The sequence below is a fragment of the Streptomyces spiralis genome, from assembly GCF_014654675.1.
In the GTDB taxonomy this organism is placed as follows: Bacteria; Actinomycetota; Actinomycetes; order Streptomycetales; family Streptomycetaceae; genus Streptomyces; species Streptomyces spiralis.
Map to the genome: position 1 here is coordinate 1 of NZ_BNBC01000060.1, position 53714 is coordinate 53714.

The following is a 53714-nucleotide window of genomic DNA, read 5'->3' on the forward strand; positions in this document are numbered from 1 at the left end:
CTGGACCAAGACCGCCGACGAGATCCTCGACAAGGTGGCCGCCTACTGCCGAAGAATCTCTGACTCAGGTCACTAGGTTCTGTCCGGCGGATCCTCGTGCGGCACCATGAGCGACGTGGAGTCGCCGCAGCCGCATGGCCTCATTGCTCCCCTGACATAACCGGAAAAGCCGGCTGACGTTGTCCAGACCGGGGCCACGTGTCTGGCACTGATGCTCGACGGGCTCAACTGGGTCAGCTCCCGGCACTCGCTGGAGCGGCGCGGGGCGGGACGCCATGAGGTGATCACGTTGGAGAAGAGCAAGTGGAACCGGTCGGGACACTTGATCCAGTTCATCGTGGCGAGCCTGACCGTTTTCGATGACGACCTGGCTGCATGGCGTCGGGCCAACCCAGAGCTGACCCTTCGCCGTCCCGAATCCGTCGAGGCGATCGTCTGCGAATGGCTCTGACCTTCGCCGTCCCCGCGGCACGGGAAGCGTCAGCGGTGACTCAGAACGTTGACCACGCGGCCATTGGGGTCACGAACGAAGAACCGTCGTACTCCCCACTCCTCGTCCTGCAGAGGGTGAACGATCTCCGCGCCGCTGTCCCGCACGACCGCGTAAACCGCCTCCACGTCGTCGACTTCGACGCTCATATCGGGGGTGACCGGGGCGGTCTTGTCGCTGGTCATAACGCTGACCTGCGCCGTCGGACTGGACGGCGAGGCAAGCGTCATGATCCAGCCGATATTCATGACTTCCTCGAAGCCCAACAGGCCATAGAACTCCCGGCTCTCCTGCGCAGCCTCTGACTGGATGATGGGCATGACACGGCGAACTGCCATCGACGACTCCGGATGAGAAGAGACACGGATGCTGGACTCTCCAGGGGTACTACGGCCCGCCCGTCGCCACACACACTTTCGCAACACGCCCTATAGGTGGCGTCTTGTCGATCACGTGTCGAGCCAGATGAGTGTGCTGGCCAGGGTGATGGCGGCGAGGTAGCGGCCGGGCTGTTTGTCGACGCGCTCGGGAATGGTTGCCCTGATTCCGCGTCTGCGGAGGTAGGCGCGGAAGGACCGGGCCGAGTAGCCCTTGTCGGCCACGACCCGCTCAGGCCGCACGCGGGGCCGTCCCGGTCCGGGCTGTGTGACACGGATCTTGTCGATGACCGCTTCGGCCTGGGTGCAGTCGTTGCGGGTGCCGGCCGTGACCGTGAAGGACAGCGGCCGGCCCCGCCCGTCACAGGCCAGATGGATCTTCCTGGTCAGCCCGCCGCGGGAGCGTCCCAGCCCGCGCTCGGGGAGCCCCCTTTGGCCGCGGTGTGCTGATGAGCCCTGACGATCGTGGAGTCCAGCGCGACCAGCCAGCCCACCTCAGCCCGTCCCAGAGCGGCGGCCGGCAGCTTGTCGAAGGTGCCGTCGGCCGCCCAGCGCGCGAAGCGTCCCCCGTCTGCCAGGGCCCGAACCGCTCTGGCAGGTCTCTCCACGGCACCCCGGTGCGGAACTTGAACACGATGCCCTCAAGGACCTGGCGGTGATCCCGCCATCTGCCCCGGGCCCGACCCACTGACGGCAGCAACGGCTCGATCACCGCCCAGGCGGCCTCAGTTATCTTCCCATCCCTCACACCCAACCCAACGATGGGATGATCGGAAAGACACCCCCTGGCACTGCAACCTGCCCGCACGTCTCGATCCGCTGCACGGTGGGCCATCCCGCACGGACGCGGCCGTCGTGATCGACTTGATGACCGGGCCGCGTACGACGATCGCCGTATCCTGGCAGAAGCCGACCTGTTCCTCCTCATCATGGACGAGTGCGGTGCAGTCGGTGATGACGAGGCCGGCTGGACGTGGCATGCCCGGGTCGACCGTAGGGTTACACGGCGGCGGGCAGCGGCACCTCGCCCTGTGGAAGCTTCAGCTCGTCCAGGGCGTCCCAGAGTTGTCTGACATGCCGGGGTGCGAGCCGGCCCGTGTCGTCGAGGTGGACGGCGCAGGCTGTGGTGGTGTCGACAAGTCGTTCCAGGGCGTCCGCGACGGCGTCCGTGCCCGCGGTGTGCCGCGCGAGGGCGGGCAGTTCGGCCGCGGCGAGCGCGATGGCGGTACGGGCCTCGGCGAGGGTGCGGTAGGCCTCCCGGCGCAGCGCCCACCGCTCGGCGTGGTCGTCGGACTCACCGAGGACGTGCACCAGATAGGCGTGCGCTGCGCTCCCGGCCGCGGCAAGCCGTGCCCGTACCCCGCCGCCGCGCTCCCTGGGCATGGGCAGATGCCCGACGAGCAGCACGAGCGCGCAGGCCAGCAGGGTCTCGCCGATCCGGCTGACGGAGGCCTGCGGCTCGCCACCGGCCATGACCAGGGCGAGGACGAGGACGGTGACGACGGCGGTCTGCGCGGCGAAGTGCCGGGTGGCGACGGGGACGAGCGCCCCGCAGACCGTGACCAGTGCGATCAGCCCGGCGGGCCGGGGCAGCAGCGCTGCGAGCCCGGCGAACACCAGGGCGCCCAGCACGGTGCCGGCGGCCCGGCACAGTACTCGGGAAGCGAGCGGCCCGAGGTCGGGCTTGACAAGGAAGACAGTGGTGGCGGGCAGCCAGTACCAGTGCTGGTGCTGGCCGTACCAGCGGGTGTGGTGCAGCGCCTGGGCGATGGCGGCGGCGGCCCCGAAGCAGACGGAGACTCGCAGCCCGTACTCGCGGCCGCCGGTGCCGAGCGCGGCGCGCAGGGCGCTCCCGATACCCCGCCGGCGCCCGACCAGCCCTCGGTCGGCACCCTCCCCCCGGTCGAAGGCCTCGGCCGCGTGCAGCAGGGCGTCGTCGAGGGCGCGCAGGGCGGGGGCCGACCGGTGGGGGGCGGGCAGGGGTCCGGGGCTGGTGTTGCCGCGGACGGCGGCGGCAAGCCGCCGGGGCCCTTCCGCGGTCCGCGCCGAGACCGGCTCCCCCGACCAGAACAGGGCTGTGGCGGCCTCGGCGAGGGGTAGTGCGGCCGCGAACTGCGCGTGCAGCCGACGCTCGGCGGCGGAGCCGATGTACCGGCGCAGCCGGGGTCCGGCGAGGGCGTCCTGGGCATGGTCGAGGGCGGCGGTGAGCGCGGCCCGTCGGGCGGTGGCCCGTTCACCGCCCACGGCGTCGAGGAGCGCGGCGATGGCGTCGTACACCTCAGCGACTGCCGCCCGCTCCCCGTCGAAGCGGAAGTCCCCGGCGAGCGAACCGGGCGTGGGCAGGGCGAGCCGCAGCACGAGCAGCCAGCCGGCCCCGGAGAGGAACGCCAGCGCCCGCTGCCAGCCGCTCTCAGCCGCCGGCATCCCGGCGCCGATCGCGGCGCCGACGAGCACTTGCGTTCCCGTGGCGGAGGCGACGGCCCCGACCGCGCTGATGCCACCGGCGACCAGCCCCAGCAGGGTGAGCACCAAGGTCAGCGGTACGGCGGCCAGCCCCTGCCCCGCATACGTGCCCGCGAGCAGCCCGAGCGCCCCGGCGAGCGCGGGCACCCCGAGCCGCTTGACGGAGACCCGACGGCTGCCGGGCCGGTCGTTGATGCCGGCGAGCATCGCGGCGATGGCGGCGAGGACGCCGCGAGCGGTGTGTCCCGTACCGACGCCGGCGAGCAGCAACGGCCCGGCGGCGAGCGCACCTCGGGTCACCGCACTCCAGGGCATGGGACCGCGCTGGACGCGCAGGGCATGGGCGAACCAGAGGGGTGCGGCGAGCCGGGACACGGGGCTGCTCCTGTCGTACGCGGGCGGAATGTGATCTGCCTTCGGACGACGGTGGCCGCGTGGGCTGGGCTTCCACGGTAGGGGGGTTCCCGGTGCGAACGGGGGCGATCACGTTTCAGGTACGTGAAAGCTTCCCGTGGCGACCGGTTTCTTAAGAGCAGCCCAGACCGTCTGACTGCTCCAGTTTCAGCCGGGGCTGTGAGTCAGCGCGTTGTGCCAACGGTCCCGTTCAATCTGAGGCCGCGGTGTCGTTCGCCTGGTGCGAGGCCGTCCGAATGCCGAGTGCGGCGAGTCCGCTGAATACGGCTACAACGGCCGCGATGGGTGGGTCGATGGGTGGGTCTCTGATGCCCGTACGTAACTGTGTAGCCCGGACGGAGCCACTGCCGACGGAGGCACCACTACAGCAACGGAAGCACCAAGATCTTTTTCAACCCAACTACAGGACTGCTCGGTGTCAAGCACCCGAGCAACCAAACCGAACACACCACCGACCGGCCTGCAAGACGAGGGTCATCTGACGTGGCACGCCATTCGCCGCACGCAGTAGCAGCCTAGTTGCCGCCCCGCCAGCAGACAGGCGCATCACCTACCTTCGTCACTCTCCTCTGGAGCCTGGTAACCAATGTCCACGCAGCGGTGCCCAGGGTGCCTCTCCCGAAGAGGCCGCCACTCCCGGAATACAGGCCGATCCACCGGGATCACCGTCGCCCGCCACCGGAAGAAGTGACACCTCATGCCGCCCACCCCCGTCGCCAGCATGTACCTCAACGCCATGAGGGTCGCCCGTCTGCGCCCCGCGTTCTTGATCCTTGGCGGGATGGCCACCGACCTATTCGCTCCCGAGCCATACATGGGTCTGCCCTTGCTGGCCGCTGCGCCCCTTGTGGTGGGCGTCGTCCTACATACCCGCGCGGGTATCGGCGTCGCTGCCGCGGCCTGTGTGGCCAGTGTTGCCATTCGCGGTGGACCGACGGTGAGCGCCAGGACGACCTGGTCGTGTTGGCGCTATCGCGTACGCCGACAATCCGACAGGAGGCAGACCTTGCGATCCGAACGCAATCCATCCTCGGCAAGGTGATGAGCGGACAGATCGGATGGCGCTGAGCACGCCGCCCGGCGCATGCCGGTGCGGGTCTGCTGGCCGTTGGGACAGCGAACACACCCCTCCCATGGGCAGCAATGCTCAGATTGGTCCTCAATAATGCGGAGGGCAAGGACGGGGTCGTAGCGATATGACCACTCTGTGTGAGGGATGATTGCTGTGGCCAGTGTCAGTGATGCCTTCTACCGGGTGCTTCGCCGTCACGGGGTGACGGCCGTCTTCGGGAACCCGGGCTCCAACGAGCTGTCGTTCCTGACCGGCCTCCCGGATGACATTCCGTACTACCTCGTCCTCCAGGAGGGCGCCGCGATCGCGATCGCCGACGGCTACGCGCAGGCCTCGGGCACGATCGGCTTCCTGAACCTGCACGCGGCCTCCGGCACCGGCAATTCGATGGGATGCATGACCAACACCGCAGACTGCCACACACCGATGGTCATCATGGCCGGGCAGCAGGCACGCCGGTACGTGCCGGTCGGGGCGATGCTCACCAACGTCGACCCGGTAAAGCTCGGCGACCCGTTGGTGAAGTGGTCGGGCGAGCCGCTGCGGCCGCAGGACGGCCCGGCACTGCTGTCCAAGGGGCTCATGCTTGCAAACTCAGCACCTCGTGGCGTGGTGTACCTGTCTGTCCCCCTGGACGACTGGACGCAGCCGGCCGAGGACGGCGCCCTCGAACTGCTCGCCGAGCGGGAGGTCATCGGGGACCCGGTGCTATCGCAGAAGGCGCTGGACTCCCTGGTCGAGGCGCTGAGCGGCGCTTCGGCGCCGGCTCTCGTACTGGGCCCCGGCGCCGACACCGAGGAAGGGTTCCCCGCCGCCGTCGCGCTGGCCGAGCGCGCCCGGCTGCCCGTTTGGATCGCGCCCAGCCCGCCTCGCTCGCCGTTCCCGACCCGGCACCGCTGCTACCAGGGGCAACTCCCCTCAGCAGCGGGCGCGGTCGCGGACATCCTGGGGCAGTACGACACGGTGGTCTGCTTCGGAGCGCCCGTCTTCCGGTACCACGCACCGAGCGACGACGATTTCCTGGGGCCCGGCGTTAGCGTGCACGCGGTCACCGACGACCCCGACGAGGCGGCCCGAGCACCGTTTGGGCGCATTGCGATCGGCGACCCGTCGGACGCCCTCGTACGGGTGGCCGCGGCGGTGGCCGAGAGCGGCCGTGCCTGGCCGCCGGCCCGCACGTTGCCCGAAGCCGATACCAGCGGCCCACACTTCACTGCCGAGGCCATCCTCGACGCGATCGACCGCGGCAAGACCGACGACACCGTCATCGCCCTGGAATGGACCTCCTCCGACGAACTGCGCGACCGCCTCACCATCACCCGGGCCAAGTCGCTGTTCTACTGTGCCGCCGGAGGCCTGGGGTGGGGGCTGGCTGCAGCCATCGGACTGCGGCTCGGCCGCCCCGATCGCCCCGTAGTTGCGCTGATCGGCGACGGCGCCATGCAGTACACCCCCGCGGCACTTTGGACCGCGGCCCGCCACCAGGTAGCCGTGACCTACGTCGTCTGCACCAACACCAAGTACCGGGCCTTGGAGGAGTTCTCCGAGCTACTGCACGTCCCCAAGGGTGAGTACCTCGACATCTCGGGGCTCAACGTGCTGGACATCGCCCGTGGCTACGGCCTGGAGACGCACCGAGCCGAGTCCTTGGACGATCTCACCGACTACATCCGGCAGGGGGCGACCGCGAACGGCCCCCGCATGGTGGAGATCCTCCAGCGTTGACCCTGATGTGAAGAGGTCGCCGGCTGCCGACACGACCCGCATCCGCTGTCGCCGGGATGGTGCAGCAGGCGAACCTGGCGCCTTGCGGCGATCCCGACGAGGGCAGTCATCCACAGCGCGTGCAGTCCGGCGGGGCGCGGGTGGCAGAACAACCGAGGGAAGAGCACCGGATGGCCGGCCGCGCGAACGAGCGACCCGGCGGCATCGGCCACGTCGTGTCAGCCTCCTCAAGAAATGTGACGATGGCGAACGCCCGTGACGGTGGTGGGACCCCGTCGAACATGGCCGAGTGCCACCCGGCGAGAACCACACTGTCTTCTCCCACGGGTGGCCGCTGACCGCGGACGCCTGGGACCCTCAGATGATGTGGACGGCCGACTACGGGTTCCGGGTCGTGGCCGACGACCGTCATGGCGGGGGGGCGTTCGGGTCAGCCCTAGGAGGGAAACAACCTCGACACCTACGCCGACGATCTGGCTGCCGTCATCGAGGAGCTCGACCTGCGCAGTGTGGTCCTCGTCGGACACACCACCGGAGGCCGGGGTTGCGGTACATGGGCCGGCACGGGACGGGACGGGTCGCCAAGGCTGTGCTGGTGGGAGCCATTGCTCCGTTGATGTTGAAGACGGCGAAGGGGCGCCCCACGGGCTCGCGATGGTGCCCAAGTTCGCCGAGCGGTTCAACGCCGACCTGCTGGACTTCGTGCGTAGCTGAGGCGCTCGAAGGTAGCCCCGCCGCCGGAAGCAAGGCGGGGCTTCTTCGGCCTTCTTCAGCGGTCCTGCGGAAAGTCCGCGCTGCGCGAGGCAGCCTCGAAGGCGCGCAGTTCTGCGGCCATGTCTGTCAACTGCCCCTGAACGGCCTCGTAGCCGTCAGCGCCGAGGACGATACGGCGGGGCGGGGTGGCGCTGTTCATGGCGTCCAGTACAGCGCGTACTCCGCGGTGGGGGTCTCCGGGCTGCTGGCCGTCCTGTTCGATCATGGTGGAGCGGACGGACTGAATCAATGGCAGGTAGGCATCGACCGTCTCGTTCACGGCTTCGTCGGCGAACGACGCATAGGCGTGTGTTCGAAAAGCGCCCGGCTCCACGGCCAGGACCTTGATGCCGAACGGGGCGACTTCGTGGCGCAGCGCGTCGCTGAGACCTTCGATGGCGTACTTGGCGGCGCTGTAGTAGCCGAATCCAGGCACGCTGCGCAGGCCGGCGACGGAGGACATGTTGATGATCCATCCGTTGCCGCGCTTTCGCATGCCCGGCAGGACGGCGCGGAGCGTCTGCGTGACGGAGAAGAAGTTCAGCTCGAAAGATGCCCTGACGTCGCTGTCGGGCGTGCCTTCGACGGAGCCGTACCATCCCCGGCCGGCGTTGTTGACCAAGACATCGATACCACCGAACCGTTCCTCGGCGGCCCCGACGGCCTCGTGGACCTGCTGCGCGTCAGTGACGTCGAGTGGGTGGACGAGCACCCGGTCGCCGTGGCGAGCGGCCCAGTCGTCGAGCAGGTGGGGGCGGCGGGCGGTGAGGACGACGTTGTCCCCCAGTTCCAGGGCAGATTCGGCGTAGGCCATGCCGAATCCGCCGGGGGTGCCGCCGGTGATGAACCAGGTCCTCATGATGTTGGTGCTCCTGTCAGGGGTGAGTGGGCAAGGGGGCAGCGGCGGTCAGGGGGCGATGCTGAGATCGTTGATCAGTCCGTGGGCCAGGGTGAAGCGGAATCGCAGGTCGACCTTCCCGCCGGGGAAGTTCCCTTCCAGCCGCTGGTGGACGGTGTACCGGTCGGCTGCGTCACGTTCGACACCAGTGAGCGTGGTCGTGTACGAGTACTCGGTGTCGGTCTGTCCGAGCCATCGCGTGATGGCCTCACGTCCCTCGTAGGTCTGCCCATCGTCCGTAACCGTGGCGTGCGGCGCGAAGGCCGTCGCGGCAGCGGAGGCATCCTTGGCTGCACGGCCCGCCAGGTAGCGGGTGATCGCCTCGGGCAGGTCGGCGGGGTCGATCGATGTCGGGTTCTGAGTCATGAGCTCTTCCTCTGTGCGGTCCACGTATCACGGATGCGGGACCTGCTTACTGCTAGAATAGAAGCTAGTGACTTCGACATTAGCAGTAAGTTTCTGGAGGTGGCATGCCGAGCCGCATACGGCTGGAGGACCGCGAGTGTCCGCTGTCGACGACGGCGCAGCACGTCGGCGAGTGGTGGACTCTATTGATCTTGCATGACGCCTTCGACGGCTATACGCGGTTCGACCAGTTCCAGCAGAACCTGAACATCTCCACCAGCATGCTCACCGCGCGGCTGAAGACGCTGGTCGCGGACGACCTGCTGGAACGACGGCTGTACCAGGACAAGCCAGCCCGTTATGAGTACGTTCTCACCGAGCGAGGCCGGTCCTTGCGGCCAGTGATCGTGGCTCTCGCCGCCTGGGGAAACCGACACCTGGCGCCGCAGGAGCGATCGATGATCCTGGTCGACGCCGCCAGCGGCGAGGAGGTCGAGCCGGTCCTGGTCGACGCCCGTACAGGAAGACCCCTCGACGACAGCGAGGCCTTCGTCTTCGCCGCCGGCCCGGCCGCCAGCACCGCCATGCGCTCGCGGTACACCGAACTTCACAGACAACGGCTAGGTAGGGCCGACACGCAGTAGGCGTGCCATCCATTCGCCGTCGCCACGTGCTGCGCCCTGCCTTCGCGTGGAGGAACTCAGACGACCATGATCGTTCCCGCTGATAGTCGCGGTGCCGACCCAAGGTCGGATGGGGACACTTGACGAGTTCAGTCAAGTCACCAGCCCGAAGCTGATCGCACCGCTCCAGACGCCTCGAGGCATGACAGAACCTTCCGCCTCCCCCAGTAGCCCCGAGCACCACCAGCCTAATCCCCGGGTAAGGAAGGTCTGGGCCAGTCAGGAGGAGCCCGGGCCGTTCGAACAGCAGGGCCGTCATACCTTCGTCCATCCAGGCCCGCGGTGGCCTTCCCGTAGATCGGCGGGCGGTCCTGGGTTTGGTGGTGGCGGTCGGGCGGGTGCCGAGGGTGACGCCTTGTCGTATACCGGCCGTGGTTACGGCCTCTCACGAGATCGAGCGCGTCTCGGCACCTCTTCGAACCCCCACCACCCACATGCCGATGGCAGCCACGTGGACGCCGGGCGGACGCCTTACCTACCAGCTGGCGAAGACGCCTATTCCCTGCGGCGCCGCCTGCGGCTGGCCTTGCCAGCGAGGGCGGCGTCGGGGCGTCCCGGCTTCGACGACGGCCCTTCTGCGCGCGCTCGGTGGGGTGCGGCGGCCGGCCGGGCGGATGTCTCGTTGACCGCGGCCACAGCCGCGGTGAAACCCATGGGAGGGGCGAGGGCTTTGACGAGTCGGCCGGAGGCCCATTTCTCCGCCGCCGCCAGATCAAGCAGAGCCACCTGCAGTGTCAGCAGCGTGGCGAGCGCGCCACCCTGTCCGTGCAAGCGATGCCACCAAATGAAGCGCAGCCGCTCCGAAGTCAGATGCAAAGAATCCGTTGCAACCATTCCTTTGCATCGCTATCTTTGTAACCATGAACGAGCCTCAGGCGCCACACATCCGCAATCTCGATGCCCGATCTCTGCGCGGGCTCGCACACCCACTGCGCATGCAGCTGCTGGACGCGCTGCGCTTCGGCGGTCCGGCCACCGCGTCTCAACTCGCCGAAAAGCTGGGTGAGTCAAGCGGTGCGACCAGCTACCACCTGCGGCAGCTCGCCCTTCACGGCTTCATCGAGGACGCCCCGGAGCGCGGCAAGGGCCGGGAACGGTGGTGGAAGGCGGTCCACAAGGGCCTGCGCTTCGACGACGCACTGCTCACGGACGCCAACCCCGATGTGCGCGGGGCTGCCGACATGTACCTCCACGAGATCGCGACCACCCAGACCCGGGACCTGTCGACCTGGCTCGGCAACCGCCAGGCATGGCCGGAGGAGTGGAACCGCGCCTGGGACATGAGCAGCGCGACACTGCGGCTGACCCCCGAACTGACCCGCGAACTCGCCGAGAAGATGCACGCGCTCGTCGACACCTTCCGCGAGCGGGCCGCCGACGAGGACGACGCCAACACCGCCCAAGTACGCATCCACACACATGCATTCCCCCTCACCGCGGAATGAAAGGCCACAGCCCGATGCGCCCCGAGATCCACCTCACCCTGCACCATGTCCGCGCCGCCGAACTCCGTACCGAAGCCGAGGCGTACCGTCTCGCCGCAGTGGCCCGGAGCCACCGGGACCTGCGTACTCGTCTCGGCTGGACCCTCGTGGAAGTCGGCCTGCGGCTGGCCACCGCCCCCAAGGCGGCAGCCGCCGTTCCCTAGCGCCATTCGCCACCGCCGTCTCCGTGGGTCCGGCGACAGTGCCCGGCCCCCGGGACGGCTGCAGGTCAATGGTGGCCACTAGGTCCCGGCAGCGGTCCGGCCACAGGCGAGCCCTGGGCTGGAACGTCAACGACGCCTGTCGCACGGGCCGGCCTCCGCACCCCGCGCACGGCCCTCGGCCTCCCACCCTCGAGCCGCTGCTTCCCAAGGGCGGTCAGCGCGCGCATGACGGGCTGGCCTCGCATAACGCTGGCTCCCCTCATCAGGCCCCTTGGAATCGATCATCTAGGCTGGCGCGGTGACTGATGAGCAGGAGCGGGTGCAGCCGTCGGGAGTGTGGGCCACGGCGGTTGGGGTGGCCAGGGTGCGGGCGCTGGAGACCGAGCGGGAGAACGCGCTGTTCCACGACCCACTGGCACAGGCCCTCGCCACCGCCGGCGGCCTGTGGCCCTCCTCGCCGCCACTGCCCGATGACGAGGCCGCGCGACGCCGAAGGCTGGCCGTGTCGTTCTCCATCGTCATCAGGACCAAGTTCCTCGACGACCTGTTGCAGCAGGCCTCCGCGTCCGGTGTCCGGCAGGTCGTGCTGCTCGGCGCCGGCATGGACAGCCGGGCCTTCCGGATGGACTGGCCCGAGGGCACCCGGCTGTTCGAGGTCGACACCGCCGCGCCACTGGACTTCAAGGCTTCGGTGCTGCGCCAGGAGCGGGCCGTCGCACGCTGCGAGCGGATCACCGTCGCGGTGGATCTACGTGAGGACTGGCCAGGCGCGCTGGCCGCCGCAGGGCACGACCCGGCGCTGCCGACCGTGTGGATCGCCGAAGGACTGCTGATCTATCTGCCCGAGGACGCGGTGGAGCTGCTGCTGGCCCGGATCAGCGCGCAGTCGGCGGCAGGCAGTCGGATGGGGCTGACGTTGGGCTCGCGCGGTGTGATCGAGCGCTTCGGCGCGGACGCCGTGCCGGGATCGGCGGCGTCCATGTGGGTCTCGGAGATGCCCGACGACCCGGTGGGCTGGCTGGCCGGGCACGGCTGGGAGGCCAGCTGCCACACTCTGCGCGAACGCGCTGCCGCCTACGGCCGCCCGATCAGCACCCCGCCGCAGCGCGAGGAGCGGCCCGGCGGACTGATCTCGGCGGTCCGCCGGTAGAGCGCCTCCCGGTTCCCTGGATGATCGATTCCAAGGGGGCCCGATGAGTGGAGCCAGGTTCATGCGCGGCCGGCCAGTCATGCGCGCACTGACCGCCCATGACCGCTAAGGTCCGCCCGAAAACCGCCTGGCTGGACCTCCGTATCCGCTCCGCCACCTGACCCGTGTCCGTCCGCCAGGCGGCCCGATCGTGTCCGTCAGGCGACCGAGGACCTGAGCCGTGCCCCGAGGGACCGTGAGATCCCGCGCGCGGCGACCTGCACCAGCGGGGCGAGGGCGTGCGGGTTCACGGCGTCGGCGTGGGCGACGACCGAGACGGCCGAGACGACGGTGTTGTCCGGCCCGTAGACCGGGGCGGCGACGGACATGGCGTCCATCGTCACCTGCCGGTCGCTGATGGCGACCCCGGTGCGGCGCACTTCGGCGAGGGCGCGGCGGACCTCGTCCGGGGTGCACAGGGTCTTCTCCGTGTGCCGGACGAGCGGCCGTGAGAGCACCCGTTCCTGGATCTCCCGGGGTGCATGGGCGAGGAGGACGAGGCCGACGCCGGTGGGCGTGAGGTCGAACCGCCCGCCGACGCGGGTGAGGACCCGGACCGCGTCACGGCCGGCGAGGCGCTCCACGTAGACGACGGACAGCTCTTCGCGGACGGCGAGCTGCACGTTCTCGCGGGTGATGTGCCCGAGGTCGGAGAGGTAGGGCAGGGCGGCCTCGCGCAGGCCGAGGCCGCGCGGGGCGAGGGAGGCGATCTCCCACAACCGCAGCCCGATGCGATAGAGGCCGTCCGGCTCACGTTCGAGCGCGCCCCAGCCGGCCAGTTCCTTCACCAGCCGGTGGGTGGTAGTGAGGGGCAGGCCGGTGTGGCGGGAGATTTCGGCGAGCCGCAGGACGGGCCGGTCCGGAGTGAAGGCTTCCAGCACCTGCAGAGCCCTGGCCGTCACCGAGCAGCTGTCGGTCGGGGCTCGGCGCTGCATGCGGACCTCCTCGTCCGGGTGCCCGCCGCTCCACAGCGGACTGGGGTATGTCACCGACAAGCTAGGCAGAACCGTAACGGCCGTCAATGCTCTGGCGAGTATTCGGGGCGACGGGATGCTGGTCGAATGACGAGCGGTCCGGCAGGAACGGCATGCCCCGGCGACCACGAGCGAGGCCGTCCCCCGGGGCATGGGCCGCTGTCGCGGGCTCTCGCGAGCGGCTCTCACCCTTCCCTCGGCCTCCTCAGGGGTCGGGTGGGGGGCGGCTGCTCGTAACCGGCGTGTCCGGGCTACATCGGCGGTGGGGCCGCACGCAGGACACACCGGCCCGTCACGCGGCCGTCGAGAATCCGGGCCGAGCCCCGGGCGACGCCGGCCGTCAAAGATCCAGGACGAGCCTCGGGCACGCGGCCCGGGAGACGCAGATCATCATCGTTTCGTGCGCATCCTGTTCGGCGGGGGTGAGCAGGGAGTCGCGGTGGTCGACCGTGCCCTCCAGCACGGCCGTCTCGCAGGTGCCGCACGTGCCCTCCTGGCAGGAGAAAAGGACCTGCACCCCGGCCTCCTCGACCGCCTGCAGCACGGACTTGTCCGGCGGGACGGTCACCGTGATGCCGGTCTGCGCCAGCTCGACCTCGAACGCCCCGTCCCGTACGGGCGCCTGAAGCTCCTTCGGCGCGAACCGCTCGACGTGGAGGGTGCCGGGCGGCCAGTCGGCGCAGCGCTCCTCGACGGCCTTGAGGAGTGGTTCCGGGCCGCAGCAGTAGACGAGTGTGCCGGGCCGCGGGGTCCCCAGGAGCGTGTCGAGGTCGAGGAGCCCGTACGCGTCCTCAGGTCGAACCCGCACTCGGTCCCCGTACCGCGTGACGAGTGCCTCCCGGAAGGCCATCGACGAAAGCGTCCGCCCTCCGTAGGCCAACTCCCATGCGGATCCCTCCCGTTCTGCCTGCTCCAGCATCGGGATGATCGGGGTGATGCCGATGCCGCCGGCGATGAAGAGGTACCGCTCGGCGCGCTCCAGGGGGAAGTGGTTGCGCGGGCCGCGCACCCGGACCGGGTCCCCCTCGGCCAGTTTGTCGTGCACCTGGAGGGATCCGCCGCGCCCCTCGTCCTCCCGCAGGACGGCGACGCGCCATACGTGGGTGGCGTCCGGCGACGAGCACAGCGAGTACTGCCGTACGAGATCCGGGGCGAGCACCAGGTCGATGTGCGCGCCGGGCGTCCAGGCGGGCAGCGGGGCGTGGTCGGCCCGGCGCAGGTCGAGGGAGACCACACCGTCGGCTTCGTCGGTGCGGCGGGCCACGACGAGGTCGAGCTCGGCCTCGGGTGCGGTGGTGCTTGTGGTCATCAGAGGTCCTTGAGTACGCCAGTGCGCGGTCAGACGCCGACGAGTCGGTGGGGGCGGGGCGCGGGGCCCGGGGCGGGGGCGGTCCCCCGGCCCGGGTGCTCGTCGGGATGGGCGAGCAACCACGCCCACAGCTCCACCGGGTCCTCGGACTCCCGGGACTCGCCGCACCAGCACCAGCCGCGCAGCCGGTCCGTGCCGGGGACCCAAACGATCCGGTAGACCGTGTCTCCGTCGAGCATCGTCGTGGGCTGCGGACTCATCGGACGGCCGCCGCGGATTCCGCTGCCGTGGGTTCGGCCGCCGTGGATGCGGCCGTGCCGGCCTCGACCATCCGCTTGAGGATGCGGCGGGCGGCCAGGCCACCGGTGTCGATGTTGATGCTGAGTTCCTGCGTCCCGGCCGGCTCGGAGGCGATGACCTGCTCCAGCTTGTCCAGGGCGACGACGTCCTGGAGGACGACGGTGCGGTTGTTCTCGTGCAGGAAGTGGGAGACCTCCTGGTCGTCCAGGGCGAAGTCGCGGGCCACGGCCCAGAAGTCGTGGGTGCTGTGCTCGGTTTCGGGGGTGATGGCGTAGACGACCTCGACGTGGAAGGCGTCCGGGTCGCTGCCGTCCTCGCGCGGGCCGGGTGCGCCGACGGGGGCGATGCGCGAGTGCAACAGGTACAGGCAGGGGGCGTGGTACTCGATGTCCTGCCAGCGCGTGATGCGGCCGGTGATGCCGGTGGACCTGGCGTAGAACGGCGGGCAGGCCGCGTCGTCCATGTGGCGGCTGACGTACACGACGCCCGCCTTCTCGTCGACCTCGGTGGTGATGGGGGTCTCGGCGACCTCGGGGGTGCCGATGTAGCCGCCGTGCAGGTACGTCTCGTGGGACAGGTCGAGCAGGTTGTCGACGAGGAGGCCGTAGCGGGCGGCCAGCGGTTCCATGCCGCTGACGGTGGTGTAGTCGGGTGAGTCCAGCCAGGGGGCGCGGGGGATCAAGGCCTCGTCGGCCTTGTCCTTGTCGCCGATCCACACCCACACGAAGGAGTCCTGCTCCTTGACGGGGTAGGAGGCGAGCCGGGCGGTGCGGGGCACGCGCTTCTGGCCGGGCACGCTCACGCACACGCCGTCGGCACCGTAGGTGAAGCCGTGGTAGCCGCAGACGACCGTGTCACCGTCCAGCCGGCTCGGCTTCTCGGAGAGCGGGAAACGGCGGTGTACGCAGCGGTCCGCCATGGCGGTGACCTCGCCCGCCTCGGTACGCCAGAAAAGGATCGACTCGCCGCAGACGGTGCGGGTGAACAGCTCCCGCCCGATCTCGCTGCCGTAGGCGGCCACGTACCACTGGTTGCGCGCGAATGACGTCATCGTCATCTCCTTTGCGTGCGGGCGGACCCGACGCATCGACGGATTGCGGACCGGGGACCCGGGGTTGTGGGTTTCGGGTTGCTTGTTTCGTTGTGGGTTTCGGATTGCGGACCGGAGGCTTGCGGGCTTCGGACGCCGGTTGCCCCGAGGGGCCGGAGTGGAACGCCGGCGGTTTCCAGAGTGCTGCGGACACGGGCCTGCGAACAGGGCGCCTTCCGCTGAACGGAAGGCCGAGGCAGGTGCCGTTCAGCGGGGCGGGCGGCCCATGCCGCCGCCCTCGACGGTGAGGATGTGCCCGGAGATCCAGCGCGCCTTGTCGCCGGCCAGGAACAGGGCCGCGTACGCCGGGTCCCAGGGCGTCCCCTCCGTGCCGAGGACGATGGCGCGGCGGCGGGCGTCCCGGGCGTCGGCCGGGATGTTGCGGGCCGCCATCGATGACCAGATCGCCCCGATCTGTACGCAGTTGACGCGGATGCCGCGCGGTCCCAGCGTGCTCGCCGCGCCCTTGGTGAGGTTCTCCAGGCCGGCCTTGGCCACGCTGTAGACCATGCCGGGGCCGGGCCTGTGGGCACCCACGGAGGAGATGTTGACGATCGCGGACCCCTCCCCCATCACCGGCTCCGCGTGCCGGGTCATCAGCCAGGCGCTCTTGAGGTTGACGTCCATGAGGCGGTCCCAGTCGTCCGTGCCGACCTCGAAGAGACCGGACCGTTCGCCGGAGGCCACATTGTTGACCAGGACGTCCAGGCGTCCGCCGAAGCGCTGCGCGCATACGGTGACGGCGCGCCGGCAGTCCTCGTCGCGCGTGGCGTCGGCGTCGACGCGGAAGGCCTGGCCGCCGTCCTTCAGGATCGCCTCGACGGTGCGGTCGGCGGCTTCCGGGTCGCGGTCCAGGACGGCGACGGCGGCTCCGTGCCGGGCGAAGACCCGGGCGATCGCATGGCCGACGCCGCCCTCGGGTCCGGTGAGTCCGGCCCCGGTGACAAGGGCGCCGCGGCCGCGCAGCCACTGGCCGTCGGCGGCGGGGTCCGCGGCGGCGATCGGGTCGTCCGGGGCGTCGAAGTCGGCGGTCACTTGGCGGTCTCCTCACGGGTTACGCGGGTCGCGTCCGGGCCGAGGGCGTCGCTCGGGCCGAGCGGATCGTACGAGCCGAGGCTGTCATTCGGATACGTCACGTCGATGGACTCCGCGGGGATGCCGAGGGCCCGCCGCAGGATCTGCCGCAGGACGTCCTTGGGGACGAGGCAGTCGCCGCAGGTCCCGGGGTCGGCGGTGACGGTGATGTGCAGCCGGTCGCCGTCCTCGCGGGCGTCGAGATGGAAGCCGTCGGCCTCCAGGGTGCGGCGGACTTGCGCCAGCGCGTCGGTGTCGAGCACGTCAGGCCTCCTGGAGGGGGTTCGGGTCCGGTTCGCTGCGGACAATGGGGACGGCAGTGCCCGACCAGGCGCCGAAGATCCGGCCGACCATGGACATCGCGGCCCCGTGGGAGCCCGCCACGAGGACGGGGATCGACTCGGGCGAGGGCAGGAACCGTACGAACTCCTCGCCGCCGGGGGCGTCGGGGGCGGTTCCGGTGGCGTACCGCACGCCGTTGTCCTCGCCGACCCCGTCCTTGCCGGCGCGGCGCAGGTCGGCGACGGTGCGGCCGGCGTGCTCGTACAGCCACTGCTGCACGTCGCGGCGGTCGTACCCGGCGTCCGCGAGCATGCGGGCGTGGTCGGGGCCGAGGACGAGGGCGCAGGCGGTGTGCCGGAAGATGATCGAGCCGGTGGCGGACATGGCGTCGGCGAGGTCCCACAGGACCTGTTCGGGGTCGGCGGTGTGCCGGTTGTCGACATAGGCGCAGGTGCGCAGGAGGGTGGCGGTGGCGGCGTCGGGGGTGCCGGCGCCGAGGCCGGTGCTCGCGGCGAGCGGCTCCCAGGGGCTGTCCTCCTCGTTCTCACCGATGCACAGCGTCCAGCGGCCCGGGACGCCCTGGGTGGACTGCTCGAGTCCGTGGGGGCGCAGCCCGAAGGCGTTGCGGACAATGAGGCCGAGGGCGCGGGCGACGGTGGCGTTGGCGCGGAAACCGGGGCCGAGGGCGCCGCCGGTGGAGTTGAAGCCGAGCTCCTTGCGGATGGGGCCGTTGACGACGATCAGCGGGGAGGGCCCGGAGGTGGACTGCCAGGCTCCGCCGCGCGCGGCCCGCTCGAGCATGAGCGCGTCCCAGGCGGCGAGGACGACCGGGAAGTGGGCTGGTGCGCAGCCGGCCATGGCCGCGTTGACGGCGGCGAGTTCGACGGTGCAGGACCGGCCGAGGTGCTCCATGCGGCCGATGACCTCGGCCGGGTCGCGGGGCGTCGTGGCGAGGAAGCGGTCGACGAGGGCGGGGGTGACGGGGACGAGCGGCAGCCCGTCGGACCACTCGCGCCCGTAGCCGTACTCGACGGCCTGTTGGGCGTGGTCGGCGTCGAAGGGGACCTCGATGCGGGGGGTGTGGGGGGTGCCGGGAGTGTTCACCGGGCGCCTCCGGTCACAGCGGTGTGAGCGGCGGTGGATGTGGTGCCGTCGCAGGCGCCCGGTCCGATGGCCCCCTGAGCGGCGGTCGCCGCGCCGGGGGCGGCGCAGGTCAGCCGGGCCACGATCGCCGGCAGGAGCTGCCGGGCGCGCTCCCGCACCTGGCCGGGGGTGAGGGAGGCCACGGGATGAGAGGTGGTCAGGTACGGGAAGTCGCCGTCCCCGGTGAGTTCGGCCATGGCGTCCGCGCTCGCGGTGAACGCGTCGGAGCAGATGACGGCAGTCGGCACCCCGTGGCGTTCGAGGAGGATGCCGTCGGCGACGGCGGAACCGCTGCACGAACCGCAGTCGCCGACGCCCGTGATCACGGCGTCGCAGCCGTCGGCGAGCTCGTGGAGGAGGCCGTCGGGCACAGGCACGGCGAAGTTCCGCTTGGTGTACGGCACAAGGGCGGCGACGTGGTGCTCGGCGGTCAGCAGGGCGCCGAGTTCCTGGAGCAGCAGGGCCGCGTTGTGCTTGGTGTTCTCCAGCAGTCCGATGCGGGCTCCGCGCAGCCGGACGGCCGTCGAACGCGGGGCGGGCCGGCCGTCGTCGGGCGCGGCGGGGGAACTGCCTCCGGTGGGGTCAAGGATGGTGCTCGGCACCAGTACCTCCCTGGTCGGGGCGGGACGCTCGCCGGATCAGCTTCTCATCGATATACGGCACTTGCTGTGACGAGCGTGCATCAATTCACCGACAATTGATCGGCGGCGTCAAGGGGTGTGCGGCAGCCTTCGGGGCCTTCGGCCGACCGGCCGTGCCCCATGCAGACAGGCCGCCCGTGCGGCGTGCGGGCACGCCGGCGGCCCGCCCGGCACACGGCACGGTCGGGTCGGGCGTGTGCGGCCTACAGCTTCGCCAGGTCCGCCACGGTGTGGTGCGTCGCGAGCCCCGCGAGTTCCGCGTCGTGCAGCGCGATGAGCTGGCGCAGCCGGAACTCGGCGAGCGGTCCCAGCGCGTCGTACACCGCGACGAAGACGGCGCGGGCCGCCGCGAGCGGCCAGTGCGGCGGCAGCAGCTGGGGCGGCAGCGCCGGGTCGTGCGTCATCAGCACCCTCCACTCGGTGATGAGTTCGGTGCGGGCCCGCAGCGCTTCCGAGGGGCTGACGCCGCCGTCCTCGGCGCGCTTGCGCCACACGCCCCACCTCCGGGTGAACCGCTCGAAGGCCGCGGCCTGCGCATCGAGGTCCCAGGCCGAGAGGGGATCACCCGCGGCGGGCGTGAGCGCGGAGGGTGTGCCGGTGAACAACGTCGCGGTGGCCACGCCCAGTTCGGAGAGGACATCCCGCACCTCCTCCTCGCGCGCGTGCGGCGAGATCCACACGCCGTCGTAGAGGGGGGCGTAGCCGAGCCACCGGAGCTGTTCGCGCAGGGTGTGGCGGACGGCGCGCTGCTGTTCGGGAACGGAGAACGCGACGAGCGACCACCGGCCGTCCCACGTGCGCGCCGCGTCGTCGGTGCCGAAGGCGGCGATGCGCCCGCCGGTGTCGGTGAAGTGGTCGACGGAGCGGGCACTGAGCCGGTAGTACGTGCGGCGGCCGCGCTTCTCGACGTCGAGGAGGCCGCGCCGGGACTGCCGGCTCAGGGCGGCGCGCGCCCCGACCTCGCTCACTCCGAACTCGGCGAGGAGTGCCACGAGAGCGGCGGACGGCAGGGCCTCGGGGCGGTCGAACCAGTAGTCGCCGAGCAGCATCATGAGCAGGCGCTGGGGACCGCGAGCGCGTCCCGAGGCCTCGCCCGGGGGCGCCTCCGGCTCCGCCGCGTCGCCGGGCCCCGTGTCGAGGACGTCGCTGTCGGCTGACTCGGTCATGCACATAACCTAGCTGTCCTCCTCGTACGGTCAGCGGGCCCGGGGCTCCTGGTGCCCGCGCGGTCGGCGGCTCCCTGATGCTGATCCCACGCGGTCAGCGGCCCGGACGGCTCCCGGCCCCGCGCGGTCGGCTGCCGTCGGCGACGTGTACGAGGCGGGTCTTCATCTCGGACCGCCCGAGGGATCCGGGCGAGACGAGCCGGACCGAAGCGGGCACGCTCAGCCGGGACTTGACCAGCTGCTCCACCTCGGAGGCGAGCGTGGCGTCCGCCTCGTGCTTGCCCTGCTCCACCTCGATCCGCAGGGGTGGTTCGACGCGCGGTCCCGGGTGGTCGAGGAGGATCCGCAGGGCTCCGGTGGTGCGCGGGTGGAGGGCCTGGACGATGTCGCGCACCGCGGAGGGGAAGACGTTGACGCCGAGCACGATGAGCATGTCGTCGGTGCGTCCGACGCATCGGATCAGCGGGGCGCCGTCGGTGTCGCGGCCGGTGACGGTGACCCGGTCGCGGGTACGGAAGCGGACCAGCGGGCAGCTTCGGCGGTTCAGGGAGGTGTAGACGAGTTCGCCGCTCGCGCCGGGCTCGGCGGGGACGGTCTCGCCGGTGTCGGGGTCGATGAGCTCGACGAGCACGATGTCCTGGGCGGTCAGCCGCATCCCGCCGGCGCCCGGCGGCTCGGCGAAGATGATCGGCGCCATGTCGGCGTTGCCGAGCCCCTCGGTGACGGCCGCGCCCCAGTCCGCCTCGACCTGGGCGCGGAAGGCCGGCTCGCCGCCTCCCGGCTCCCCGCCCACGATGACCTTCCGCAGGCCGAACGCCCGCGGGTCGTGGCCGCGTTCGCGCAGGTACTCGGCGAGGTAGCGGGCGTACGACGGCGTGGAGTGCAGCGCAGTGACCCGCATCGACTGGAGGGCGAGCAGCGCCTTCTCGGAGGCGCCGGTGCCGATGGGGACGAGGGTGGCGCCGATCCGCTCGACGGCGTCGCGGACGGGCAGGCCGCCGACGAAGAGGGTCAGCCCGGAGCCGTGGATGACGATGTCGTCGCGGGTGAGCCCCTGGGTGCGCAGGGCGTGCGCGACGGCCTCGGTCCAGCCCTCGGCGTCGGAGCGGGTGACGCCGACCCAGCTGGGGCGCCCGGTGGTGCCGGTGGAGGCGTGCAGCCGGATGACGTCGGCCATGGGGGCGGCGGCGTGCTCGCCGAGAGGCGGCGCTCCGGCCTGACTGTCACGGAGCAACTGCTTCTCGGTGAAGGGGAGCCGGTCCAGGTCGGCGGCGGTGCGGACGGCCGCGGGGTCGGCGCCGTGGCGTTCCCAGAGGCGGGCGTAGAACGGCGAGTGGGCGGTGACGTAGGCGAGTTGGGCGCGCAAGGCCGCGTCGGTGCGGTCGGCGGCGGACTCGGGGATGAAGCCGGGGACGGTCATGGACGGCAGGTCCTTCCTCGCTGCGGGCGGGCGGTCCGATACCGGGACGGTTGCCGGGGCACGCGCGGTCGGCCGGTTGGAGAGCTGTGGTCGGAGAGTCGCGGGACGGGGGACCGGGGGGCGGGAATCGCGGGGCGGGAGTCGCGGTCGACAGGCAGCGGGCGGCGGTCACGGCGCTGCCTTCGGCTCAGCGCCCAGCCGTGTCACCGTCCTCTCCAGCTCAACGCCCGGACGCTTCCTCGTCCGGGAACCTATGCACATTCATGACAGCCGTCAACAGAAAAGCATGACGAGTGCATTGACATCCGTCAGAGCAAGCGTCTTCCATAAGCGTGGCGCAGGCCACACGCTCCGCTGCGTCGAGCCGCTCTCGTCCCCGTCGGCGCCCCAACCCACATACTGCGCCGACCCCTTCGCAGCACGACCCGTACATGCGTGAGAAGGGACATCTCCCGTGCCCATCAGCCCTGCCCGCTCCAGAGGCAGTTCGGAGGTCGTCGACCTCGTCAACGCGCGCATCGACCGGCTGCCCCGCTGGGGCCTGGCCCGCGTCGCGTTCGTGACCCTGGGGCTCGCCTACTTCATCGACATCTACGACGTCACCATCGTGGGCTACACCCTCACGGCCATGACCGGCCACTTCCACCTGAGCACCACCGAGGTGACGGTCATGCTCACCGGCAACGCCGTCACGACCGCACTGGGCGCCTTCCTCTTCGGCGCCCTCGGCGACGTCCTCGGCCGCCGCCGCACCTACATCGTCGGCATGGCGGCGCTCGGCCTCACCGCGCTGCTGTGCGCGCTCGCCTGGAACGCGCCGTCCCTCGTGGCCTTCCGCGTCCTCTCCGGTTTCGCCACCGGTGGCGGCCTGGCCGTCTGCACCTCGTACGTCCAGGAGTTCTCGCCCGCCAAGCGGCGCGGACGCTACGTCTCCATCACCGTGCTGGCCTCCAGCGTGGGCGGCCTGGGCGCGGCCCTGCTGTCCGGCTGGCTGGTCCCGCTGAGCGCCGACGGATGGCGCTGGGTCTACGGCGTGGGCGCGCTCGCCTTCGTCCTCCTCGTCGGCGCCCACCGCCGCATCCTCCCCGAGTCGGCGCGCTGGCTCGCCCTGAAGGGCCGTACGGCCGAGGCGTGCGCGATCGTCGACGCGATGGAGGAGCGGCTGCGCCGAGCCGGAGAAACCCTCACCGTGCCGATCGTCGAGGCGTCCGAGCACGCCCCCGAACGCTTCCCGATCGGTGCGCTGCTGAGGCCTCCGTATCTGCAGCGGCTGCTGGTCGCGGCCGCCTTCTGGTTCGGTGTGCAGTGGTCGGTCCGCGCCACGCTGACCTTCCAGCCCAGCATCCTTTCCGAGTACGGCATGTCGCTGACCACAGTGACGACCATCACCGGCATCGGGCAGGTCCTGGGAATCTGCGGCTATCTGCTGATGCCGATGGTCGTCGACAAGGTCGAACGGCGCACGCTGATCGTGACGGGCCTGCTGATCGCGACGGCCAGCGCGGTGGTGATCGCGGTCGGGCACGGCAGCTTCCCCGCCTACCTGATCGCGGCCGTCATGCTGCACGGCTTCTCACCCCTGATCTTCGTACCGGGGTACAACTACGCGGCCGAGATCTTCCCGACGTACGCCCGCACCACCGGCGCCTCGCTGGCCGGCGCGCTGGGGCAGGTGGGCGGCATCGTGCAGTCGCTGGTGCTGGTCTCGGTGATCGCGGCCGTCGGTCCGGGCACCTCCCAGCTGCTGCTGGGCTCGGGATACGCCTTCGGCGCGCTCATCGTCTTCATCCTCGCCATCCCCACCACCGGGCGGGCGCTCAGCGCCATCAGCGCAGACCCCTCGGCCGCCCGCAGCACCTCCCCGGCCGACCAGAAGCCGACGGCCGTCGCTGAACCCTCCTGAGCCTTCCGAAGCGAACCCGAAGCCTTCCGAACCTGAACCCCTACGAGCCTGAAGCCGTCCGAACCTGAAGTCTGCCGAACCTGAAGTCTGCCGAACCTGAAGTCTGCCGAGCCTTCTGAGCCGACCCCTGGAGCCGACGCACATGACCACCGCACCCCAGGACTACGACTACATCGTCGTCGGAGCCGGATCGGCGGGCGCCACGCTCGCCGGCCGGCTCAGCGAGACCACCGACGCACAGGTGCTGCTGCTGGAAGCCGGCCCCGACTGGCGCACCGCGACGCTCCCGGAGGCCTTCCGCACCGTACGCCTGAACATGGACCCGAAGGCCCACCCCGAGTTCTGGTGGCAGAACGTCACCACCCTCCGCAACCCGGCCCAGCCCGAGGGCCCCTACGGCCGCGGCCGGGGCGTCGGCGGCACCTCCAACGTCAACGCGATGTTCGCGATCCGCGGGGTGCCCGACGACTACGACCACTGGGCGCGGCTGGGCGCCGAGGGCTGGTCGTACGACGACGTGCTGCCGTACTTCGTGCGGCTCGAGGACGAACTCGACCACCCGGACCCGCCCTACCACGGCACGGGCGGCCCGATCCCGGTCGGCCGCACCCCGCAGGACGGCTGGGGCCCGCTCGACCTGGCCTTCGCCGAGGCCGCCCAGGACTTCGGGTACGTATGGTGCGCGGACCACAACGCGCCCGGCACCACCGGCGTCGGCCCGTTCGCCCTCAACATGCGCGACCACCGCCGGGTCACCACCGCCGACGGCTACCTGGAGCCCAACCGGGACCGCCCCAATCTGACCGTCCGCGGCCACGCCCAGGTCGCCACCGTCACCCTGGACCCGGCTACGGGCACCGCCCGCGGCGTGGTCCTGGTCGGCGGCGAGGGGATCCGGCTCGCGCCCGGCGGCGAGGTCGTTCTGTGCGCGGGCGCCGTGCACTCCCCCGCGCTCCTCATGCGGTCCGGCATCGGCCCGGCCGCGCACCTCGCCGCGCTCGGCATCGAGGCGCTCGCCGACCTGCCCGTCGGCCGGAACCTTCAGGACCACGGCATGCTGATGGTGCCGATCCCGACCCGCGCCGACCTGCCCACCGACCCGGACCGCCCGGTCACCAACTGCATCCTGCGGTACTCCTCCGGGCTCGGCGGCGCCGGCGAGAACGACATGTTCATGGTGCCCAACAACGGCATGTACGACAGCCAGGGCCGCTCCCGGGGACGGGGCATGCTCGTCGCCCAGCAGGAGCAGGTCTTCTCCCGCGGCGAGCTGACGCTGCGTTCGGCGGATCCGCTCACCGAACCCCGTATCGAGCAGCGGGTGTTCACCGACCGCCGTGACTTCGTGCGGATGGAGCAGTCGCTGGAGCTCATGGCCCGGTTCGCCGCGCACAAGGCCGTCCGCTCCCTCCTCGACGGCCCGGCCGGACTCCCCGGCTCCGCCGACATCCTGCGGACCGCCACCGACAACCGGCACCTGTCCGGCACCTGCCGGATGGGCGCCCCCGGCGACCCGGCCACGGTGGTCGACCCGGACCTGAAGGTGCTGGGCACCAGCGGGCTGCGGGTCGTCGACGCGTCGATCTTCCCGGACACGCCGCGCGCCAACCCGCACCTGTCCGTGGTCATGTCCGCCGAGCACGCCGCCGCCCGCATCACCGGCGCCCATGCCCATGCCCGCAAGGCCGGCCTCGCCACCGAAGGAGCCCGATGACCACCACCGCGCCCTCCCCCCTCGACATCCCCGCGCTGCTGACCGACGGCACTCACCTCGTCGGCGGCGAGTGGATCCCGGCCCGCGGCAAGTCCACCCTCGACGTGGTGAACCCGGCCACCGGCGAAGTGCTGGCCCGTGTCCCGCGCGGAGGCGCCGAGGACATCGACGACGCCGTGCGCGCCGCGGAGGCGGCCCTGCCGGCCTGGCGCGACATGAGCCCCTCCCGCCGCGCCGACCTGCTCTTCCGGTGGGCGCAGCTGATCCGCGAACACGAGGCGGAGCTGGAGCAGTTGGAGGCCACCGAGGTCGGCCGTCCGGTCGGCCCCTCTCCGCTCGCCCCGCAGCTGACCTTCTTCGCCGGCCAGGCCGACAAGGTACAGGGGCACACCCTGCCCTCACACACCCCTGACGTCCTGGGGCTGACCCTGCGCGAGCCGTACGGCGTGGTCGCCATCATCATCCCCTGGAACGCGCCGGGCCCGATGACCGTCTTCAACGTCGGCCCTGCGCTCGCCGCCGGGAACACCGTCGTCCTCAAGCCCGCCGAGGACGCCCCGCTCACACCCCTGTACCTCGCCCGGCTCGCCCAGGAAGCGGGCATTCCGCCGGGGGTGCTCAACGTCGTCACCGGGTGCGGGACGGAGGCCGGCGCCGCGCTGCCCGCCCACCCCGGGATCCGCCGGGTCAGCTTCACCGGCTCGCCCGTCACCGGCTCGGCGGTGATGGAGGCCTGCGCCCGCGGTCTCGTGCCGCTCCATCTGGAGCTGGGCGGCAAGTCCCCGCAGATCGTGCTGGAGGACGCCGACCTGACCCGGGCCGTGCCGACGATCGTGCGCACCATCACCATGAACAGCGGCCAGGTGTGCGCCGCCGGTTCGCGGGTGCTGGTCGCCCCCTCGATGCACGACCGGCTGGTCGAGGCGCTCGCCGAGGGATTCCGCTCGGTGCGAACCGGCCCGTGGCACCAGCCGGTCGACATGGGCCCGCTGATCAGCGCCAGGCAGGAGCAGCGGGTGCTGGACTATCTCCGGATCGGCCGCGAGGAGGGCGCCGAGGTCGTGGTCGGCGGCGGCAAGCCGGCCGGTGACCCGTACGACGGCGGCTTCTTCGTCGAGCCGACCCTCTTCGACCGGGTGCGGCCCGAGATGCGTATCGCCCAGGAGGAGATCTTCGGTCCGGTGCTGTCGGTGCTGACGTACGAGGACGAGGAGGAGGCCGTTGCCGTCGCCAACGGCACCCGCTACGGGCTGACGGCCACCGTCTGGACCCGGGACGTCGGCCGCGCGGTGCGGCTGGCCCGCCGGGTCGAGGCCGGGCAGGTCTCCATCAACACGTTCGGTTCCGGCGGGCCCGTCGGCGCGATCGGCGCGCCCTTCGGCGGCTACAAGCACAGCGGCTTCGGCCGCTCCATGGGCGCCGACGCCGTCGAGGACTGGACCCAGGTCAAGGCCGTCGTCATCAACGCGGGGAACTGAGGGGGACTGAGGGGAGATGAGCAGCGTGGCACCGAACACCGTACGCGCGGCCGTGCAGACAGGGCCCGGCGCGATCGAGTTCCGCGACCTGCCCCGCCCGCGCACCGGCGCGGACGACGGGCTGCTGCGCGTCGAGGCCAACGGCCTGTGCGGCAGCGACCTGGAGACCTTCCACGGCCGCGTCCCGATGCGCGGCGGCTACCCCGTCGTACCCGGGCACGAGCCGCTCGGGATCATCGAAGAGATCGGCGACGCGGCGGCCGAACGCTGGGGCGTGCAGGCGGGCGACCGGGTCGCGCTGGAGGTCCTGGTGCCCTGCCGGGCCTGCCGGCTGTGCCTGTCGGGCCAGTACATGTCGTGCAGGAACCGCAAGGCCACCCACGGCTACACGCCCCTCGACCGGGAGCCGGGACTGTGGGGCGGGCTGGCCGAGTACGTCTATCTGCACCCGAACGCCGTCCTGCACAAGGTGAGCAGCGCACTGCCGCCCGAGATCGCGGTGATGTACAACCCGCTGGGCGCGGGCGTGCGCTGGACGGCGCACCTGGGGCGGGTCGGCCTCGGCGACACCGTCCTCATCCTGGGCGCGGGACAGCGCGGCATCATGGCCGCCGCGGCGGCGAAGACGGCCGGCGCGGCCACGGTCATCGTGACCGGCCTCGCCGCGGACGCGCACAAGCTGGCGCTGGCCCGGGAGTTCGGCGCCGACCACACGATCGTCGTCGACGAGGAGAACGCTGAAGACACCGTCGCTCGGGTCCTCGAGATCACCGACGGCGAACTGGCCGACGTCGTCCTGGAGATGACCCCGATGGCCGCCAAGCCGCTGGACGACGCGCTGCGCGCCGCCCGGCACGGCGGCCGGATCGTCGTCGCCGGCCTCAAGGGCGGCACCAAGATCCCGCTGGACTCCGATCTCGTCGTCAACAAGGCGCTCACCCTCGTCGGGGCGTACGGGGTCGACTCGCGCGGCTACGCGGAGGCCATCCGGATCCTCGAGTCCGGCCGCTTCCCGTTCGCCAAGCTCCACACCCACACCTTCGAACTGGCCGACACCGTCAAGGCGCTGGACACCCTGGCCGGGGAGATCCCCGGCGAGCGGGCCGTGCACGTCGCGGTCCGCCCGGCCGGCTGACGCCCGCGCGTGGCCCGTGCCCGCCGAGCGCCGGTACGGTGTCCACGGGCCACGCGAGCAGGCGGACTACTCCCCCAGAGCCCAGGAGACCGACGATGATCATCGACTCGCACGCCCACGTCCTGCCGCCCGCACTCCCGCAGCCGACCGCGGGCGCGGATCCGGACACCTGGCCCTGCATCGGCCCCGCCGACGCCGACGGATCCCGGCTGCTCACCGCGGGCGCCCTGCGCTACACCGCCCGCGACGTGTTCTTCAGCGCGGAGCGCCGCATCGAGGAGATGGACAAGCTCGGCATCGACGCCGAGGTCCTCTCCCCCATGCCGCCGCTGCTGGACTACACGATCCCCGCGAAGGCTTCCCGCGACATCCACCGGGCTTCCAACGAGTTTCTCGCATCCCTCATCGCCCACGCCCCGGCCCGCTTCCACGGGCTCGGAGCGGTGCCGCTCCAGGACCCGGACCTGGCCGCCGCCGAGCTCGCCGAACTGAAGCAACTCGGCCTGCGCGGCGTGGAGATCGGCACCAACATCGCCGGCGCCTCCCTCGGCGACGCGCGCTTCCACGGTTTCTACGCCGAGGCGGAGCGGCTCGGCCTCGCGCTCTATGTCCACGCGCTCAGCCCCGCCCTCGGCGACCGGCTCCCGGCGTCGGCCACCGGCACGTACGGCTTCAACACGGAGTCGTCACTGGCCGCGGCCTCCCTGGTATCCACCGGTACCGCCGAGAAGTTCCCGGACCTGAGGATCGGCTTCAGCCACGGCGCGGGCGGCTTCGCGCTGATGCTGCCCCGGGCACGGTATTTCTGGGGCGGTACGTGGAACGAGGAACCCCCGGTCCGCGAGGACCGGGCCGCGCTCTCCCCGCTCGACCTCGCGCGCCGCTTCTTCTACGACGCCCTGGTCTTCGACGCGCGCGCCCTGCGCTATCTGATCGACCTGTTCGGGCCGCACCAGGTCATGCTCGGCAGCGACTTCCCGGCCATGGACCGCGAAACCCCGGCCGACCGCACCCTGCGGGCCCTTGACCTCGCGGCCGAGGAACACGAGGCCGTCACGTGGACGAGCTGCCACCGCTTCCTCGGCCTCGTGCCGTAGCCGTAGCCGTAGCCGTAGCCGGACGGTGCCCCGTCCCGGCGCTGGAGGAGGTCCTGCGTCCAGCGCCCGGGACGAGCCGCCCCGGTCAGAACGGGTACTGCGGCAGCTCGGTGCGGACCGTGACCCACTGGGTTTCGGTGAAGGCCTCCAGGTTGGCCTGGGCGCCGCCGTGCCGGGAGCCGGTCCCGGAGGCACCCACACCACCGAACGGTGCGATGGCCTCGTCGTTGACCGTCTGGTCATTGATATGGACCAGCCCGCTGGGGATGCGCTCGGCAAGGCGCAGCGCGCGGCCGACATCCGAGGTGAGGATGCCCAGCGAGAGACCGTACTCGGTGGAGCGGGCCAGCTCGACGGCCTCGTCCTCGGTCGTGAACGGTGTCACGGGTGCCACCGGGCCGAAGATCTCCTGGGCGAAGGCCGGTGCGGTGACGGGCACGTCGGCCAGGACGGTCGGCCGGTAGAACAGCCCGTCGTAGGTGCCACCGGTGACCACCCTGGCGCCGGCCTCCACACTGGCGGTGACGACGGCGTGCACGGCGTCGCGCTGGCCGGCATCGATCAGCGGCCCCAGGGCGACCGGGCCGACCGCCGGGTCGCCGACGGTCAGCTTCTCGGCGCGGGCAGCCAGCCGGGCGGTGTACTCCTCGGCGACGGAGGTGTGCACCAGGTGCCGCGAGGTGGCCATGCAGATCTGACCCTGGTGGTTGAAGGAGCCGAACGCCCCGACCGAACTGGCCGCCTCGACGTCGACGTCATCGAGCACGATCAGGGCCGAGTTGCCCCCCAGTTCCAGGTGTGCGCGCTTGAGGTGACGGCCCGCCAGCTCGCCGATGGCGCGGCCGGCCCTGGTCGACCCCGTGAAAGCGATCACCGGGATCCGGGGATCGGTGACCACGGCCTGGCCGGTGTCGACGCCGCCGGGCAGCACCGAGAGCAGGCCCTCGGGCAGACCGGCCTCCTCGAAGATGCGGGCGATCGCGATCCCGCCGCTGACCGCGGTGCGCGGGTCGGGCTTGAGTACCACGGCGTTGCCCAGCGCGAGTGCCGGCGCCACCGCGCGCATCGCCAGCAGGATCGGAACGTTGAACGGAGCGATCACCCCGACGACACCGACCGGTATCCGCCGGGCCAGGCTGAGCCTGGGCTGTCCGGAGCGCAGCACCTCGCCGTACGGGTGCGAGGCCAGCGCCGCCGCCTCGAAGCACTCATCGGCCGAGGAAGCGGTCTGGAAGTTCGCGATCCCCGCACCGGTACCGGTCTCGGCAGCGAGCAGGCTGCTGATCTCCTCGGCGTGCTGTCCGAACAGTTCGCCGGCCCGGCGCAGCACCGCGGCCCGCTCCTGGTAGGACCGGGCGGCCCACGCCTGCTGGGCGCCGACGGCGGTCTCGGCCGCCGTGGCGACGTCCTGGGGACCCGCGGCGCCTACGGTGGCGAGCTGTTCGCCGGTGGACGGGGACACCACGGGCAGGGTGCCCGCGCTTCCCGGCCGCCAACTGCCGGCCAGCACCAGCTCCTGCCAGGAGTCGTCCTTGAGCAGAGTCATCTGAAAGTACCTTTCGTTGACGTACGGGGGGACGGGCCGGCGGGCGTGCCCCGCCGGCCCGAGGGAGCAGAACTCTGTCAGACCGCCGTCGGCGCGCCCCTCTGCAGTTCCGCCCCGGGTGCCTCCCTTCGGGTACGCGGCCCGCCTGTGCCATAGCTCTTCAGGTACGCCGCTCCGCACAGCCCGGCCACGAGCGCGCAGCCCGCCGCCAGCCACCAGAAGCCGATGAACGCGCCTTCGGAGGGCAGCTTGCCGCCGGGCAGCCGATTGGCGACGAGTATCGCGCCGAAGAGCGCGCCGGCGAGGCTGCCGCCGACGCCCTGGGAGAGGATCGGGGCGATGCCGTAGACGCGTCCGACGTGCTCCGGCGGGATGTCCTCGACGTACGTCAGCGCCCACACCGGGCCGATCAGCCCGGTGCCCACGCCGATGACCACGATCGCTGTGACCACGGCGGCGAGGCTCCCGTGCCGGGCGATGAGGACCAGATAGCCGACGGCCTGCACGGCCGGCCCTGCCACGAGGAACAGGCCCTTGCCCCAGCGTGCGCTGAGTCTGCCGACCACCGGGCCGAAGCCCAGCATCAGCAGCTCGGCCGGGAGGATGAGCAGCGCGGCCGCGAGCCCGGACTTCCCCAGTCCGCCGAGGCCCGGGACGGGCGGCAGCTGGATGTACGTGCTCGTCGAGACCATCGAGCCGAAGATGGCGAAACCGACGAACACGGACGAGATGTTGGCGATGGTGATGGGCCGGGAGAAGAACACCTTGAGGTCCACGAGCGGGTCACGGGTGCGGCGTTCGACGGCCACCCACACGGGGAAGACGAGGACGCCGACCACCATGAGACCGAGGAACGCGGGCGATGTCCAGCCCCAGCGGGACGCGTAGCTGAAGCCGACGACGAGTGCGGCGACCGGGACGACGAAGCCTATGGCCCCGGGCAGGTCGACGGCCCGTATCCGGCTGTCCGGGAGGGTCGGTGTGGCGGGGACGAGGGATGCGATCAGCAGGAAGCCCAGTGCGGGGATGGCCGCCGAGGTCCAGAACAGGATCCGGAACCCTGACGGCTCGTCCACGAGCAGGGCCGCCATGATGCCCCCGGCGCCCGCCCCGGCGAACAACGAGGCCGCCTTGACGGGCAGGCCGATACGGCGGAGGGCCGGCGTGAAGTTCTCGTTGACGATCGCCGAGGTCATCGGTGTGGCCGCCGCGCCGACGCCCTGCAGGCCGCGGCCCAGCAGCAGAGTCGGCAGGTTGTCACTCAGCGCGGCGACGGCGCCGCCGACCGCGACGCAGGCCACGGAGACGAGCAGGATCTGCTTCCGCCAGCCCCTGATGTCGGCCAGCCGGCACAGCGAGGGGATGAACAGGGCCCCGGTCAGGAGGGTGGAGATGGTGACCCACACGGCCTGGACCTCGTCGAGGCCGTACTCCTGCTGCACGCGCGGCAGGAGCGGGACGAGCATGTTGGTGCCGACGGCATAGCCGAGCGTGACGTACACGAACACCACGAGGACCGTGTGCATGCGGCGCGCTGAGTACGGGGTGGTCATGGTCGCTCCTTTGCGACGCGTGGCAGAACTCAGGCGGACGGTTTCAGGGCGAAGACCTGCTCGGCGTTGGTCTGGAAGAACGCGCGCAGATCGCCTGAGGAGAAGGGGAGTTCGTCCTGGTGGCGTACCTCGTCGGCGACGCACTGGTACGGGTAGTCCATCGCGTACATCACCCGGTCGGCGCCGAGCACCTCGTGGACGAAACGGATGGCGGGCTGCCAGGCCATGCCGGAGGTGGTGACCCAGACATTGCGGCGCAGGTACTCGCTGGGCTTGAGTTGGAGCGGCTTCATTGCCGCATAGCGGCCTGCCTTGACGCTGGCGGCGTGCATGAAGTCGATGCGCGGCAGCCAGAAGGGGATGGCCTCTCCCAGGTGGCCGACGACCACGCGCAGGCGTGGGTGGCGGTCGAAGACGCCGGAGGTGATCAGGCGCAGCAGGTGCATTCCTGTCTCGACGGCGAAGCCGTAGATGGCCCCGTCGAGCCCGGCTTCCAGGAGCGGGCCGATGAGGCCCTTGGAGGGGGTGTTGGGGTGCAGGTAGAGAGGGGTGTCGAGGTCCTCGGCGGCTGCCAGGATCGGCTCGAAGCGTCGATCGTCCAGATAGGCCCCGTGGGTGTGCGAGTTGACGATGACTCCGCGGAAGCCGAGGTCGCGGTGGCCGCGGGTGATCTCGGCGGCGGCATTCTCGGGGTCCTGCGGGGCGATCGCGGTGAGACCGGTGTAGCGATCCGGGTGGCGGCGGCAGGCCTCGGCGAGGACGTCGTTGGCGTGGGTGGCCAGCGCGGTGGCGCGGGCGGTGTCGAGGATCTGCACGCCGGGTGAGGTCAGCGACAGGATGGCGTGGTCGATGCCGGTGGCGTCCATGTCGGCGAGGCGGCGCTCGCCGAGGTCGACGAGGCGCTCGCGCAGGAGGCGGGCGCGGGGGCTGTCGCCGGCGTAGAAGCCCCACAGGCTGGTGAAGCCGGGGTCGTCGGCGTCACCGGAGTCCAGCAACCTGCGGTAGGTGGCGAGGAGTTCGGGGGTGGCGAAGGCTTCCTCGGTGGCGATGCGCAGATAGCCACGGTCGCCGCCGGTGGTGAGGTCGTGCATAGGGGGTCCTCCGGGGTCAGGGGTGCGGTGAACTCGCTCAGGGAGCGGGGTGGGGTGGGTGAGCCCGCTCGGAGGTGAGGGCGTCAGGGGCTGAGAGCCCGCTGAAGGGAGTGGGACCGAGCCCGCTCAGGAGGTGAGGGTGAGTCCGCTCCAGTGCTGGATACCGGGGAGTGCGCCGGGCGGGTCGACGCGGATGACGGCCTGCGGTTCCTGGCAGGCCCGTACGGACGGCAGCCCGTGGTTGCGGCCGATGCCGGACTGCTTCATGCCGCCGAACGGCACGTCCATCGGCGAGGCACCGACCCGGTGGACGTTGACGAAGGCGCTGCCGCATGCGAGGCGGCGGGCCAGGGCGGTGGCGTGGTCGATGTCGCTCGACCACACCGAGCCCGCAAGGCCGTACTCGGTGTCGTTGGCCAGGCGGACCGCCTCGTCCTCGTCGTCGAAGGCGAGGATCGGGATGATGGGGCCGAACTGCTCGGTGGTGACGAGTTCGGCGCCGGGGTCGATGCCGGTGACGACGGTGGGGAGCTGGAACCAGCCGCGGTCCCAGCTGTCCGGATCGCCTTGGACGCCGACGGCGGTCACCTGGGCGCCCGCCTTCGCGGCGGCCTCGCGCAGGTCCCGTACCCGCTCGAAGCCGGCGCGGGTGGCGAGCGGCCCCATGTGCGTACGGGGGGCGAGTCCGTCCCCGACGACGATCTGCGAGGCGAGCTCGGTGAAGGCGTCCACGAAGGCACGGTGCCGGGAGCGGTGGACGTAGATCCGCTTGACGTTGTAGCAGATCTGGCCGGAGGCGCTGAACACGCCCGCGATGAACTCGCGCGCCAGTTCCTCGGTGATGTCGGCGGATTCGAGGACGAGTGCCGCGTCGTTGCCGCCCAGCTCCATGCCGAGTGCCTTGAGGTTCCCGGCGGCCGCGCGCATCACGGCCCGTCCGGTGGCGATGGACCCGGTGAAGAGCACCTTGCGTACGAGGGGGTGCGCGGCGAGGGCGGCTCCCGCCTCCTCTCCCCGGCCGGGGACGCTGTTCAGCACGCCTGGCGGCAGGGAGCGGGCCACCGTGGCGAGGGCCTGGCTCAGGGCCAGCGGGGCGTCCTCCGGCGGCTTGACGACGGCGGTGTTCCCGGCGATGAGCGCGGGCCCGATCGCCATGAAGGCCAGCAGCACCGGAGTGTTCCAGGGCGCGATGACGCCGACGGGGCCCATCGGTACGTGGTGGACGATCGCCGGGCCGATGCCCGTGGCGATGTGCTCTTCGGTGTCCACCTGGGCGGCGAGTGAGGCGAACGAGCGCAGGAGGCCGGCGGCGCCGGCGGCGTCGACGCGTGACTCACCGAGGACCTTGCCCGTCTCACGGGTGAGGAGGACGGCTCGTTCCTCGGTCCGTGCGTCCAGTTCATCGGCGGCGCGCACCAGTCGGGCGGCGCGTTCGGCGGCGGTCAGCGCGGCCCACGCGGGGAAGGCCGCGTGGGCCGCGCGCACGGCGGCGTCGACGTGGGTGGGGCCGCCGAGCGCGTACCGCCCCACCGTCTCGTCGGTGCGGGCGGGGTTGACGACCACGTCGCCGGGGGCGTCCAGTTCCTCGCCGGCGACCAGCACAGGAGCGGTGATCACTGCTGCGTCCACTCCTCGCCGGTGACCGGGTGCGGGTAGTGGAAGGGGACGACGGCCGTGCCCGGCCACAGCCGGTGCGGGTCGGCGACCAGTTCGTCGGGGCCGACCTTGTTCTCCGGGTAGGTCTCGTGGTCCACCACGAAGTGCTGCTCGCTGCGGGCCCAGCCGGTCTCGTAGTCGGCGTGCCAGACCGGCTGGTAGTCCAGCTTCCTGATCTTCCAGACGCCGTTCTCGCGGACGTATTCGTTCTCGTAGATGCCGCCTTCCCACCACTGGTCGCGGCGGCTGCGCTGCTCGCCCGCCGCCTTGACGGTGTAGTGCGTGCCGGCCTGCATGAGGGTGCGGAAGCGGCCCTTGGCGCTGTCGCCGTCCTCGGAGAGGGTGATGACGTCCTGGAGCTGCGGGTGGTCGAGGAGGAAGCCGGGCATCGGGCCGTTGCGGCCGTCGGTGAAGGTCTCGCGGAAGCGGCGGGTGTAGAGGCGCTCGGCGCCCTCGCGGCCCCGGTAGGTCCCGCCCATGAAGACGATCTCGCAGTCGGCGCAGAAGAGGTCGACGACCTCGCTGTAGAGGGTTTTGTCCAGGTAGTAGCCGTAGGCGTGCTGCAGGTCGCGGATGGCGAGCTGGGACTCGAGGCGGTCGAGCCGCCGGGCGAGTTCCTCGAGGGTGACGGTCATGGGGCTGTCCTCCTGGCGGGTGGTGGGTCAGTCGGCGCGGTGGGCGAGTTCGGCGGCGGAGAGCCAGTTGCCGTGCAGGCCGTAGGGGATGCGCAGCGGGAAGCGCAGGGTGGCGACGGGCGGGGCGGAGACGTCCCGGGCGTCGAGGATCAGCAGGTCGCTGCGGTTCTCGGTGAGGCGCCCGACGACGGCGAGCACATAGCCCTCGCCCTCGGCCGCGTCGTCGTGGGCGGGCACGAACAGCGGCTCCGCGACGGACGCGTGGTCGCCCGCGTAGTGCGTGGTGGTGGCGCCGGTGCGGTGGTCGACGGCCGCCACCCAGCGGAAGCCGCCGCCCGGCCGCTGCTCGCCGGGCACCTCGTAGGCGGCCATCACGCCCCAGTGGTACGGGAGGGTCTCGAACCGGTCGTCCATGCGCGGGAATTCGCCCGCCACGTCGGTGAGCCGGGTCTGGGTGAAGCCGCTGTCCGGCGGGGCCTGGGTGTCGACGGTCCAGCGGGACAGGAAGCCCTTGGTGCGGTCCGGGTCGTACGGGGCGCCCGACAGGTCGGGGAAGAACGGGAAGTAGCTGGACTCGGACACGGGGGTGTCCACGTGGAGGTGCCTGCCGTCGTCCCAGGCGCCCATGATGTGGCTGGCAAACCGGTTCGAGGCCCGGTACCAGCGCACGTCCCGCGCCCGGCCCTTCCGCGGCAGCACTCCCAGGTACACGTCCTTCGACGGGTCCCACGCGAAGTGCGGTTCGCCCGCCTCGAGCCGCTCCTTGCTGCTGACGAGCGGGATGACGGGGAAGACCACGAAGTTCTGGGTGACGGCGAAGTCGTGGACCATGCTCGCGTAGGGGGCGGTCAGCCAGGTCTCGTGGACGATCCGGCCCTTGGCGTCGGCCTCGTAGTACGCGAGGTCGGGTGTCGTCTCGCCCTTCGCGGCGTAGCCGAAGAACACCATCTCGCCGGTGCGGGGGTCGAACTTGGGGTGTGCGGTGCAGGTCTCGGAGGTCAGGGCGCCCTCGAAGGTGTCCTCGCCGAGGGTCTCCAGGGTGTCGGGGTCGATGCGGACGGGCGGGCTGTCCTCCTTCGCGGCGTACAGCTTGCCCGCGTGCCAGAACACGTTGGTGTTGGCCAGCCCGCGGCGCAGGCCGGCCACCGACGGGTCGTCGGTGAACGGATTGCGGTACGCGCCGAACAGGGCGCGCCGCGCCTTCGCCTGGGCGACGAACCGGGGAGTGCGCACATAGCGGCTCTTGAAGTCGACGTGCCCGTCGCGGAACCGCATCGACATGACCATGCCGTCGCCGTTGAACTTGATGTCGTCGCCGAGCAGCGGCGGCCACTGGTGGTCCGCGACCACGCGGTAGTACGTGCCGTCGAGGTGCGCCGGCACCTCGCCCTGGACGCACTCCACGTCCATGAGGTCGGCCTCGACCCGCATCGGGGCGTTGAAGCCGGTGAAGGCAGGGGAGTCAGGGAACCTGGGCGCGGGCATGCGGCACCTCCAGAGGGCATGCGCGGGTGGGGAATCGACGCCGGGCCGGCCCGCTCGTCCGTGGCGGGTGACCACCGTCACAGTCAGGTAAACAGCACATTTCTTGCGGCCGCAAGAAAATTGCCTAGGATTCCTCCATGCGGAAATCGGCCGGTGAGCGGCCCCCGTCCGGAGGAGTCCTGCAGTCGGCCGAACACGCCCTGCGGCTGGTGCTGTTGGTGGCCCGGCGCGGCTCGGTCACCCTGAGCGAGGTGGCCGCCGAACTGGGAGTCGGCGCCTCCACCGCGCACCGGCTGCTGAGCACCTGCAAGCACGCCGGGTTCGTACGGCAGGACCGCCCCGGCGCGCCCTATCTCGCCGGCCCCGCGGTCCTCGAGCTGTCCCTGGCGACCACGTCCGCGATCACCCTCCGGGACGCCGCGGACCCGGTCCTGCGCGACCTCGCGGCCGCCACCGGGGAGACGGCCGGGTTCGCCGTCCTGGAGGGGCCGCGTGTGCGGTTCGTGTCCTGCCTGGAAGGGGGCGGGAGCGACCGGGTGGCCTCACGCGTGGGAATGGTGTTCCCCGCGCACCGCACGGCCGGCGGCAAGGCGATGCTCGCCTGCTACGACGAGGACGAGCTGCGGCGCAGGATCCCGCGCGTACTCCTGGCGGAGGACGGCGCGAGCTGGCCCGAGCTGCTGCGCGATGTCACGCGGGTGCGCAGGCGCGGCTGGGCAGCCGCGTTCGGGGAGAGCGACCCCGCCGTGTCGGCAGTCGGCGCGTGCGTCCGTACGGGCACGGGCGAACCGCGCGCCGCCGTCACAGTGGCCGTGCCGCGGATGCGGATGTCCACGGGGCGGGAGGCGGAGGCGCTGGCCCCGCAGACGGTTGCGGCGGCGGCGCTGATCGAGCGGAGGCTGCGCGGGGCGGTGGACTGATCGCGGAACCGCCTGGCCTGGCCGCCGCTCCCCTGGTGATCTCCGCCGACCGCGGACGGGGCTGCCAGACCGGACACCGCCAGGCGGATCACCGCCTCCCCGTGCCGCAGCGGGCACGGGTGCGGGTACGTCGAGGCGGGGGCGTCCAGGGCGGCGGCCGCATCCGTCACTCGCGCAGCGGCACCGTTTCCAGCAGCTCCTCCGCCAGCGCCCGGGACGCCGCGTCGACGCGGGCGTCGGCGCGGCGGAAGACGTCCTCCGCCGCGGCGGCGGGCCAGTCGGCCGGGAGGTGCTGGATCGGGAGATGTGGGTCGGCGCGGACGATCTGAAGCCACTCCGTCAGCAGGCGGAGTTTGACGGCGAGTTCGTCGACGCCGGACGCGCCGCGGCCGTCCGCGAACGCGGACCAGCGGTCGAGGAAGGCGGTGTACCCGGCGGACGGGGTCGCGAGGTCCCAGGTCTCGTGCACCATGCGGGAGATGTCGGTGGCGGGGTCCGCGGTGGAGCGGAACACCCTGATGTGGGGGCCGAGTTCGGTGTCCTCCGTGATCGCGGTGACGTCCGCCTGGCCCGGCGCGATCCACAGGCCGCCGATGAGCGGGCCGAAGCCCGCCCAGGTCAGCTGGGAGCGCAGGTCGTGGCGCTGCCGCTGGCTGGCCTCGGGCAGGGAGAAGGCGAGCAGCGTCCACGTACCGTCCCAGTCGTCGTTGACGGCGCCCTGCTTCCAGATACGCTGCTCGCCGTCGCGGAGGATCGCCGCCGCCCGGTTGGTGAGGCCGAAGTACATGCGGCGGCCCTCGCGGCGGCGCTGCAGCAGGCCGCGGCCCACCATGCGGGTCAGGGTGGAACGGGTGGCGTGCTCGCCCACGCCCGTGCGGCCGAAGACCTCGATGATGCTGCCGGAGTAGACGCAGACGTCGCCGCCCAGCACGAAGTTGCCGAGGAACGTGAGCATGAGGGACTGGGGGCGCAGGGTCACCTCGGAACCCGGACCCGTGCGGAGTTCGCCCCCCGTGGCCTCGTACACCGCACCCTCGCCCCGCGCGGCGTCTCCGCCCGCCGCACCGCTTCTGCCGCCTGCCATGTCGCCCTCCCACCTCACGCCACCGTCGTACGCCCAATGTTACGCACTCTCTTGACCGTCGCAAAGAGAATGCCTAGCGTTGCGCACAGATCGAACGAGGGACGGGACCGGGCACACCCCGTGGGGCGGTGCCGCCCCCGCCGCTTCCTCTGCGCTCCCCCATCTCTCCGCCCTCAAGGAGATACACCCATGGACCTTTCCGGCAAAGTTGCCGTCGTCACCGGCAGCGGGCGCGGCCTCGGCCTCGCCTACGCCCGCGCCCTCGCCGCCGCCGGCGCCTCGGTCGTCGTCAACGACGTGGACGCCGAGGCGTCCGAAGCGGCCGTCAAGCAGATCAGCGAGGACGGAGGGCGCGCGGTCGCCGAGGTCGTCGCCGTCGGCACCAGCGAGGCCGCCGACGCCCTGGTGAACCGGGCCGTGGCCGAGTTCGGGCGGCTCGACGTCATGGTCACCAACGCGGGCGTGCTGCGCGACCGAGTCCTGTGGAAGATGTCCGACGACGACTTCGACACCGTCCAGCACGTGCACCTGCGCGGCACCTTCACCTGCGCCCGCGCCGCCGCGGTCCGGATGCGCGAGCAGGGCGAGGGCGGCCGCATCATCGTCGCGGGCTCCCCCGCCGGACAGCGCGGCAATTTCGGCCAGACCAACTACGCCGCCGCCAAGGCGGGCATCGCCGCGATGGTCCGCACCTGGGCCATGGAGCTGGCGAAGGCCGGCATCACCGCCAACGCAGTCGTCCCCAACGCGGCCACCGAGATGACGAAGACCATGCCGCTGTTCGCCCCCTACATCGAGGCGTACGAGAACGACGGCACGCCCTTCCCGGACTCCCTGCGCAAGGGCATCGCCTTCGGTACCGCCGAGGACTGCGCGGGCCTGGTCGTCTTCCTCGCCTCCGACGCGGCGAAGGACGTCACCGGCCAGTGCGTCGGCATCGGCGGTGACAAGCTGTCGCTGTGGTCGCACCCGCAGGAGGTCTCGGCCGCGTACACCGACGGCGGCTGGTCGGCGGACGCGATCGCCGCCGCCTGGCCGACCTCGGTGGGCCGGCACCCGGAGACCTACGGCATCCCCGCCCCGCAGCTGTAAGGAGACGACCGCCAGATGACCGGCATCGACATCGGCGCGATCACCGCGATCGACGTGCACACCCACGCCGAGGTCTCCTCGCGCGGACGGGGCTCGCTCTCCTCCGAGCTGGAGGAGGCGTCCGGCAAGTACTTCAAGGTGGAGGACGGCCACCGCAAGCCGACGCTCCCCGAGATCGCCGCGCACTACCGCGAGCGGAAGATGGCGTGCGTCGTCTTCACCGTCGACGCGGAGGCCGCGACCGGCGTCCCGGCCGTCCCCAACGAGGAGATCGCCGAGGCCGCCGCCGAGAACCCGGACGTCATCATCCCGTTCGCCTCGATCGACCCCGCCAAGGGCAGGGCGGGAGCTCGGGAAGTCGGCCGTCTGGTACGGGACTTCGGGGTACGCGGCTTCAAGTTCCACCCGAGCGTCCAGGCGTTCTACCCCAACGACCGGTCCGCGTACGTCCTGTACGAGGCGATCGAGGAGTCAGGCGCCGTCGCGGTCTTCCACACCGGTCAGACCGGCATCGGCGCGGGCGCACCGGGCGGCGGCGGCATCCGCCTGAAGTACTCCAACCCGCTGTACATCGACGACGTGGCCGCCGACTTCCCCGGCATGCCGATCATCATGGCCCACCCGTCCTTCCCCTGGCAGGACGAGGCGCTGTCGGTGGCCACGCACAAGCCGCAGGTCTACATCGACCTGTCGGGCTGGTCGCCCAAGTACTTCCCGCCGCAGCTCGTCCAGTACGCCAACAGCCTGCTCAAGGACAAGGTGCTGTTCGGGACCGACTACCCCCTCCTCACCCCGGACCGCTGGCTGAGGGACTTCGCCGCGCTGCCGATCAAGGACGAGGTCAGGCCGAAGATCCTCAAGGAGAACGCGGCCCGGCTGTTCGGCTTCATCAAGGACTGATCCGATGCGCGAAGGACTGATCCGCTTCACCAAGAACTGATCCGAAGTCACCAAGACCGGCCCGCTGCACCAAGGACTCATCCGCGCCCGTTCTCGCGGCACCCAGGGACGCAAAGGAGCTCCCTCATGCGCAACCACGGCATCGGCTCCTGGACCGCACGACGCGCCCGCAAGACCCCCCACCGCCTCGCCGTCGTCCACCAGGGGTCCCGGTACACCTACGCCCAGCTGCACGACCGCACCACCCGCCTCGCCCACCACCTCCGCTCCCTCGGTGTCCGCCGCGGCGACCGTGTCGCCTTCCTCGGCCCGAACCATCCCGCGTTCCTGGAGACCCTGTTCGCGGCGGGCCGGCTGGGCGCCGTCTTCGTCCCGCTCAACATCCGCCTGGCCGAGGCCGAGTTGAGGCACTGCCTCACCGACTCCGGTACGTCCTTGCTCGTCCACTCCCCGCCGTTCGGCGCGTTCGCGGCGGCCTCCGGAGTCGGCCGGCTCGTCGCCGTCGACGACACGTACGACAAGGCGCTGGCACAGGCCCCGGGCTCCCCCCTCGACGAGAACGTCACCCTCGACGACCTCGCGGTGATCATGTACACCTCGGGGACCACGGGCCGCGCGAAGGGAGCCGTGCTCAGCCACGGCAACCTCACCTGGAACAGCATCAACACGCTCGTCGACGGAGACTTCGCCTCCGACGAGGTGACCCTGCTGTCCGCACCCATGTTCCATACGGCGGCCCTCAACATGACGTGCCTGCCGACGTTCCTCAAGGGCGGCACGCTGATCCTCGAGGAGTCGTTCTCGCCCTCCCGCACCCTCGACCTGGTCGAGGAGCACGGCGTGACGGTCATGTTCGGCGTTCCGACCATGTTCCAGCAGCTCGCCGCGGAGGAGCGGTTCGCCGCGGCCGACCTGTCGTCCGTGCGGAAGATGATGTGCGGCGGTGCACCGGTCCCGCAGGCGCTGATCCGTACGTACGAAAAGCGCGGCCTGCGCTTCCTCCAGGGCTACGGCATGACCGAGGCCTCCCCGGGCGTGTGCCTGCTGGACGCGGAGAACGCCCTGGCCAAGGCGGGCAGCGCGGGCGTGCCGCACTTCTTCAACGACGTGCGGATCGCCGATCCCGCAGGGCACGACGCCGAACGGGGCGAGCGCGGCGAACTGCTCGTCGAGGGCCCCACCATCATGTCCGGCTACTGGGGCCTGCCGGACGCGACCGCGGCCGCCTTCACGGACGGCTGGTTCCGCACGGGCGATGTGGCCATAGCGGACGAGGACGGGTACGTCACGATCGTCGACCGCGTCAAGGACATGATCATCTCGGGTGGGGAGAACATCTACCCGGCCGAGGTGGAGAAGGCCCTGTACGAACACCCGTCCGTCGCGGACTGCGCCGTGATCGGCGTACCCGACGAGAAGTGGGGCGAGGTGGGCCGCGCGGTCGTCGTCCTCGCGCCGGGGGCGGAGGCCGGCGCCGACGGGATCCTGGCCTTCCTCGACGGCCGCCTCGCCCGCTACAAGATCCCCAAGTCCGTCGTCTTCGCCGACGCACTGCCCCGCAGCGGCGCCGGCAAACTGCTCAAGCCCCGCATCCGGGAAACCTACGGAACCACCGACTCTTCTGGAGCCCACGCATGACTGCCCTCCGTACCGTCACCGGCCTCGACGAGATCAAGGCCCTCGCCGGCGCCGACCTCGGCCGCACCGACTGGCTGGAGATCGCCCAGGAGCGGGTGAACACCTTCGCCGACGCCACCGGCGACCACCAGTGGATCCACGTCGACCCCGAGCGCGCGGCGGCCGGCCCCTTCGGCGGCCCGATCGCCCACGGCTACCTGACCCTGTCCCTCGTCATTCCCCTCTTCAACGACCTGCTCGCCATCGAGGGCGTCTCGATGAGCATCAACTACGGCCTGGACAAGGTCCGTTTCCCCAGCCCGGTGAAGGTCGGAGCGAAGATCCGCCTGCACGGCGCCGTGGACTCCGTGGAGGAGGTCAAGGGCAACGGCGTCGAGATGCGCCTGACCTTCACGATCGAGGTGGAGGGCTCGGAGAAGCCGGCGTGCGTGGCGTCGGCGATCTACCGGCACTACGCGTAGAGCCGGCACTACGCGCAGAAGCCCGCCCGCCGCCGGGACACGGTCCGCGAGTTTCGCCGACGGCGAGGTCGGTCGCCCCGTACGTTGAGGAGCTGGGACGCGCCGTACTCGCCCTCAGTGAGGGCACCGGTGTACCGCCGGTCCGCATGACCGCCGACATGCCGAAGGGTCCCGGGCTCGATGGACAGGCCCGGCTGGAAGCGGCGCAGGATACGGGCGATGCGCTCACGACCTCGCCGGCATGCCGACCAAGCGGCAGATCGCCGCGCTCGCCCTCATCGCCCGCCCGGACCGGCTCCTTTACGGCAGCGACCACGTCCGGACCAGCCACCAGCTCGCCCTGAAACTGCTGTCGGACCTGGAAGCGACCATGCCGGCCATCGACCAGGACTGGCGTACTCCGACCACTCGCAACGCCGAACAGCTCTTCACCACGCACCCCGGAGCGCAGGCGCTCAGATCACCACTTGTCCGGCCGCTCGGCCTGGTGTGCGCAGCGCTGCCGCTGCTGCGACGTGCGCTGCGCACACCGGCTCATGCTTGAGCAATCGGCTCCTGCGTGAACGTGGCATGGAGGCGCCGCGTGTGGTCCACCTGACGCTCGGCTCCGGTCAGCGTGACGCCGGCCGTCAGACGCGGATCAGCGCTGGAGGCGGCCAACCGCACCTCCAGTTCGCCCGGTTCGACGATGCGCCGACCGTCGCGCCCCGTGAAGGAGGCGAGGTCGGACGGGACCGTGACCCGGACGCGGCGGGCCTCGCCCGGCTCCAGCTCGAGCCGGGTGTAGCCGACCAGGCGCTGCACCGGCTGAACGACGGAGGCAACCGGGTCGTGCAGATAGAGCTGGACGACCTCGGATCCGGACCGCCCGCCGGTGTTGCGCACGGTGAAGGCGAGGGTGAACTCGCCGTCCGTCGGGGCTTCCCGGGCGTCCATGGTCAGGTCGCTCCAGTCGAACTGCGTGTAGGACAGACCGTGGCCGAAGGCGAACGCCGGGGTCGGATCGATGTTGGACACCTCGCTGGCGTGCGCGAGCCGCGCGCCGAGGTACGTGGTCGGCTGGGAGCCCGGCCCACGCGGCACGCTGACCGGGAGACGTCCGGAGGGGTTGATACGACCGCTGAGGACGCCGGCGATCGCATGCGTGCCCTCCTCCCCGGGGAAGAAGGACTGAACGACAGCAGCGGACTCGGTCACGGCGCGGCCGAGGGCGTACGGCCGTCCCGCGAGCAGCACGGTGATCACGGGTGTCTCCAGGTCGAGCAGGGCGTCGACCAAGTGCTGCTGCGCACCGGGCAGGTCCAGCGACTCGGCGTCGCAGCCCTCGCCGCTGGTGCCCCGCCCGAACAGCCCGGCGCGGTCGCCGAGCACCACCACGGCGACGTCGGCCTCGCGGGCCGCCTGGACGGCCTCGCGAATGCCGGAGAGGTCTCCGTCGTCGATGCCGGTGCCGCGGGCGAGCGTGATCTCGGCGTCGGGGAATTCCGCGGCGAGAGTGTCGCGCAGCGTGGGCAGTTCGATGCCGAGCGGGGTCCCGGGGTGGCGGACGCCGATGTGCTGGGGGAAGGAGTAGCAGCCCAGTACGGCGGTGGGCTCGTCGGCGTTGGGACCGATCAGGGCGATGCGGCGCGGCCGGGTCAGTGGCAGGGTGCCGTCGTTGGTGAGCAGGACAACCGCCTTCTCGGCGATCTCGCGGGCCAGTCGACGGTTCTCGGGCCGGTCCAGGTCGACCGTGCCGCGCAGGGCCTCCGGGTCGTCGGCGTCCGCGCCGTCGAGCGCCGCCGGCACCGGGCTCCAGTCGGGGTCGAGCAGGCCCAGCTTCGCCTTCTGGGTGAGGACGTGGCGCAGGGCGCGGTCGATGAGCTCTTCCGGTATGCGGCCGTCGGTGACGGCTTGGACGAGGGGTTCGCCGTACGTCTTGACGTTGGGCAGTTCGACGTCGATGCCCGCCGCGAGCGCGGTGCCGGCGGCGTCGGCCCAGTCGGCCGCGATGCCGTGCAGCGTCTTGAGGAAGGCGATGGCGAAGTAGTCGGCGACGACGGTGCCGTCGAAGCCCCACGTGCCGCGCAGCAGCCCGGTCAGCAGGTCCTCGTCGGCCGCGGAGGGCATGCCGTCGGTGTCGGTGTAGGCGTTCATCACCGACCGGGCGCCGCCCTCGCGGATCGCCATCTCGAAGGGAGGCAGCAGAACGTCGGCTCGCTCACGCGGGCCCACTGAGGAGGGGGCGAGGTTGCGGCCGGCGCGGGAGGCGGAGTAGCCGACGAAGTGCTTGAGGGTGGCGACGATCCCGGCGGACTCAAGGCCCTGCACGTACGCCGTCGCGACGGTGCCGACGAGGTACGGGTCCTCGCCGATGGTCTCCTCCACCCGGCCCCAGCGGGCGTCGCGTACGACGTCGAGGACGGGCGCGAGACCCTGGTGGACGCCGACGTGTCGCATGTCGCGGCCGATGGCGGCGGCCATGCGCCGCACCGTGTCCGGGTCGAAGGTGGCGCCCCAGGACAGCGGAACGGGGTAGGCCGTCGCTCCCCAGGCGGCGAAGCCGGCCAGACACTCGTCATGCGCGAGAGCGGGAATGCCGAAACGGTTCGCCGAGGTGATACGAGCCTGGGTGCGGGCCAGGGAGAGCGCACCCACGGCGGGGTCGACGGGGACCGTGCCGAAGGGCCGGGTCAGCTGACCGAGTCCGGTGGGCAGGAGCGCCTCGAGATCGACGGCCTCCTCCATGTCGTGCTGATGGGGGGCCACTTCACCGCCCTGATCGGAGGCGCCCACCCACACTCCGTACAGTTGGGCGGTCTTCTCCTGGAGGGTCATCGCGTCGATCAGCGCGTCGACCCTGGTGGTGACGGGAAGGGTGGGGTCGTTCCAGAGGGGGATTTCGGGGGTGGTCTCTACGGCCACGTTGACGTTCACTTTCCTCCCACACCCATCAGGCCCTGGACCAGGGCGCGACGGATGAACAGGTAGACGAGCAGGACGGGCGGCACCGACAGCACCACGGGTCCCGGAAGGCCCGGGATGCCCTCCGCGGTGCGGGCCACCACTGGCCACAGCGTCGGCGTCGATCACCGGCTGAATCCGGCGGTCAGACCGCTGAGCAGCTGGCGGCGGCCGAATGCGTACAGGACCAGAACGGGCAGTGTGGTGAGGACGACGGCGGCGAGAACGGCAGGGACATTGACGCCGTACTGGCCCTGGAAGGTCCACAGTGCGAGCGGCAGGGTCCGGCGGTCCGGGCTCTGGGTGAGGACCAGCGGCAGCAGGAACCCGTTCCAGATGGTCAGTCCGTTGTAGATGCTCACGGTCAGGATGGCCGGGCGGGTGAGCGGTGCCGCCAGTCGCCACAGCGTCGTCCACTCGGTGGCGCCGTCGACCCGCATCGAGTCGAACAGTTCCTTGGGTATGTCGCGGACGAAGTTGGCGAGCACCAGCACGGACAGCGGGATGGCGAAAGCGGTCGACGGGAGGATCAGCGCCAGCAGGCTGTCGTACAGCTTCAGTTTGATGATGATCAGATAGACCGGGATCACCGTCGCCTGCAGCGGGATGGCCAGCCCCATGAGGAACAGCCCGTTGATCACACGCAGGCCGCGCATGCGCCAGCCGCGTACGATCGCGTAAGCGGCCATGAAGGAGAACGCGACCGCCGGCACCACGGCGCCGAGGGTGACCACGACGCTGTTCACGAAGTAGCGGATGAAGTCGGACTCGATGACCAGCCGGTAGTTGTCCAGCGTGGGGTCGCTCGAAGGCACCAGCGGGTTGCTCGAGTAGTAGCGGCTCTGGGCCTTGAGACTGGTGATGAGAATCCAGTACAGGGGTACGGCGACGACGACGAGCCAGATCCATCCGGCCAGGCCGGCGATCCAGTTGCTCCGGCGGGCCGCCGGACGGGAGCGGCGTTGCCGCTCGCGGCGGGCGGCCTGCTCCGATTGTTGCGCCTTGGTGAGCGTGGTGGTCACGTCAGGCCCCCTCGAGTTGGCTCTCACCGGCGTCCCGGCCTCCGAGGCGACGCAGCAGCAGGGCGAGGGCGAGGCCCACCAGGACCAGGATGACCGCGATGGCGCTGGCCGGTCCCATCTGGCTGGCCCGCCATCCCCGTTTGTACATGTCCAGTGCGAGGACCCGGGTGGCGTCTCCGGGGCCGCCCTCGGTCAGGACCCAGATGAGGTCGAAGAAGGTCAGCGACCCGACCACCATCAGCGTGGACGAGGTGATGATGGTGTACTTCAGCTGAGGCAGCGTGATGCTGAAGAACTGCCGGATCCGCCCGGCACCGTCCAACTGTGCCGCCTCGTACATGGACTTCGGAATCTGCTGGACACCACCCTGGTAGATCAGTGAGTGGAACGGGATGAACTGCCAGGAGACGACGAAGACGACGACGCCGAACGCGAGCCCGGGCCGCCCCAGCCAGTCCTGGCTGAGCGCCTTGATCTTCAGCCCGGCACCGAGGCCGAAATTCGGGTCCAGCAGGGCCTTGTACGCGACCGCGATCGCCGCGGAGCTGAGCAGCAGCGGAACGAAGTAGACCACGCCCAGCACCGCACGGTAGCGCTGGCGGTCGGCCATGAACGTGCCGAGCAGAATACTCAGGGGAGTCTGAACGGCCCAGGACACGATCATCACAAGGAACGTCACCCAGAGGGCGTGCGGCAGCCCGGGGTTGGTGAGGACCGTACGCCAGCTGCTCAGTCCGGACGCGTGGATGGCGCCGATACCGTCCCACGTGGTGAAGCTCAGCACGAAGACGCCGACGAGCGGAATCACAGCGAAGCAGACGAAGACCACCAGCGCCGGCGCCGCCAGCCACGGCAGGATGCTGCGCGGTCCACGACGCGGCGGACGGCTGGTGAGCGCGCTCATTTGCCGATGACCGCGTTGAGGTTGCCGGCGAACTGCTGCGGCGAGATGGACAGCTGGAACAACTTGGAGATGTTGTCCAGCAGCGTCTCGGCGGCCGTCGGACTGAGCGCCTGGTCCCAGGACTGGACGAACGTCTTGGCCTTGCTGGCGATGTCGTAGGTGAGCTGGAGGAAATCGGAGCTCTTGGAGGCGGCCAGCAGCTTCTGCGTGCCCAGCCGGATCGGCACGGACCCGTTGTCGATCCATGCCTTCACCTCGGCGTCCTGCAGGACACCGGTGGCGAAGAACTCCTTGGCGACCTTCTTCTCCTCGGCGCCGGCCTTCGAGGAGATGGACAGGTACTGGGCGGGGTTGCCGACGGTGTTGCCCGGATCGCCCTTGCCGCCTTCGACGGGCGGGAAGTTCATGAAACCCAGCCCCCCGCCGGAGACGAAGTCCCCACCGTCGGACTGCTGGATGCCGTACGACCAGGCGCCGTGCAGCATCATCGCGGCCTTGCCGGTGTACAGCAGCGCCTGGTCGGCGTTGGAGTCCGCGGTGATCGAGGAGAAGCCCTTGATGAACCCGTTGGCCTTGACCAGCTCCTGCACCTTGGTCAGCGCGGTGATGGCGGCCGGGTTGGACCAGGCGTTCTTCTCGCCCTCGATGACGGCCTGGAACACCTCGGGACCGCCGATGCGGTCGAACAGGAACTCCAGCCACATCATGTTCGTCCACTGGGACTGGCCGCCCAGGGAGAACGGTGCGATGCCCTTCGCATTGAACTTGGGCACCAGCGCCATGATGTCGTCCCAGGACTCCGGCGGCTTCACGCCGACGTGGTCGAAGACCTTCTTGTTGTAGAAGAGGATGATCGGCTGCACGGTCTCGCACGGCATCGCGTAGATCTTGCCGTTGACGGTCGCCGCGCCGAACGAGGACGGGAACAGCCGCTGCTTGACCTCGGAGTGCTGGTCGAACCACGAGGTGAGGTCCTCGACCTGGCCCGCCTCGACGTAGGTGCGCAGCGTCCCGCCGCCCCAGCCCCAGATGATGGTGGGCGCCTGCCGAGCGCCGATGGCGGTCTTGATCTTCGTCTTGTAGGCGTCGTTCTGGAAGGTGGTGTCTTTGATCTGCGTCTTTGGGTGGGCCTTGTTGAACGCGTCCACCGCGCCGGCCCTGACGCCTTCCTGCGGCTGACCGTTGAGGTACCAGTACGTGGCTCCGGCGTTGCTCTTGCCGGGACCGGACGAGCCGCAGGCCGTCAGCGCCGCGGAGACCGGTATGCCGGCGGCCAGGCCGAGGAGGGTGCGCCGAGACAGGGTACGCCGAGAGAGAGGGATCTCCATGTTCGTTCTCCGCACTCGAGAGCCACCGGCTTCTCGTGAGTCATGGTGAAAGCATTTCGAAACAGCCGACTTGGATTTCCGTGCGTGCAAGTTAGGTTTCGGGCTGACGTCATGTCAAGGGATGTGCAAGCACGTTGCCGGGCAACCGTCAGCCGCATAATCTCGGGCGGGCGCAGCTCCCGCGAAGCCCCGACAGACATCAAAACGTTTTCGAAACCTCGAAGGTGAGAGCAGGGAAGAGTGGGCATACGATGGCTGCGACTGATTCACTGCCGGTGACGGACCAGGTCATGCCGCGCCGGCGGGGTGTGGGCCAGTGCCGGACCGGGTCGATGTCCTCCGGGCCGAGATGACGGTGACACGGCGGCGATCGCCGGTGTACCGGCCCGGTCCGGCCCGCGGGCATGCTGCAGGTGCAGCTCCCCCGCCCTCCGGGCTCCCTGCCGGGTTGCCGTACGGTTGACCGGTTCCACCCGCGTCGCCGGCCACGACCGGCGGCTCACCGCGCCGGTGGACGTACAGCTGAGAGGAACCGATGCCACCGAACGTCAGACGCACCACTTTGGCGGACATCGCCCAAAGGGCCGGGGTCTCCGTCGCGACCGTGTCCAAAGTGGTCAACGGTCGTGGTGACGTGGCGCCGCAGACCCGCGCCCGGGTGCAGGAACTGCTGCATCAGCACGACTACCTCGCGCCCGTGTTCCGCCACACCGAGGCCCTGGAAAGCCCGACCATCGAGGTGCAGTTCCAGGGCGACCTCAAGTCGTACGTGGCCAAGGCCCTGGAAGGCATCATCGACTCCGCCGCCGAGGCAGGAGCCTCGGTGGTGATCAGTAAGGCGTCCCGTGCCCCGCACTGGGCCCGGGATCTGGTCTCAGCCGGGCGCCGCGCCCTCATCGCGGTCACCAGCGTGTACACCGCCGCGCACCTGAAGGAACTGGCCAGGGTCGGGCTGCCGCTGGTCGTGCTGGACCCGCTGCACCTCCCGGACAGCCAGGTCAACAGCGTCGGGGCGACCAACTTCTCCGGTGGCCTGGCTGCGACCCGGCACCTGCTCTCCCTCGGCCACCGCCGCGTCGCCTATCTCGGCGGACCGGCCATGGCCGTGTGCAACCAGGCACGCATGCACGGCTATCGCGCCGCCATGGAAGCGGAAGGAGCACCGGTACCCGACGCCTACATCCGACCCGGAGAATTCACGTACGAGACCGGCTTGCTCGGCGCCGCCGCACTGCTGGAGCTGGAAGAGCCACCGACGGCGATCTTCACAGGCAACGACGAGATCGCCCTCGGTGTCATCGAGACCGCCCGCGCCCGAGGCCTGCGCGTCCCCGAAGACCTGAGCGTGGTCGGCTTCGACGACACGGACCTCGCTCAGATGGCCTCACCGCCACTGACCACCGTGCGCCAGCCGCTGAGGGAGATGGGCGGGGCCGCCCTGCGCACCGCCCTCCGACTGGCCAACGGCGACAAGGTCGAGTCCCACCACATCGAACTCGCCACCGAACTCGTGGTACGCGCCTCGACGGCACCGCCCGGGGAAGAGGCCTCGGCACGTAAGTAATCGCAGGGGGCGCCTTCGGGCAGGACTGGCGATCCGGTCAGGGACGTCTTCCGCGCGGGCCGCCGGGAGCTGGTCGATCTGCTGTCCGAGGGCGCCTCGGCGGGCGCTTCCGATGCGCCCTGTGGGAGCGCGTGGCTCCGCTGCTGCCGCCCGCGCCCGAACGGCGGCACCGTTACCCCGGTCGGCGGCGCGTTCCCGACCGAGCGGCCCTCGCCGGCGTCATGTACGTGCTGCGGACAGGAGTCGCTTGGCGTGACGTCCCCGCCGGGTCAGTGGGCTGCTCCGGGGTCACAGCCTGGCGTCGGCTCCGGGACTGGACCGAGGCTGGCGTTTGGCCGCGGCTACACGCCGCCCTCTTGAGCGACCTGCGCCGCGCCGAGCTGCTGGACCTGGTCGACTGTGCTGTGGACGGATCACACGTCCGGGCGCTCAAAGGGGGGCGCAAGTCGGCCCTTCGCCCGTCGATCGCGCCCGTCCCGGTTCCAAACACCACCTGATCGTCGACCGTCACGGAGTGCCTCTCGCAGCCACGCTCACCGGTGGGAACCGACACGATGTCACTCAACTCCTGCCGCTGTTGGATGCGGTCCCGCCAGTTCGGGGCTTGCGAGGCCGACCGCGGAGGAAGCCCCGGCGCCTGTACGCCGACCGGGGCTACGACTTCGACAAGTACCGAAGGCTTCTTTGGAAGCGGGGCATCAAGCCGATGATCGCCCGACGCGGCGTCGCCCACGGCTCCGGGCTCGGCAAGGTCCGCTGGGTGGTCGAGCGCGCGTTCGCCTGGCTCCACCAGTTCAAACGACTCCGCATCCGCTACGAACGACGGACCGACATTCACCAGGGCCTGCTCGAACTGGCCTGCAGTCTCATCTGTCTCAGGCGTCTGGTCTCAGCGACCTACGCGTAGCGATCGAACAGAGCGTGGAGGTACTCCTCGAGTCTGCTGCTCAGAAGGGCGGGGTCCAGATCCGCGCGGCCGAGTTCGCGCCAGGGGACGGCGACCTTCTCCGCGTCCGGGGCGAACGCCAGGGCATCGATGACCCGCCAGTACAGGTGCGCCGCACACTGCTCGGCGAGGCGCCCGCCCGCGGCGAGGTACCGGTCGGCGAAGGTCATCCCCAGGGAGACCCCGTGGAGCAGGGACAGAGCCGTCGAGCAGTGGGCCACATCGAGGTCGGCCGGTCCCCACGAGGTCTCCACCCAGTCGACCACACCGCTGATGCGGACGTCGTCCCCCTCGCCCTCGAAGAGGACGTTGCCCGGATGGAAGTCCCGGTGCAGGAAACAGGGTCGCAGAGCGGGCGGATCGTGCCGGATGACGTCGACGGCCCGCCGCCAGAGCTCGGGCCGCGCCGTGTACCGCGGGAGCGTCACCCGCTCCGGCGACGTCCAGGCCTGCCAGGTCCGCGGCCGCGCGTCAGGGGAGACCTCGACCTGATGGATGCGCACCAACTGCTCGGCCAACAGATCGGCCCGGTGCTCAGCGTCTCGGTCGTCCAAGCGGACGTCCCCAGGCAACAACGACATCAGCAGGGACGGGTGGTCGCAGTGCGTCGCGGTCGCGTCCACGTCCACGAGTGTGGCCGCAGGCACGTCCGTCGCCCCGAGCAGACGCAGGATCGCGGCTTCGCGGGACAACAGACCGTCCGCGTGCTGGACGTAGAAGGGCTTCACGAAAGACCGCAGCACCAGGTCCCGCCGGCCCCCCGGCCCCTCGACGCGGAGCCTGCGCATCTCCGAGGTCCAACCACCGCGCAGACGCTCGGCACCTTCTATCCGTTCCCCATCAGCGAGTCGCTTCTCCACCCACGCCCGCGTGGCGCCCCAGCCTTGCACCCCAAGATCGCCACCGAGTCGCTCTCCGCCCCCACCTTTGATCACGAAGGAAGGCTACCGGCACTACGACGACACATCCTCCGAGCCCGGTGATCCACACGCATGAGCACAGGGACTCATTCAGAAACGAGCAGTAAAAGAGCGTTTTGTCCTCCATGACACCTACCCGCTGCACGCCACGGAGTACTGGACGTTGTCCTGTCTCGTCACTTCGATCGCCACCGTGGGCGGGGCGCTGGGATCCGGCTTCGAGAGCGCGGAGGCGATCCGGGCAGCCGCCTTCTCCAAGCGCGAACAGGAACGTCGCGACACGCTCCACGACGACCACGGTGACCAGCCCTCGAAGTGAACCGATGCCGGTGTGAATGGTTCCCGGGTACGCATGCGGCGCATCGCCGCTCACCGCTGGCCGGCGTGCCCGTGGTACGGGCTGCACACGGCGGTCGTTCAGACCAGCCCACGCCCGTTGAACTAGGCAGTTTCGCTTGAATGGCCTGATCGATCGGTGCGTGGTTGTTTCGCGTCGGAGGCCGACGGGGACCCGCTCGGTACGCCGCCGGAGCGCCGAAGCTCCGCCTGGCGGGTCGGCGGCGGAACCACCGTTCCACCTGATCCGGGTGAGCGGCCCGCAGAGGCGTGCCGGAGCCACGGACCTCGTCGTAGCAACTTCCGAGAGTCGGGCTTTTTGCGCCGTCTCGTCATCGCCGTGCCGCGGTCATGCCGCGGCACCGAGGGAAGTCATCATGAAGGCAGCGGTATATGAAGGACCGCGAACGGTCACAGTGAAGGACGTACCGGACGCGAAGATCGAGCACCCCTGCGACATCATCGTCAAGATCACCGCCACCAACATCTGCGGTTCGGATCTGCACATGTACGAGGGCCGCACCTCGTTCGAGTCCGGCCGCACCCTGGGACACGAGAACATGGGGCAGGTCGTGGAGGTCGGCTCGGCCGTCCGCAAGGTCCAGGTCGGCGAGTATGTGGTCCTGCCCTTCAACATCGCCTGCGGCTTCTGCAAGCAGTGCGAGCAGGGTCTGACCAACTACTGCCTGACGATGCAGCCGGAACCGGCCCTTGCGGGAGCGGCCTACGGATTCGCCGAGATGGGCCCCTACCAGGGCGGCCAGGCGGAACTGCTGCGCGTGCCCTACGGCGACTTCAACGCCCTGCGTCTGGGCGAGGACGCCGCCGAGCGGCAGACCGACTACGTGATGCTCGCCGACATCTTCCCCACCGGCTATCACGCCACCGAGATGGCCCACGTCAAACC

At 70.7% G+C, this 53714-nt stretch carries 47 protein-coding genes and 3 pseudogenes; 22 read left to right on the forward strand and 28 right to left on the reverse strand.

Annotation, left to right across the window (positions count from 1 at the left end):
- Positions 1 to 211 precede the first annotated feature (211 nt).
- A complete protein-coding gene (locus IE318_RS38620) occupies positions 212 to 451 on the forward strand; it encodes a hypothetical protein (RefSeq protein WP_189907582.1) in 240 nt (79 codons plus the stop codon).
- Between the two features lie 29 nt (positions 452 to 480).
- Here the strand turns inward: IE318_RS38620 and IE318_RS38625 are convergent, their stop codons facing one another.
- From IE318_RS38625 to IE318_RS38640, 3 genes and pseudogenes are all read right to left on the reverse strand, one after another.
- On the reverse strand, positions 481 to 828 hold the full coding sequence (locus IE318_RS38625) for a VOC family protein (protein ID WP_189907583.1): 348 nt from the start codon (positions 826 to 828) through the stop codon (positions 481 to 483).
- A gap of 162 nt (positions 829 to 990) precedes the next feature.
- Positions 991 to 1675 (reverse strand): annotated as a pseudogene (locus IE318_RS45640) (IS5 family transposase); the annotation flags it as partial.
- A 191-nt stretch (positions 1676 to 1866) separates the two neighbouring features.
- Positions 1867 to 3645, reverse strand: a complete 1779-nt coding sequence (locus tag IE318_RS38640; protein WP_189907623.1) for an FUSC family protein — start codon at positions 3643 to 3645, stop codon at positions 1867 to 1869.
- A gap of 1324 nt (positions 3646 to 4969) precedes the next feature.
- Between IE318_RS38640 and mdlC the strand changes: the two genes are divergently transcribed.
- Together mdlC and IE318_RS45645 are read left to right on the forward strand one after the other, a co-directional pair.
- Positions 4970 to 6541 (forward strand): benzoylformate decarboxylase, encoded by a 1572-nt coding sequence (mdlC, locus tag IE318_RS38645; RefSeq protein WP_189907584.1) that lies wholly within the window; start codon positions 4970 to 4972, stop codon positions 6539 to 6541.
- Between the two features lie 289 nt (positions 6542 to 6830).
- Positions 6831 to 7190 (forward strand): annotated as a pseudogene (locus IE318_RS45645) (alpha/beta fold hydrolase); the annotation flags it as partial.
- Positions 7191 to 7310: 120 nt separating this feature from the next.
- On the opposite strand, the gene IE318_RS38650 reads toward IE318_RS45645, so the two are convergent.
- Positions 7311 to 8153 carry an SDR family NAD(P)-dependent oxidoreductase gene (locus IE318_RS38650; RefSeq protein ID WP_189907585.1) on the reverse strand — a complete coding sequence of 281 codons (843 nt, stop codon included), beginning with the start codon at positions 8151 to 8153 and terminating at the stop codon, positions 7311 to 7313.
- 48 nt (positions 8154 to 8201) lie between these two features.
- The gene (locus IE318_RS38655; RefSeq protein WP_189907586.1) at positions 8202 to 8558 is read right to left on the reverse strand and encodes a nuclear transport factor 2 family protein; all 357 of its coding nucleotides are present in this window, start codon (positions 8556 to 8558) and stop codon (positions 8202 to 8204) included.
- Between the two features lie 104 nt (positions 8559 to 8662).
- Between IE318_RS38655 and IE318_RS38660 the strand changes: the two genes are divergently transcribed.
- The 4 genes from IE318_RS38660 to IE318_RS38675 all read left to right on the forward strand — a co-directional run bounded on the left by IE318_RS38660 (position 8663) and on the right by IE318_RS38675 (position 12018).
- Positions 8663 to 9181 (forward strand): winged helix-turn-helix transcriptional regulator, encoded by a 519-nt coding sequence (locus IE318_RS38660; protein ID WP_189907587.1) that lies wholly within the window; start codon positions 8663 to 8665, stop codon positions 9179 to 9181.
- Between the two features lie 899 nt (positions 9182 to 10080).
- Positions 10081 to 10665: a winged helix-turn-helix domain-containing protein gene (locus IE318_RS38665; RefSeq protein ID WP_189907588.1), complete on the forward strand. Its 585-nt coding sequence runs from the start codon at positions 10081 to 10083 to the stop codon at positions 10663 to 10665.
- A 14-nt stretch (positions 10666 to 10679) separates the two neighbouring features.
- Entirely contained in the window at positions 10680 to 10868 is a 189-nt protein-coding gene (locus IE318_RS38670) for a hypothetical protein (RefSeq protein WP_189907589.1), read from the forward strand.
- 298 nt (positions 10869 to 11166) lie between these two features.
- Complete coding sequence (locus tag IE318_RS38675) at positions 11167 to 12018, forward strand: class I SAM-dependent methyltransferase (RefSeq protein WP_373311404.1); 852 nt, start codon at positions 11167 to 11169, stop codon at positions 12016 to 12018.
- 197 nt (positions 12019 to 12215) lie between these two features.
- Here the strand turns inward: IE318_RS38675 and IE318_RS38680 are convergent, their stop codons facing one another.
- From IE318_RS38680 to IE318_RS38725, 10 genes are all read right to left on the reverse strand, one after another.
- Entirely contained in the window at positions 12216 to 12992 is a 777-nt protein-coding gene (locus tag IE318_RS38680; protein WP_189907590.1) for an IclR family transcriptional regulator, read from the reverse strand.
- A gap of 379 nt (positions 12993 to 13371) precedes the next feature.
- Positions 13372 to 14340, reverse strand: a complete 969-nt coding sequence (locus IE318_RS38685; RefSeq protein ID WP_189907591.1) for a PDR/VanB family oxidoreductase — start codon at positions 14338 to 14340, stop codon at positions 13372 to 13374.
- Positions 14341 to 14369: 29 nt separating this feature from the next.
- Complete coding sequence (locus IE318_RS38690) at positions 14370 to 14600, reverse strand: hypothetical protein (protein WP_189907592.1); 231 nt, start codon at positions 14598 to 14600, stop codon at positions 14370 to 14372.
- Complete coding sequence (locus IE318_RS38695; RefSeq protein WP_189907593.1) at positions 14597 to 15691, reverse strand: Rieske 2Fe-2S domain-containing protein; 1095 nt, start codon at positions 15689 to 15691, stop codon at positions 14597 to 14599. The genes IE318_RS38690 and IE318_RS38695 overlap by 4 nt, the downstream gene beginning before the upstream one ends.
- 246 nt (positions 15692 to 15937) lie before the next feature.
- Positions 15938 to 16765, reverse strand: a complete 828-nt coding sequence (locus IE318_RS38700; protein ID WP_229904041.1) for an SDR family NAD(P)-dependent oxidoreductase — start codon at positions 16763 to 16765, stop codon at positions 15938 to 15940.
- Positions 16762 to 17067 (reverse strand): hypothetical protein, encoded by a 306-nt coding sequence (locus IE318_RS38705; protein WP_189907594.1) that lies wholly within the window; start codon positions 17065 to 17067, stop codon positions 16762 to 16764. Before IE318_RS38705 ends, IE318_RS38700 begins: the two co-directional genes overlap by 4 nt.
- 1 nt (position 17068) lies before the next feature.
- Positions 17069 to 18190, reverse strand: a complete 1122-nt coding sequence (locus IE318_RS38710) for a hypothetical protein (protein ID WP_229904042.1) — start codon at positions 18188 to 18190, stop codon at positions 17069 to 17071.
- The gene (locus IE318_RS38715) at positions 18187 to 18831 is read right to left on the reverse strand and encodes a UGSC family (seleno)protein (RefSeq protein WP_189907595.1); all 645 of its coding nucleotides are present in this window, start codon (positions 18829 to 18831) and stop codon (positions 18187 to 18189) included. The genes IE318_RS38710 and IE318_RS38715 overlap by 4 nt, the downstream gene beginning before the upstream one ends.
- Positions 18832 to 19073: 242 nt before the next feature.
- Positions 19074 to 20036, reverse strand: a complete 963-nt coding sequence (locus tag IE318_RS38720; protein WP_189907596.1) for a PaaX family transcriptional regulator — start codon at positions 20034 to 20036, stop codon at positions 19074 to 19076.
- A gap of 94 nt (positions 20037 to 20130) precedes the next feature.
- The gene (locus IE318_RS38725; protein ID WP_189907597.1) at positions 20131 to 21456 is read right to left on the reverse strand and encodes a phenylacetate--CoA ligase family protein; all 1326 of its coding nucleotides are present in this window, start codon (positions 21454 to 21456) and stop codon (positions 20131 to 20133) included.
- A 454-nt stretch (positions 21457 to 21910) separates the two neighbouring features.
- Between IE318_RS38725 and IE318_RS38730 the strand changes: the two genes are divergently transcribed.
- The 5 genes from IE318_RS38730 to IE318_RS38750 all read left to right on the forward strand — a co-directional run bounded on the left by IE318_RS38730 (position 21911) and on the right by IE318_RS38750 (position 28783).
- Positions 21911 to 23359 carry an MFS transporter gene (locus IE318_RS38730; RefSeq protein WP_229904043.1) on the forward strand — a complete coding sequence of 483 codons (1449 nt, stop codon included), beginning with the start codon at positions 21911 to 21913 and terminating at the stop codon, positions 23357 to 23359.
- A gap of 142 nt (positions 23360 to 23501) precedes the next feature.
- Positions 23502 to 25073, forward strand: a complete 1572-nt coding sequence (locus IE318_RS38735) for a GMC family oxidoreductase (protein WP_189907598.1) — start codon at positions 23502 to 23504, stop codon at positions 25071 to 25073.
- Positions 25070 to 26551 carry an aldehyde dehydrogenase family protein gene (locus tag IE318_RS38740; RefSeq protein ID WP_189907599.1) on the forward strand — a complete coding sequence of 494 codons (1482 nt, stop codon included), beginning with the start codon at positions 25070 to 25072 and terminating at the stop codon, positions 26549 to 26551. Before IE318_RS38735 ends, IE318_RS38740 begins: the two co-directional genes overlap by 4 nt.
- A gap of 25 nt (positions 26552 to 26576) precedes the next feature.
- Positions 26577 to 27686: a zinc-dependent alcohol dehydrogenase gene (locus IE318_RS38745; protein WP_229904044.1), complete on the forward strand. Its 1110-nt coding sequence runs from the start codon at positions 26577 to 26579 to the stop codon at positions 27684 to 27686.
- A 95-nt stretch (positions 27687 to 27781) separates the two neighbouring features.
- On the forward strand, positions 27782 to 28783 hold the full coding sequence (locus tag IE318_RS38750) for an amidohydrolase family protein (RefSeq protein ID WP_189907601.1): 1002 nt from the start codon (positions 27782 to 27784) through the stop codon (positions 28781 to 28783).
- An 85-nt stretch (positions 28784 to 28868) separates the two neighbouring features.
- Here IE318_RS38750 and IE318_RS38755 read toward each other — a convergent pair whose 3' ends face one another.
- The 6 genes from IE318_RS38755 to IE318_RS38780 all read right to left on the reverse strand — a co-directional run bounded on the left by IE318_RS38755 (position 28869) and on the right by IE318_RS38780 (position 36749).
- Entirely contained in the window at positions 28869 to 30329 is a 1461-nt protein-coding gene (locus IE318_RS38755) for a benzaldehyde dehydrogenase (RefSeq protein WP_189907602.1), read from the reverse strand.
- Between the two features lie 77 nt (positions 30330 to 30406).
- Complete coding sequence (locus tag IE318_RS38760; RefSeq protein ID WP_189907603.1) at positions 30407 to 31882, reverse strand: MFS transporter; 1476 nt, start codon at positions 31880 to 31882, stop codon at positions 30407 to 30409.
- 29 nt (positions 31883 to 31911) lie between these two features.
- Positions 31912 to 32973, reverse strand: a complete 1062-nt coding sequence (locus tag IE318_RS38765) for an amidohydrolase family protein (RefSeq protein WP_189907604.1) — start codon at positions 32971 to 32973, stop codon at positions 31912 to 31914.
- A 126-nt stretch (positions 32974 to 33099) separates the two neighbouring features.
- Positions 33100 to 34590, reverse strand: a complete 1491-nt coding sequence (locus tag IE318_RS38770; protein ID WP_189907605.1) for an aldehyde dehydrogenase family protein — start codon at positions 34588 to 34590, stop codon at positions 33100 to 33102.
- Positions 34587 to 35264, reverse strand: a complete 678-nt coding sequence (locus IE318_RS38775) for a nuclear transport factor 2 family protein (protein WP_189907606.1) — start codon at positions 35262 to 35264, stop codon at positions 34587 to 34589. Before IE318_RS38775 ends, IE318_RS38770 begins: the two co-directional genes overlap by 4 nt.
- A 27-nt stretch (positions 35265 to 35291) precedes the next feature.
- Positions 35292 to 36749 carry a carotenoid oxygenase family protein gene (locus IE318_RS38780; protein WP_189907607.1) on the reverse strand — a complete coding sequence of 486 codons (1458 nt, stop codon included), beginning with the start codon at positions 36747 to 36749 and terminating at the stop codon, positions 35292 to 35294.
- 137 nt (positions 36750 to 36886) lie between these two features.
- Between IE318_RS38780 and IE318_RS38785 the strand changes: the two genes are divergently transcribed.
- Positions 36887 to 37669 carry an IclR family transcriptional regulator gene (locus IE318_RS38785; protein WP_189907608.1) on the forward strand — a complete coding sequence of 261 codons (783 nt, stop codon included), beginning with the start codon at positions 36887 to 36889 and terminating at the stop codon, positions 37667 to 37669.
- A 166-nt stretch (positions 37670 to 37835) separates the two neighbouring features.
- Here IE318_RS38785 and IE318_RS38790 read toward each other — a convergent pair whose 3' ends face one another.
- Positions 37836 to 38753: a PaaX family transcriptional regulator gene (locus tag IE318_RS38790; protein WP_189907609.1), complete on the reverse strand. Its 918-nt coding sequence runs from the start codon at positions 38751 to 38753 to the stop codon at positions 37836 to 37838.
- A 189-nt stretch (positions 38754 to 38942) separates the two neighbouring features.
- On the opposite strand from IE318_RS38790, the gene IE318_RS38795 reads away from it, so the two are divergent.
- The 5 genes from IE318_RS38795 (at position 38943) to IE318_RS38815 (ending at position 43388) form a co-directional block, all read left to right on the forward strand.
- On the forward strand, positions 38943 to 39845 hold the full coding sequence (locus tag IE318_RS38795) for an SDR family oxidoreductase (RefSeq protein ID WP_189907610.1): 903 nt from the start codon (positions 38943 to 38945) through the stop codon (positions 39843 to 39845).
- 15 nt (positions 39846 to 39860) lie between these two features.
- Positions 39861 to 40745 carry an amidohydrolase family protein gene (locus IE318_RS38800; RefSeq protein WP_189907611.1) on the forward strand — a complete coding sequence of 295 codons (885 nt, stop codon included), beginning with the start codon at positions 39861 to 39863 and terminating at the stop codon, positions 40743 to 40745.
- A gap of 126 nt (positions 40746 to 40871) precedes the next feature.
- Complete coding sequence (locus IE318_RS38805) at positions 40872 to 42383, forward strand: acyl-CoA synthetase (RefSeq protein WP_189907612.1); 1512 nt, start codon at positions 40872 to 40874, stop codon at positions 42381 to 42383.
- Positions 42380 to 42844, forward strand: a complete 465-nt coding sequence (locus tag IE318_RS38810; RefSeq protein WP_189907613.1) for a MaoC family dehydratase — start codon at positions 42380 to 42382, stop codon at positions 42842 to 42844. Before IE318_RS38805 ends, IE318_RS38810 begins: the two co-directional genes overlap by 4 nt.
- Before the next feature lie 241 nt (positions 42845 to 43085).
- Positions 43086 to 43388: a hypothetical protein gene (locus tag IE318_RS38815; protein WP_189907614.1), complete on the forward strand. Its 303-nt coding sequence runs from the start codon at positions 43086 to 43088 to the stop codon at positions 43386 to 43388.
- On the opposite strand, the gene IE318_RS38820 is transcribed toward IE318_RS38815, so the two are convergent.
- Genes IE318_RS38820 through IE318_RS38840 form a run of 5 tightly spaced genes read right to left on the reverse strand, consistent with a single transcriptional unit; the run spans position 43379 to position 49041 of the window.
- A complete protein-coding gene (locus IE318_RS38820; RefSeq protein ID WP_189907615.1) occupies positions 43379 to 45760 on the reverse strand; it encodes a beta-xylosidase/alpha-l-arabinosidase in 2382 nt (793 codons plus the stop codon). The two genes, IE318_RS38815 and IE318_RS38820, sit on opposite strands and share 10 nt — an antisense overlap.
- Positions 45757 to 45891, reverse strand: a complete 135-nt coding sequence (locus tag IE318_RS38825) for a hypothetical protein (RefSeq protein WP_373311406.1) — start codon at positions 45889 to 45891, stop codon at positions 45757 to 45759. Before IE318_RS38825 ends, IE318_RS38820 begins: the two co-directional genes overlap by 4 nt.
- A 21-nt stretch (positions 45892 to 45912) precedes the next feature.
- Entirely contained in the window at positions 45913 to 46809 is an 897-nt protein-coding gene (locus tag IE318_RS38830; protein WP_189907616.1) for a carbohydrate ABC transporter permease, read from the reverse strand.
- A 1-nt stretch (position 46810) separates the two neighbouring features.
- A complete protein-coding gene (locus IE318_RS38835) occupies positions 46811 to 47713 on the reverse strand; it encodes a carbohydrate ABC transporter permease (RefSeq protein WP_189907617.1) in 903 nt (300 codons plus the stop codon).
- Positions 47710 to 49041 (reverse strand): extracellular solute-binding protein, encoded by a 1332-nt coding sequence (locus tag IE318_RS38840; protein ID WP_189907618.1) that lies wholly within the window; start codon positions 49039 to 49041, stop codon positions 47710 to 47712. The genes IE318_RS38835 and IE318_RS38840 overlap by 4 nt, the downstream gene beginning before the upstream one ends.
- Positions 49042 to 49576: 535 nt before the next feature.
- Between IE318_RS38840 and IE318_RS38845 the strand changes: the two genes are divergently transcribed.
- Positions 49577 to 50605: a LacI family DNA-binding transcriptional regulator gene (locus tag IE318_RS38845; RefSeq protein ID WP_189907619.1), complete on the forward strand. Its 1029-nt coding sequence runs from the start codon at positions 49577 to 49579 to the stop codon at positions 50603 to 50605.
- A 119-nt stretch (positions 50606 to 50724) separates the two neighbouring features.
- A protein-coding gene (locus tag IE318_RS38850) for an IS5 family transposase (RefSeq protein ID WP_444546221.1) occupies positions 50725 to 51512 on the forward strand; the annotation gives its coding sequence in 2 pieces (ribosomal slippage) (positions 50725 to 51037 and positions 51037 to 51512; 789 coding nt in all).
- Here IE318_RS38850 and IE318_RS38855 read toward each other — a convergent pair.
- Positions 51503 to 52339 (reverse strand): phosphotransferase family protein, encoded by an 837-nt coding sequence (locus IE318_RS38855; RefSeq protein ID WP_373311407.1) that lies wholly within the window; start codon positions 52337 to 52339, stop codon positions 51503 to 51505. The two genes, IE318_RS38850 and IE318_RS38855, sit on opposite strands and share 10 nt — an antisense overlap.
- 214 nt (positions 52340 to 52553) lie before the next feature.
- Here IE318_RS38855 and IE318_RS38860 point away from each other — a divergent pair.
- Positions 52554 to 52790, forward strand: a pseudogene (locus tag IE318_RS38860) (hypothetical protein); the annotation flags it as partial.
- Positions 52791 to 53184: 394 nt separating this feature from the next.
- A partial coding sequence (locus tag IE318_RS38865) for an alcohol dehydrogenase catalytic domain-containing protein (protein WP_189907621.1) occupies positions 53185 to 53714 on the forward strand: 530 nt, incomplete at its 3' end.

Bases quoted from the DNA above. Each gene is read 5' to 3' on its own strand.
- IE318_RS38620 (WP_189907582.1), top strand. From the start codon at position 212: ATGCTCGACGGGCTCAACTGGGTCAGCTCCCGGCACTCGCTGGAGCGG.
- IE318_RS38625 (WP_189907583.1), bottom strand. From the start codon at position 828: ATGGCAGTTCGCCGTGTCATGCCCATCATCCAGTCAGAGGCTGCGCAG.
- IE318_RS38640 (WP_189907623.1), bottom strand. From the start codon at position 3,645: ATGCCCTGGAGTGCGGTGACCCGAGGTGCGCTCGCCGCCGGGCCGTTG.
- IE318_RS38650 (WP_189907585.1), bottom strand. From the start codon at position 8,153: ATGAGGACCTGGTTCATCACCGGCGGCACCCCCGGCGGATTCGGCATG.
- IE318_RS38655 (WP_189907586.1), bottom strand. From the start codon at position 8,558: ATGACTCAGAACCCGACATCGATCGACCCCGCCGACCTGCCCGAGGCG.
- IE318_RS38660 (WP_189907587.1), top strand. From the start codon at position 8,663: ATGCCGAGCCGCATACGGCTGGAGGACCGCGAGTGTCCGCTGTCGACG.
- IE318_RS38665 (WP_189907588.1), top strand. From the start codon at position 10,081: ATGAACGAGCCTCAGGCGCCACACATCCGCAATCTCGATGCCCGATCT.
- IE318_RS38670 (WP_189907589.1), top strand. From the start codon at position 10,680: ATGCGCCCCGAGATCCACCTCACCCTGCACCATGTCCGCGCCGCCGAA.
- IE318_RS38680 (WP_189907590.1), bottom strand. From the start codon at position 12,992: ATGCAGCGCCGAGCCCCGACCGACAGCTGCTCGGTGACGGCCAGGGCT.
- IE318_RS38685 (WP_189907591.1), bottom strand. From the start codon at position 14,340: ATGACCACAAGCACCACCGCACCCGAGGCCGAGCTCGACCTCGTCGTG.
- IE318_RS38690 (WP_189907592.1), bottom strand. From the start codon at position 14,600: ATGAGTCCGCAGCCCACGACGATGCTCGACGGAGACACGGTCTACCGG.
- IE318_RS38695 (WP_189907593.1), bottom strand. From the start codon at position 15,691: ATGACGTCATTCGCGCGCAACCAGTGGTACGTGGCCGCCTACGGCAGC.
- IE318_RS38720 (WP_189907596.1), bottom strand. From the start codon at position 20,036: ATGACCGAGTCAGCCGACAGCGACGTCCTCGACACGGGGCCCGGCGAC.
- IE318_RS38725 (WP_189907597.1), bottom strand. From the start codon at position 21,456: ATGACCGTCCCCGGCTTCATCCCCGAGTCCGCCGCCGACCGCACCGAC.
- IE318_RS38735 (WP_189907598.1), top strand. From the start codon at position 23,502: ATGACCACCGCACCCCAGGACTACGACTACATCGTCGTCGGAGCCGGA.
- IE318_RS38740 (WP_189907599.1), top strand. From the start codon at position 25,070: ATGACCACCACCGCGCCCTCCCCCCTCGACATCCCCGCGCTGCTGACC.
- IE318_RS38750 (WP_189907601.1), top strand. From the start codon at position 27,782: ATGATCATCGACTCGCACGCCCACGTCCTGCCGCCCGCACTCCCGCAG.
- IE318_RS38755 (WP_189907602.1), bottom strand. From the start codon at position 30,329: ATGACTCTGCTCAAGGACGACTCCTGGCAGGAGCTGGTGCTGGCCGGC.
- IE318_RS38760 (WP_189907603.1), bottom strand. From the start codon at position 31,882: ATGACCACCCCGTACTCAGCGCGCCGCATGCACACGGTCCTCGTGGTG.
- IE318_RS38765 (WP_189907604.1), bottom strand. From the start codon at position 32,973: ATGCACGACCTCACCACCGGCGGCGACCGTGGCTATCTGCGCATCGCC.
- IE318_RS38775 (WP_189907606.1), bottom strand. From the start codon at position 35,264: ATGACCGTCACCCTCGAGGAACTCGCCCGGCGGCTCGACCGCCTCGAG.
- IE318_RS38780 (WP_189907607.1), bottom strand. From the start codon at position 36,749: ATGCCCGCGCCCAGGTTCCCTGACTCCCCTGCCTTCACCGGCTTCAAC.
- IE318_RS38785 (WP_189907608.1), top strand. From the start codon at position 36,887: ATGCGGAAATCGGCCGGTGAGCGGCCCCCGTCCGGAGGAGTCCTGCAG.
- IE318_RS38790 (WP_189907609.1), bottom strand. From the start codon at position 38,753: ATGGCAGGCGGCAGAAGCGGTGCGGCGGGCGGAGACGCCGCGCGGGGC.
- IE318_RS38795 (WP_189907610.1), top strand. From the start codon at position 38,943: ATGGACCTTTCCGGCAAAGTTGCCGTCGTCACCGGCAGCGGGCGCGGC.
- IE318_RS38800 (WP_189907611.1), top strand. From the start codon at position 39,861: ATGACCGGCATCGACATCGGCGCGATCACCGCGATCGACGTGCACACC.
- IE318_RS38805 (WP_189907612.1), top strand. From the start codon at position 40,872: ATGCGCAACCACGGCATCGGCTCCTGGACCGCACGACGCGCCCGCAAG.
- IE318_RS38810 (WP_189907613.1), top strand. From the start codon at position 42,380: ATGACTGCCCTCCGTACCGTCACCGGCCTCGACGAGATCAAGGCCCTC.
- IE318_RS38815 (WP_189907614.1), top strand. From the start codon at position 43,086: ATGCCGACCAAGCGGCAGATCGCCGCGCTCGCCCTCATCGCCCGCCCG.
- IE318_RS38835 (WP_189907617.1), bottom strand. From the start codon at position 47,713: ATGAGCGCGCTCACCAGCCGTCCGCCGCGTCGTGGACCGCGCAGCATC.
- IE318_RS38840 (WP_189907618.1), bottom strand. From the start codon at position 49,041: ATGGAGATCCCTCTCTCTCGGCGTACCCTGTCTCGGCGCACCCTCCTC.
- IE318_RS38845 (WP_189907619.1), top strand. From the start codon at position 49,577: ATGCCACCGAACGTCAGACGCACCACTTTGGCGGACATCGCCCAAAGG.
- IE318_RS38855 (WP_373311407.1), bottom strand. From the start codon at position 52,339: ATGCGCAGGCTCCGCGTCGAGGGGCCGGGGGGCCGGCGGGACCTGGTG.